Annotated in this window: 64 protein-coding genes and 1 tRNA gene (1 of these 65 cut by a window edge); 49 read left to right on the top strand and 16 right to left on the bottom strand. The window is 64.3% G+C overall.

The features are described 5' to 3' along the window. The 6 genes from QPK27_RS22825 to QPK27_RS22800 all read right to left on the bottom strand — a co-directional run. Positions 1–467, bottom strand: the 5' portion of a protein-coding gene (locus QPK27_RS22825; RefSeq protein ID WP_290420468.1) for an HpcH/HpaI aldolase/citrate lyase family protein. The gene continues 448 nt to the left of window position 1, outside the view; only the first 467 of its 915 coding nucleotides appear in the window; it begins with the start codon at positions 465–467; its stop codon lies off the left edge, out of view. Further along, positions 460–1,560 carry a cysteine protease StiP family protein gene (locus tag QPK27_RS22820; protein WP_290420467.1) on the bottom strand — a complete coding sequence of 367 codons (1,101 nt, stop codon included), beginning with the start codon at positions 1,558–1,560 and terminating at the stop codon, positions 460–462. Before QPK27_RS22820 ends, QPK27_RS22825 begins: the two co-directional genes overlap by 8 nt. Further along, the gene (locus QPK27_RS22815; protein WP_290420466.1) at positions 1,557–2,330 is read right to left on the bottom strand and encodes a hypothetical protein; all 774 of its coding nucleotides are present in this window, start codon (positions 2,328–2,330) and stop codon (positions 1,557–1,559) included. Before QPK27_RS22815 ends, QPK27_RS22820 begins: the two co-directional genes overlap by 4 nt. After that, entirely contained in the window at positions 2,308–3,486 is a 1,179-nt protein-coding gene (locus tag QPK27_RS22810; RefSeq protein WP_290420465.1) for a phosphoribosyltransferase domain-containing protein, read from the bottom strand. Before QPK27_RS22810 ends, QPK27_RS22815 begins: the two co-directional genes overlap by 23 nt. Then, the gene (locus QPK27_RS22805; protein WP_290420464.1) at positions 3,483–4,502 is read right to left on the bottom strand and encodes an ATP-grasp domain-containing protein; all 1,020 of its coding nucleotides are present in this window, start codon (positions 4,500–4,502) and stop codon (positions 3,483–3,485) included. Before QPK27_RS22805 ends, QPK27_RS22810 begins: the two co-directional genes overlap by 4 nt. Positions 4,503–4,581: 79 nt before the next feature. Beyond that, positions 4,582–5,157, bottom strand: coding sequence for a TerD family protein (locus QPK27_RS22800; protein WP_290420463.1), 576 nt, complete (start codon positions 5,155–5,157; stop codon positions 4,582–4,584). Between the two features lie 291 nt (positions 5,158–5,448). Between QPK27_RS22800 and QPK27_RS22795 the strand changes: the two genes are divergently transcribed. Beyond that, positions 5,449–6,201 (top strand): SDR family oxidoreductase, encoded by a 753-nt coding sequence (locus tag QPK27_RS22795; protein WP_290420462.1) that lies wholly within the window; start codon positions 5,449–5,451, stop codon positions 6,199–6,201. A gap of 15 nt (positions 6,202–6,216) precedes the next feature. On the opposite strand, the gene QPK27_RS22790 is transcribed toward QPK27_RS22795, so the two are convergent. From QPK27_RS22790 to ggpS, 3 genes are all read right to left on the bottom strand, one after another. After that, a complete protein-coding gene (locus QPK27_RS22790) occupies positions 6,217–7,122 on the bottom strand; it encodes an AraC family transcriptional regulator (protein ID WP_290420461.1) in 906 nt (301 codons plus the stop codon). 73 nt (positions 7,123–7,195) lie between these two features. Then, a complete protein-coding gene (locus QPK27_RS22785) occupies positions 7,196–8,287 on the bottom strand; it encodes a mechanosensitive ion channel family protein (RefSeq protein ID WP_290420460.1) in 1,092 nt (363 codons plus the stop codon). 42 nt (positions 8,288–8,329) lie between these two features. Beyond that, positions 8,330–10,642 carry a glucosylglycerol-phosphate synthase gene (gene ggpS, locus QPK27_RS22780; protein ID WP_290420459.1) on the bottom strand — a complete coding sequence of 771 codons (2,313 nt, stop codon included), beginning with the start codon at positions 10,640–10,642 and terminating at the stop codon, positions 8,330–8,332. A 465-nt stretch (positions 10,643–11,107) separates the two neighbouring features. Between ggpS and QPK27_RS22775 the strand changes: the two genes are divergently transcribed. The 30 genes from QPK27_RS22775 (at position 11,108) to dsbD (ending at position 27,653) form a co-directional block, all read left to right on the top strand. Next, positions 11,108–11,184: transfer RNA gene (locus tag QPK27_RS22775), tRNA-Val, on the top strand. Positions 11,185–11,462: 278 nt separating this feature from the next. Beyond that, positions 11,463–12,119 (top strand): 50S ribosomal protein L3, encoded by a 657-nt coding sequence (rplC, locus tag QPK27_RS22770; RefSeq protein WP_290420458.1) that lies wholly within the window; start codon positions 11,463–11,465, stop codon positions 12,117–12,119. Between the two features lie 2 nt (positions 12,120–12,121). After that, positions 12,122–12,742 carry a 50S ribosomal protein L4 gene (gene rplD / locus QPK27_RS22765; protein WP_290420457.1) on the top strand — a complete coding sequence of 207 codons (621 nt, stop codon included), beginning with the start codon at positions 12,122–12,124 and terminating at the stop codon, positions 12,740–12,742. Next, positions 12,739–13,056, top strand: a complete 318-nt coding sequence (rplW, locus tag QPK27_RS22760; RefSeq protein ID WP_005663466.1) for a 50S ribosomal protein L23 — start codon at positions 12,739–12,741, stop codon at positions 13,054–13,056. Before rplD ends, rplW begins: the two co-directional genes overlap by 4 nt. Next, complete coding sequence (gene rplB, locus QPK27_RS22755; RefSeq protein WP_290420456.1) at positions 13,056–13,883, top strand: 50S ribosomal protein L2; 828 nt, start codon at positions 13,056–13,058, stop codon at positions 13,881–13,883. Before rplW ends, rplB begins: the two co-directional genes overlap by 1 nt. 9 nt (positions 13,884–13,892) lie before the next feature. Beyond that, the gene (rpsS, locus tag QPK27_RS22750; protein ID WP_290420455.1) at positions 13,893–14,168 is read left to right on the top strand and encodes a 30S ribosomal protein S19; all 276 of its coding nucleotides are present in this window, start codon (positions 13,893–13,895) and stop codon (positions 14,166–14,168) included. Continuing rightward, positions 14,165–14,497, top strand: a complete 333-nt coding sequence (rplV, locus tag QPK27_RS22745) for a 50S ribosomal protein L22 (RefSeq protein WP_210735950.1) — start codon at positions 14,165–14,167, stop codon at positions 14,495–14,497. The genes rpsS and rplV overlap by 4 nt, the downstream gene beginning before the upstream one ends. A gap of 10 nt (positions 14,498–14,507) precedes the next feature. Further along, entirely contained in the window at positions 14,508–15,305 is a 798-nt protein-coding gene (gene rpsC, locus QPK27_RS22740; protein WP_290420454.1) for a 30S ribosomal protein S3, read from the top strand. Between the two features lie 2 nt (positions 15,306–15,307). Continuing rightward, entirely contained in the window at positions 15,308–15,727 is a 420-nt protein-coding gene (gene rplP / locus QPK27_RS22735) for a 50S ribosomal protein L16 (protein ID WP_005663456.1), read from the top strand. Between the two features lie 12 nt (positions 15,728–15,739). Further along, positions 15,740–15,931 carry a 50S ribosomal protein L29 gene (rpmC, locus tag QPK27_RS22730; RefSeq protein ID WP_005663455.1) on the top strand — a complete coding sequence of 64 codons (192 nt, stop codon included), beginning with the start codon at positions 15,740–15,742 and terminating at the stop codon, positions 15,929–15,931. After that, a complete protein-coding gene (gene rpsQ, locus QPK27_RS22725; protein WP_005663453.1) occupies positions 15,928–16,200 on the top strand; it encodes a 30S ribosomal protein S17 in 273 nt (90 codons plus the stop codon). Before rpmC ends, rpsQ begins: the two co-directional genes overlap by 4 nt. Positions 16,201–16,438: 238 nt before the next feature. Beyond that, positions 16,439–16,807 (top strand): 50S ribosomal protein L14, encoded by a 369-nt coding sequence (rplN, locus tag QPK27_RS22720; protein WP_005663451.1) that lies wholly within the window; start codon positions 16,439–16,441, stop codon positions 16,805–16,807. Positions 16,808–16,816: 9 nt separating this feature from the next. After that, a complete protein-coding gene (rplX, locus tag QPK27_RS22715) occupies positions 16,817–17,131 on the top strand; it encodes a 50S ribosomal protein L24 (protein ID WP_027867252.1) in 315 nt (104 codons plus the stop codon). Positions 17,132–17,137: 6 nt separating this feature from the next. Beyond that, complete coding sequence (gene rplE / locus QPK27_RS22710; RefSeq protein WP_290420453.1) at positions 17,138–17,677, top strand: 50S ribosomal protein L5; 540 nt, start codon at positions 17,138–17,140, stop codon at positions 17,675–17,677. Between the two features lie 4 nt (positions 17,678–17,681). Then, positions 17,682–17,987 (top strand): 30S ribosomal protein S14, encoded by a 306-nt coding sequence (gene rpsN / locus QPK27_RS22705; protein ID WP_290420452.1) that lies wholly within the window; start codon positions 17,682–17,684, stop codon positions 17,985–17,987. 14 nt (positions 17,988–18,001) lie between these two features. Beyond that, a complete protein-coding gene (gene rpsH / locus QPK27_RS22700) occupies positions 18,002–18,397 on the top strand; it encodes a 30S ribosomal protein S8 (RefSeq protein ID WP_290420451.1) in 396 nt (131 codons plus the stop codon). 10 nt (positions 18,398–18,407) lie between these two features. Continuing rightward, the gene (gene rplF / locus QPK27_RS22695; RefSeq protein ID WP_290420450.1) at positions 18,408–18,941 is read left to right on the top strand and encodes a 50S ribosomal protein L6; all 534 of its coding nucleotides are present in this window, start codon (positions 18,408–18,410) and stop codon (positions 18,939–18,941) included. Positions 18,942–18,952: 11 nt separating this feature from the next. Beyond that, positions 18,953–19,315 (top strand): 50S ribosomal protein L18, encoded by a 363-nt coding sequence (gene rplR / locus QPK27_RS22690; protein ID WP_290420449.1) that lies wholly within the window; start codon positions 18,953–18,955, stop codon positions 19,313–19,315. Positions 19,316–19,327: 12 nt separating this feature from the next. Continuing rightward, positions 19,328–19,846, top strand: a complete 519-nt coding sequence (rpsE, locus tag QPK27_RS22685; protein ID WP_290420448.1) for a 30S ribosomal protein S5 — start codon at positions 19,328–19,330, stop codon at positions 19,844–19,846. A gap of 10 nt (positions 19,847–19,856) precedes the next feature. Then, a complete protein-coding gene (rpmD, locus tag QPK27_RS22680) occupies positions 19,857–20,036 on the top strand; it encodes a 50S ribosomal protein L30 (protein WP_290420447.1) in 180 nt (59 codons plus the stop codon). Between the two features lie 26 nt (positions 20,037–20,062). Next, positions 20,063–20,494, top strand: coding sequence for a 50S ribosomal protein L15 (rplO, locus tag QPK27_RS22675; protein WP_290420446.1), 432 nt, complete (start codon positions 20,063–20,065; stop codon positions 20,492–20,494). A 28-nt stretch (positions 20,495–20,522) separates the two neighbouring features. After that, on the top strand, positions 20,523–21,857 hold the full coding sequence (gene secY, locus QPK27_RS22670) for a preprotein translocase subunit SecY (RefSeq protein ID WP_290420445.1): 1,335 nt from the start codon (positions 20,523–20,525) through the stop codon (positions 21,855–21,857). Positions 21,858–21,878: 21 nt separating this feature from the next. Further along, positions 21,879–22,097, top strand: a complete 219-nt coding sequence (gene infA, locus QPK27_RS22665; protein WP_005663428.1) for a translation initiation factor IF-1 — start codon at positions 21,879–21,881, stop codon at positions 22,095–22,097. Between the two features lie 38 nt (positions 22,098–22,135). Beyond that, on the top strand, positions 22,136–22,249 hold the full coding sequence (gene rpmJ, locus QPK27_RS22660) for a 50S ribosomal protein L36 (RefSeq protein WP_005663407.1): 114 nt from the start codon (positions 22,136–22,138) through the stop codon (positions 22,247–22,249). A gap of 14 nt (positions 22,250–22,263) precedes the next feature. Then, positions 22,264–22,629 carry a 30S ribosomal protein S13 gene (gene rpsM, locus QPK27_RS22655; RefSeq protein WP_036208931.1) on the top strand — a complete coding sequence of 122 codons (366 nt, stop codon included), beginning with the start codon at positions 22,264–22,266 and terminating at the stop codon, positions 22,627–22,629. Positions 22,630–22,645: 16 nt separating this feature from the next. Then, positions 22,646–23,050 carry a 30S ribosomal protein S11 gene (gene rpsK / locus QPK27_RS22650; RefSeq protein ID WP_005663404.1) on the top strand — a complete coding sequence of 135 codons (405 nt, stop codon included), beginning with the start codon at positions 22,646–22,648 and terminating at the stop codon, positions 23,048–23,050. A gap of 259 nt (positions 23,051–23,309) precedes the next feature. After that, positions 23,310–23,933 carry a 30S ribosomal protein S4 gene (gene rpsD / locus QPK27_RS22645; protein ID WP_290420444.1) on the top strand — a complete coding sequence of 208 codons (624 nt, stop codon included), beginning with the start codon at positions 23,310–23,312 and terminating at the stop codon, positions 23,931–23,933. A 247-nt stretch (positions 23,934–24,180) separates the two neighbouring features. Beyond that, positions 24,181–25,158, top strand: a complete 978-nt coding sequence (locus tag QPK27_RS22640) for a DNA-directed RNA polymerase subunit alpha (RefSeq protein ID WP_290420443.1) — start codon at positions 24,181–24,183, stop codon at positions 25,156–25,158. A 132-nt stretch (positions 25,159–25,290) separates the two neighbouring features. Then, positions 25,291–25,686 (top strand): 50S ribosomal protein L17, encoded by a 396-nt coding sequence (gene rplQ / locus QPK27_RS22635; protein ID WP_005663400.1) that lies wholly within the window; start codon positions 25,291–25,293, stop codon positions 25,684–25,686. A gap of 131 nt (positions 25,687–25,817) precedes the next feature. Further along, positions 25,818–27,653 carry a protein-disulfide reductase DsbD gene (gene dsbD / locus QPK27_RS22630; protein ID WP_290420442.1) on the top strand — a complete coding sequence of 612 codons (1,836 nt, stop codon included), beginning with the start codon at positions 25,818–25,820 and terminating at the stop codon, positions 27,651–27,653. A gap of 105 nt (positions 27,654–27,758) precedes the next feature. Here the strand turns inward: dsbD and QPK27_RS22625 are convergent, their stop codons facing one another. Continuing rightward, positions 27,759–28,265, bottom strand: a complete 507-nt coding sequence (locus QPK27_RS22625; RefSeq protein ID WP_290420441.1) for a Spy/CpxP family protein refolding chaperone — start codon at positions 28,263–28,265, stop codon at positions 27,759–27,761. Positions 28,266–28,459: 194 nt separating this feature from the next. On the opposite strand from QPK27_RS22625, the gene QPK27_RS22620 reads away from it, so the two are divergent. The 9 genes from QPK27_RS22620 (at position 28,460) to QPK27_RS22580 (ending at position 40,162) form a co-directional block, all read left to right on the top strand. Further along, positions 28,460–29,188, top strand: a complete 729-nt coding sequence (locus QPK27_RS22620; protein WP_290420440.1) for a response regulator — start codon at positions 28,460–28,462, stop codon at positions 29,186–29,188. Next, a complete protein-coding gene (locus tag QPK27_RS22615) occupies positions 29,185–30,546 on the top strand; it encodes an ATP-binding protein (RefSeq protein ID WP_290420439.1) in 1,362 nt (453 codons plus the stop codon). Before QPK27_RS22620 ends, QPK27_RS22615 begins: the two co-directional genes overlap by 4 nt. Before the next feature lie 127 nt (positions 30,547–30,673). Further along, a complete protein-coding gene (locus QPK27_RS22610; protein ID WP_290420438.1) occupies positions 30,674–31,879 on the top strand; it encodes an efflux RND transporter periplasmic adaptor subunit in 1,206 nt (401 codons plus the stop codon). Next, positions 31,876–35,007, top strand: a complete 3,132-nt coding sequence (locus tag QPK27_RS22605; RefSeq protein ID WP_290420437.1) for an efflux RND transporter permease subunit — start codon at positions 31,876–31,878, stop codon at positions 35,005–35,007. The genes QPK27_RS22610 and QPK27_RS22605 overlap by 4 nt, the downstream gene beginning before the upstream one ends. A 206-nt stretch (positions 35,008–35,213) precedes the next feature. After that, positions 35,214–36,149 carry a hypothetical protein gene (locus tag QPK27_RS22600; RefSeq protein ID WP_290420436.1) on the top strand — a complete coding sequence of 312 codons (936 nt, stop codon included), beginning with the start codon at positions 35,214–35,216 and terminating at the stop codon, positions 36,147–36,149. 311 nt (positions 36,150–36,460) lie between these two features. After that, the gene (locus QPK27_RS22595; protein WP_290420435.1) at positions 36,461–37,726 is read left to right on the top strand and encodes an HD-GYP domain-containing protein; all 1,266 of its coding nucleotides are present in this window, start codon (positions 36,461–36,463) and stop codon (positions 37,724–37,726) included. A gap of 82 nt (positions 37,727–37,808) precedes the next feature. Beyond that, positions 37,809–38,444 carry a DUF4272 domain-containing protein gene (locus tag QPK27_RS22590; RefSeq protein ID WP_290420434.1) on the top strand — a complete coding sequence of 212 codons (636 nt, stop codon included), beginning with the start codon at positions 37,809–37,811 and terminating at the stop codon, positions 38,442–38,444. A 114-nt stretch (positions 38,445–38,558) separates the two neighbouring features. Beyond that, positions 38,559–39,626 carry a catalase family peroxidase gene (locus QPK27_RS22585; RefSeq protein WP_290420433.1) on the top strand — a complete coding sequence of 356 codons (1,068 nt, stop codon included), beginning with the start codon at positions 38,559–38,561 and terminating at the stop codon, positions 39,624–39,626. Beyond that, positions 39,623–40,162 carry a cytochrome b gene (locus QPK27_RS22580; protein WP_290420432.1) on the top strand — a complete coding sequence of 180 codons (540 nt, stop codon included), beginning with the start codon at positions 39,623–39,625 and terminating at the stop codon, positions 40,160–40,162. Before QPK27_RS22585 ends, QPK27_RS22580 begins: the two co-directional genes overlap by 4 nt. Positions 40,163–40,307: 145 nt before the next feature. On the opposite strand, the gene QPK27_RS22575 is transcribed toward QPK27_RS22580, so the two are convergent. Next, positions 40,308–41,237: a LysR family transcriptional regulator gene (locus QPK27_RS22575; RefSeq protein WP_290420431.1), complete on the bottom strand. Its 930-nt coding sequence runs from the start codon at positions 41,235–41,237 to the stop codon at positions 40,308–40,310. 109 nt (positions 41,238–41,346) lie between these two features. On the opposite strand from QPK27_RS22575, the gene QPK27_RS22570 reads away from it, so the two are divergent. The 3 genes from QPK27_RS22570 (at position 41,347) to QPK27_RS22560 (ending at position 42,823) form a co-directional block, all read left to right on the top strand. Next, positions 41,347–42,321, top strand: a complete 975-nt coding sequence (locus QPK27_RS22570) for an MBL fold metallo-hydrolase (RefSeq protein WP_290420430.1) — start codon at positions 41,347–41,349, stop codon at positions 42,319–42,321. A gap of 77 nt (positions 42,322–42,398) precedes the next feature. Continuing rightward, on the top strand, positions 42,399–42,590 hold the full coding sequence (locus tag QPK27_RS22565; protein WP_290420429.1) for a hypothetical protein: 192 nt from the start codon (positions 42,399–42,401) through the stop codon (positions 42,588–42,590). Next, entirely contained in the window at positions 42,590–42,823 is a 234-nt protein-coding gene (locus tag QPK27_RS22560) for a hypothetical protein (protein WP_290420428.1), read from the top strand. Before QPK27_RS22565 ends, QPK27_RS22560 begins: the two co-directional genes overlap by 1 nt. Positions 42,824–42,918: 95 nt before the next feature. On the opposite strand, the gene hemB is transcribed toward QPK27_RS22560, so the two are convergent. Beyond that, the gene (gene hemB / locus QPK27_RS22555) at positions 42,919–43,932 is read right to left on the bottom strand and encodes a porphobilinogen synthase (protein WP_290420427.1); all 1,014 of its coding nucleotides are present in this window, start codon (positions 43,930–43,932) and stop codon (positions 42,919–42,921) included. A 20-nt stretch (positions 43,933–43,952) separates the two neighbouring features. Beyond that, positions 43,953–44,693: a ribosome biogenesis GTP-binding protein YihA/YsxC gene (yihA, locus tag QPK27_RS22550; RefSeq protein ID WP_290420426.1), complete on the bottom strand. Its 741-nt coding sequence runs from the start codon at positions 44,691–44,693 to the stop codon at positions 43,953–43,955. Between the two features lie 153 nt (positions 44,694–44,846). Here yihA and QPK27_RS22545 point away from each other — a divergent pair, with 153 nt between their 5' ends. The 5 genes from QPK27_RS22545 (at position 44,847) to QPK27_RS22525 (ending at position 50,753) form a co-directional block, all read left to right on the top strand. Next, entirely contained in the window at positions 44,847–45,536 is a 690-nt protein-coding gene (locus tag QPK27_RS22545) for a cytochrome c (RefSeq protein WP_290420425.1), read from the top strand. A 108-nt stretch (positions 45,537–45,644) separates the two neighbouring features. Next, a complete protein-coding gene (locus tag QPK27_RS22540; protein WP_290420424.1) occupies positions 45,645–47,744 on the top strand; it encodes a cytochrome c biogenesis protein ResB in 2,100 nt (699 codons plus the stop codon). A 37-nt stretch (positions 47,745–47,781) separates the two neighbouring features. Then, positions 47,782–48,963 (top strand): c-type cytochrome biogenesis protein CcsB, encoded by a 1,182-nt coding sequence (ccsB, locus tag QPK27_RS22535; RefSeq protein ID WP_374047108.1) that lies wholly within the window; start codon positions 47,782–47,784, stop codon positions 48,961–48,963. Positions 48,964–49,155: 192 nt separating this feature from the next. Then, positions 49,156–50,130: a protein-methionine-sulfoxide reductase catalytic subunit MsrP gene (gene msrP / locus QPK27_RS22530; RefSeq protein ID WP_290420423.1), complete on the top strand. Its 975-nt coding sequence runs from the start codon at positions 49,156–49,158 to the stop codon at positions 50,128–50,130. Next, a complete protein-coding gene (locus tag QPK27_RS22525; protein WP_290420422.1) occupies positions 50,130–50,753 on the top strand; it encodes a sulfite oxidase heme-binding subunit YedZ in 624 nt (207 codons plus the stop codon). The genes msrP and QPK27_RS22525 overlap by 1 nt, the downstream gene beginning before the upstream one ends. Positions 50,754–50,770: 17 nt before the next feature. Here QPK27_RS22525 and QPK27_RS22520 read toward each other — a convergent pair whose 3' ends face one another. The 3 genes from QPK27_RS22520 to QPK27_RS22510 form a co-directional block, all read right to left on the bottom strand. Continuing rightward, positions 50,771–52,099, bottom strand: coding sequence for a hypothetical protein (locus tag QPK27_RS22520; protein WP_290420421.1), 1,329 nt, complete (start codon positions 52,097–52,099; stop codon positions 50,771–50,773). Between the two features lie 117 nt (positions 52,100–52,216). Then, a complete protein-coding gene (lysA, locus tag QPK27_RS22515; protein WP_290420420.1) occupies positions 52,217–53,494 on the bottom strand; it encodes a diaminopimelate decarboxylase in 1,278 nt (425 codons plus the stop codon). 4 nt (positions 53,495–53,498) lie between these two features. Further along, the gene (locus QPK27_RS22510; RefSeq protein ID WP_290420419.1) at positions 53,499–53,687 is read right to left on the bottom strand and encodes a lipoprotein; all 189 of its coding nucleotides are present in this window, start codon (positions 53,685–53,687) and stop codon (positions 53,499–53,501) included. Between the two features lie 41 nt (positions 53,688–53,728). Here QPK27_RS22510 and cyaY point away from each other — a divergent pair, with 41 nt between their 5' ends. Beyond that, positions 53,729–54,058 (top strand): iron donor protein CyaY, encoded by a 330-nt coding sequence (cyaY, locus tag QPK27_RS22505; RefSeq protein ID WP_290420418.1) that lies wholly within the window; start codon positions 53,729–53,731, stop codon positions 54,056–54,058. The last annotated feature ends 60 nt before the right edge of the window (positions 54,059–54,118 follow it).

Below are 54,118 nucleotides of genomic sequence, written 5' to 3'. Positions count from 1 at the left end.
TTGCCGCCGACGCGCAGCGCCAGGATGCGGTGGCGCACGCCGGGCGCATCGAGCGCCAGGCGCAGGGCCTGCATCTCGCCGTCGTCGAACGCTTCCACCGTCTCGATCGTCGGCATCACCAGGTGCTCGGTGTGGCGCAGCAGGCGCCAGTAGCTGTCGAAGTTGTGGCGCGTGATCTTGGGCAGCACGAAGCCGGTCAGCTTGTCGGCGCCGGGCATGGCCAGCACGCGCTCGAGCACCTCGGGATTGCGCACGCGCACGAAGCGGTCGGCGGCGACGTCGATGCGCATGTTGGCCAGCACCACCGACAGGTTGAACAGCGACCAGCTCAATTCGCGGTCGGCGATCGAATCCTCCAGACAGAAGATCAGCGAGCGCGCCTGCGGCAGCTTGTCGCCGTTGGCGATCGCGGCCAGGCTCTTGTGATTGGCGGGGACGTACAGCGACGCGCCCAGGGATTTAGCCATCCGATGCACTCCTGATCAGGGAAACGGCGTGATAGGGGAGGGTGGGGTCGACGTCGACCGGCACCTGTTTTTCTTCGGCCAGCGCGGCCAGGTGCGCCACGTCCGGCGCGTCGCGGTCGCGCAGCACGACCAGGCGCGGCACACGGCGCAGCAGCACGCGCGTGGCTTCACCGATGCCGGGCTTGACCAGGTTGACGTCGGCCACGCCGTAGCGGTCCATGGCGGCGGCGAGATAGGCCTGCGAGCGGGCGCGCGCGGCGGCAGCGTCGATCGGCGCGGCCGGCGGCGCTGCGTGCGCCTGCGCGGCTAGCGCCAGCGCCGTCAGCTCATCGGCGAACGGCTGCGAGCGGTCGATGCCGGCGAACTGGGTGTAGACCACGCAGCCGTGGAAGTCGTCCTCGCCCATCGCCTCGTCCATGACGGTACGGCTGACCAGTCCCGACACCGTCGCGTTCAGGATGCTGGACGGGATCAGGTAGTCGTCGCACGAGGCGGCGCAGGCGGCGGCGCCGGCCAGGTCGCTCAAGACGTGCAGGCCGGCGTCGATCGTGGTGCCGTGGCACCGGTTGAACGCCGCGATCGAGGCGGCCAGCTCGCGCGCGATCACGCCCTTTCCGGTCCAGCCGTCGACGAACACGATCGACTCCGGCGCGTGGCCGCGCGCCAGGATGTGGCGCAGCGCGGCGGCGTCGATGCCGCGGTCGCGCACGATCGACACCGAGTAATGCACGGCGGCGCGCCCGAACGCCTCGCGCAGCAGGCGCGTGACCACCACGCCCACCGGCGTGCCGGCGCGCGCCAGCGAGACGACCGTCAACCCTCCGGGTGGACGCGCCGCGATCAGGCCGGCCAGGCGCAGGCAATCGCGCGCCATGCGCGGGTTGTTGGCGCGGCAGGCTTCGTCGAACAGGCGCATGTAGCGCTCGGACGGCGCCGATTCCGGCGACAGCATCTGGCTGTAGTGGCGCCGGCCGCTCTGGATCAGCGCTTCCTTTTCGGCGACGCCGGTGAAGTCCTGCTGCGCCAGGGGCCGCAGCAGGAAGGTGACGTCGTCCGGACGGTAGCTGCCCGAGAAACTATCGCGCGCGTTCACAGCGCCCCCACGGTCAGGCCGGCGAGCTGGGTGCCGCGCGGGATGATGGCGTAGTCGCAGGCGGCCATGAAACGCGCATCCGAACGGCTGTCGCCCATGCCGAAGGTGACGATCTCGCCGTGCTCGGCGCGCAGGCGCGCCGTGATGTGGGCCACCGCGTTGGCCTTGTTCAGGGCATTCGGCAGGATCGCCAGGTTGTTGCCGTTGCGGTGGATGAAATAGTCGCGATTGCCGTCGGCGATCCATGGCCGCACCACTTCCTCTTCCAGCGTGGCCAGGCGATCGTGCTGCTTGCCCGGATCCTTCACCACCAGGAAGAACGGCGTGGCGAAATCCTCGATCATGCGCGGACGGCCGCCGTAGCCGGTGCGCGTGCAATGCTCGTCGAGGTGGGTCGACAGCGCCTGCAGGCCGGGCAGGGCGGCGTGCATCGCCGTGCGCATGCCGTCCAGCCAGGGCTGGTCAACCGCGCCGCCGGGTTCCAGCACCACGCCGCCGTAGTTGATCACGGCGTAGCTGGTGAACGGCAGCGACACGCGGCGCAGGCCGTCGAGGTCGCGCGCGGTGGTCGGGATCACCGTCATCCCGTCCTGCAGCAGCGCCAGGAAGGAGCGCTGGGCGCGCGTGGTGTACGAGCACACGCTGCCGTCCTTGTAATAGGCGGCCGGCTCCAACGCATCGACATCGTCGGCGAAGGCGCCGAAGCTGCCGCACTTGCCGAAGGTCTGGAACAGGGTATCGTCCAGGTCAGCGAACAGGAACTTCTTCAACGTGGTCCTCGGACTGGAAGTGGAACAGGCGCGCATTCAGGGTTTTGGCCAGCGTCTGCAGTGCGGCGTTGGGCGCGGTCTCGTGGCACAGCAGCACGTGGTCGTATTGGCCGGGCGCCACGTTGTACAGGTAGTTGGCGATGCCTTCGCCGTAGTTGTCCTCGAAGTCGAGCGCATGCGACACCGCGCCCCAGGTCAGGATCGGCGAGCGCGTGGTCGACTGCACCGACACCGCCATGCCGAGCGACTGCAGGCTGGCCGCCAGCAGCAGGGCGGGGTGCATGAATTCGCCGGTGCCCAGTACCAGCACGCGGTCGGTACGCGCGAACTCGTGTTTCAGGCGCGTGGCCAGCACCTTGGGCGCGTTCAGCGCGCGCGTCAGTCCCAGGCGCCCGAAAGCGGGGCTGGCGCCGCGCTCGGCCTCGTGGTCGTAGCGCTGCGCGGCGCCGGCTTCCGGCGGCAGCGCGCCGGGTGTGAAGCTGAACTCCCCTTCGACCAGCGCGCCGCTCGTCACCGGCAGACCGAAGCGTTCATCCAGCCCCTCAGTGGCGGCGGAGCCCATGAAATTGACGATGGTGGCCAGGTGCACGCGCTCGATGCCGGGGTTCAGGCGGCGGCAGGCGTTGGCCAGGTTCACGAAGGTGTTGCCGGTGCTGGCTTCGTCGTCGACCAGCACCAGTGTGCGCGCCGCCAGCAGCAGGGAACGCAGCGAAGGCTCCACGGGCGCGTGCAGGAACTGGCGCGGCGCGTGGCTGTGCGCTTCTTCGAACTCGATCAGTTCGCCGTCGCCGACGCGGTAGCGGGTGGTGTGCAGGAACAGCGCCTCCTGGTGCGGATGGACGCGCAGCCAGGCTTCGAACACGCCCTGGCCCAGGCCGATCGCGGTTTCGGCCATGGCGATGAAGACCACCGGGCCTTCGCTGGCCGGCACGCCGGCGGCCAGGCGTTCGTGCACCGCCAGCATGCTGGAAGGCGTGCAGGGCCAGTGCTTGCCCAGCACCTTGCTCAGGAACAGGAAGCCGCGCCTGGCGTTGTTGCGCGCGGCGAAGCCGAGCAGGGCATCGACTTCGTCGGCGCCGTGCTCGATGGTGACGGTCAAATCGCCGGTGGGCAGCGCGATCCGGCGCTGCAGGGGAATGTGCATGGGTGCGTTCATGGTAGTTCGGTCGGGGTGCTCAGTTCGGCCACGCGCATGCCGTTGCTGACCGGCGCCACGTGGACCTGCTCGAAGCCGTCGGCAAAGCCGCGCAGCGCGATGTAGGGCAGGTTGGGGCCGGCCAGGCAGGCCATGCCGATCCCGCCCGACATGCGCGGATTGATTTCCAGCAGGCGCGGACGGCCGCCGCCTTCGCGGAACTGGGCGTTGAACACGCCGTTCAGGCGATAGTCGGCGCACAGACGCGCGGTGGCGTCCAGGATGTCCTGGCGCATGTCGATGATCTGGCCGCTGCCGCCATGCGGCAGCTTGCGGCGCACCACGGCGGCGGCCAGGCGGCCGTGGTCGCCGACGCAGTCGACGCTGTATTCGGGGCCATCCAGGAATTCCATCAGCAGCATGGTCTTGAAGGCCCCCATCGTGTCCAGGCCGCGCCGCAAGTCGTCGTAGCCGACGTGGTATTCGACCCCGCCCAATAGCAGGGCAGCGCTGCTGCGCTGTTCGTCGACGATGGCGAAGCCCTGGCCGTAGATGCCGTGCGACGGCTTCACGCACAGTTTGGCGTGGCGCGGACGCAGCGCTTCCCACGCGGCGTCGAACTGTTCCAGCGTTTCGAAGCGGCGGAATTCGGCCACCGGCGCTTCGGGCAGCACCGTCTCGGCATAAAAGCGCGCCTTGTCGTGCACCAGTTTGAGCATGTCGGCCGGCGCCGCGCTCAGCACGCGCACGCCAATGTCGGCGAAGCGCGCGTGTTCGGCCGCCAGCGTGGTCGCTTCGCGGCCCGGCACGAAGATATCGATGCGGTGTGTTCGGCAGAAGTTCAGGCACCAGTCGACATACGCGTCGCTGTCGAGGCCCGTGGGCTCGGTGTGGAATTCGTGGGCCAGGCGCGCCGCCGGCGTGTGGCGGTTGGCGTTGCTATGGATGATGGTGAAACGGCCTTCGGTGTCGGCTTCGCGGATCAGTTTGATCGCCGCATAGACGGACGAGAATGTCCTGTTGTACCAGACGCGCATGCGCTCTTTCTCGGTGATGTGGCGAAAGCGGCCCGCGCCTGGAGTGGCGCGGACCAGCGGGCGCTTGCCCGCGCTTGGCTTAGACGTTGACGCCGAACGAGCGCGCCAGTGGGCCCAGGCCGCCCTTGAAGCCCTGGCCGACGGCGCGGAACTTCCATTCGCCGCCGTGGCGATACAGTTCGCCGAAGATCATCGCGGTCTCGGTCGAGCTGTCCTCGGACAGGTCGTAGCGCGCGATCTCGGCTTCGCCGGCCGCGTTCAGGCAGCGGATGTAGGCCTTGCTGACCTGGCCGAAGCTCTGGCGGCGCGCCTCGGCGTCGTGGATGGTGACGCAGAACGAGATCTTGTCGATGTCGGCCGGCACGCGCGTCAGGTCGACCGAGACTTTCTCGTCGTCGCCGTCGCCCTGGCCGGTGGTGTTGTCGCCGGCGTGGACCACCGAGCCGTCGCTCGATTTCAGGTTGTTGTAGAAGATGAAGTCGGTATCGCCGCGGACCTTGGCGTCAGCCTTGAGCATGAATGCGCTGCCGTCCAGGTCGAAGGCCGAACCGTCGGTCGAGCGTGGATCCCAGCCCAGACCGATGATGACCTTGGTCAGGCCCGGCGCTTCCTTGCTCAGGTTGACGTTGCCGCCTTTTTGCAGACTGATTGCCATGCGAACTCCTTTTCCGTTGAGGGGTGAAACAGCCGGCGCGTACTGCGCGGCCATCATGGATGCAACCGCCAATATAGGCGTTTATTCAACGATTGTACATGCCTGCATTTCACAATGTTTAGGAATTGCTGAAGGCGGAATTTGTATGTACTTGCGTGCATGGAGACGTCGGATTCACCGACGTTAGCGCCTGTTGAAGGATCAGGCAAAGATGGGCGAGGTTCCGGCAACGGCATCGCGGGGCGGGCGCCGATACTGGGTGCTCCATCACTCAAGCGCAAGGAGCACCACATGACCAAGATCGCACTCGTCACCGGCGCCAGCCGCGGCCTGGGCCGCAACACCGCCCTGCACATCGCGCGCCGCGGCGGCGACGTGATCGTCACCTACCATAGCCGCGCCCAGGAGGCCGACGCGGTGGTCGAGGAAATCCGCGCCATGGGCCGCCGCGCGCTGGCGCTGCAGCTCGGCGTCGGCGACGTGGCCGGCTTCGCGCTGTTCGCCGAGCACCTGCGCACGGCGCTGCGCGACTGGGGCCGCACCAGCTTCGACCACCTGGTCAACAACGCCGGCCACGGCGACATGGCGTCGATCGAAGACACCACCGTGGCCCAGTTCGACCGCCTGGTCGACGTCCACTTCAAGGGCGTGCTGTTCCTGACCCAGGCCCTGCTGCCGTTGCTGGCCGACGGCGGGCGCATCGTCAACCTGTCCAGTGGCCTGACGCGCGTGTCCTACCCTGGCTTCGGCGCTTATGCGGCGGTGAAGGGCGCGGTCGAGGTCTTGAGCGTGTATCTGGCGCGCGAGCTGGGCGCGCGCGGCATCGCCGTCAACACGGTGGCGCCGGGCGCGATCGAGACCGACTTCCTGGGCGGCGCGGTGCGCGACATGCCGGACCTGAACGGCGTGTTCGCCGGCATGACGGCGCTCGGCCGCGTGGGCGTGCTGGACGATATCGGCCCGATGATCGCCAGCCTGCTGGGCGAAGACAACCGCTGGATCAATGGGCAGCGCATCGAAGTCTCGGGCGGGCAGGTGATCTGAGGCCGCGGCCGGCCTTCAGGCGCGCTGCAGCCGCGCCTGCAGCGCGTTCACGTCGCGCACCGGCGGCATGCCGAACAGGCGTCCGTATTCGCGCGTGAACTGCTGGACGCTTTCGTAGCCGACCGCGTGCGCCGCGCGGCCGGCGCCGGCGCCTTCGGCCAGCATCAGGCGGCGCGCCTCGATCAGGCGCAGCTGCTTCTGGAATTGCAGCGGCGTGAGCGAGGTCACGGCGCGGAAGTGGGCATGGAAGGATGAAGCGCTCATGCCGGCCGCATCGGCCAGCTGCTGTACTGGCAGGCGCTGCGCATAGCTGTCCTTCAGGAGGGCGATGGCGCGTCCGATGCGGCGCAGGTGGCTGTCGGGCAGGCCCAGACGCCGGATCGCGGCGCCATGGCGGCCGGCCAGCAGCCAGTAGTGGAATTCGCGCACCAGGGCGCCCTGCAGCAGCGGGATCGAGGCCGGACGCTCGAGCAGGCGCATCAGGCGCAGGGCGGCGTCGGCCACGTGGGCATCGGTCGGTTCATGGCGTACCGGCGCGCCGGCCGCATCGGCCGCGTCGGCTGGGTCGAGCGCCGCCATCTCGGCCGCCAGGCCGGCAATCACGGACGGATCGAGGTCCAGCACCAGCGAGCAATAGGGCGTGGCGCTGCTGGCCGCCGTGATCCGGCTGGCGGTCGGCACGTCGGCCATGATCAGGAGCGAATCGCCGGCGTGGAAGGTGAGCGATTCTCCGCCCATCATGACGTGCTTGCTTCCCTGCAGGACCAGGCAGGCCAGCGGACGCTGGACCTGATAGGCCAGGGCGGTGCGGACGGTCGAGCGGATCGCCGTCAGGCCGGGAATGGCGGTTGGCGCGATGCCGTCGCCGTCGGCGTGGCTGTCGGCATGGCGCAGCACGGCGCCCAGCAGCGTGGTTTCCATGACCGCCAGTGTAATCCAGGGTCATGGAAGCCGGGCGACTGGGTTGTCAGTCCGCCGCTTTTTTGTCCATCCTTCACGCCGCCCGGGCGTCGGTACCGGTCCAGGCGGCCGCCCGGCCTGGCGCCTGCTGTTCGCGCGCCAGGCGCACCGTCTGCACCGGCAGCGCCAGCGCCACGCCGCGCGCCTCGAGTCCGGCGATGATGCTCAGGTAGATCTCCTGCTGCACGTTCATGTAGACCGTGTAGTCGGTGTTGTCGACGTAGTACACCACCTCGAAGTTGAAGGTTGGCGCCGCGATGCCGTTCAGGTGGGCGCGGTCGAAGCGCACCTGGGGCTGGGCCGCGACGATCTCCTTGACCATCTCCGGCAGTTCGCGCAGGGTCGGCGCCGGGGTCAGGTGGCTGACGCCGAAGCTGAACACGATGCGGCGCGACTCCATGCGGCGCAGGTTCTGGATCCGGCTCTTGAGCAGGTCGTTGTTGGAGAACACGATCTGCTCGCCGCCCAGGCTGCGCACGCGGGTGGTCTTCAGGCCGATCTTTTCCACCGTGCCGAGCATCTTGTCGACGATGATGAAGTCGCCCACCACGAACGGCTTGTCCAGCACGATCGACAGCGACGCGAACAGGTCGCCCAGGATGCTCTGCACCGCCAGCGCGATGGCGATACCGCCGATACCGAGGCTGGCCACCAGGGTGGTGATGTTCACGCCCAGGTTGTCGAGCACCATCAGCGCCACGATGGCCCACAGCGCCACCCGCACCAGGAAGGTGATCGCGGCCGAGGACGTGATGCGGTCCGGGTCGACGCTGCTCTGGGCGCGGGTGGCGGCCAGCCAGGTGCGCAGTGCGTGGTCGCCCCAGATCGCCACCTGCACCAGCATGGCGACGATGGCGGCGCGGCCGACGAACAGCTGCACCCGCTCCGGCAGGTTCAGCAGGCTGGCGCCGGCGTACACGCCGACCAGCACCAGCACCAGGAATTTGGTGGAGCGCAGCGCGGCGACCGCGATGTCGTCCAGCTTGGTCTCGGTGCGGGCGGCGAGGATCGTCAGGCGCCGCACCAGGATCGATTTCAGGGCGTCCAGCCCGACCGCCACGGCCAGCGCCGTGACCAGTGCGACCAGCCATTCGGCGGTCGTGTTGTTCAGGATGGTGTAATCCATGCCTCGTTCAAGTCCTTTCAATAGGTGTGCAAATGGGTACGTCTAGGCTGCGGAGCGTTCATCCAGTGACGCGCCGTCGGCATCGTCCAGCGCCGCCAAAAAGCCGTCGCCCCAGCGCGCCACGTCGTGCTCGCGCACGATCATCGCCATGCGCCCGGCGCGGTAGGCCACTTCGTCGGCGCCCATGGTCAGCGCCTGGTACAGCGTGGCGCTCATGGCGTTGGCGTCGTACGGGTTGACCAGCAGCGCGCCGTGCAGCTCGAGCGCGGCGCCGGCGAATTCGGACAGCACCAGCACGCCGGGACGCCCGGCCGCATGGCGGGTGGCGACGTATTCCTTGGCCACCAGGTTCAGGCCGTCGCGCAGCGGCGTGATCCAGGCGATGCCGCAGGCGGCGTAGTGGGCCACCACTTCCTCGAACGGCAGCGAGCGGTAGAAGTAGCGCACCGGCACCCAGTCCAGCGTCGAGAAGCGGCCGTTGATGCGGCCGACGATGCGGTCCAGTTCCTCGCGCAGGCTGTCGTAGATCTCCATGCCCGATGCCGCCGGGGTGATGATGTTGAGCAGGGTGACCTTGCCCAGCAATTCCGGGTGCTGTTCCAGCATGCGCTCATACGCCTGCAGCTTTTCCAGCGACCCCTTCACGTAATCCAGGCGCTCGATCGAGACGATGCCGGTGCGCCCGGCCAGGTAGCCGTCGAGCTCCGCGATCTGGCGCTGCACCTCGTCGCTTGCAACCAGTGCGTCGATCAGGCCGACGTTGGTGCCGACCGGATGCGCGCCCAGCGCCACCTGGCGCCCGCCGACTTCGAGCAGGGTGCTCATGCGGTCCACGCCCAGCGCGCAGCCGAAGGTGAGGAAGCGCGGCGCGCACGGCACGTCGGCCACCGCTTCCACCGGCGCGCAGGAACGGGCGGCGTCGACGAAGTTCTCGACGTAGCGCGGCACGTGGAAGCCCACGTAGTCGCACTGCAGCAGGCTGCCGATGATGTCGCGCCGCCACGGCAGGATGTTGAACACGTCCGACGACGGGAATGCGGTGTGGTGGAAGAAGGCGATCTTCAGGTCGGGCCGCAGCGGCCGCAGGAAGGCCGGCACCATCCACAGGTTGTAGTCGTGGATCCAGGCGGTGGCGCCGGGCGCCGCCTCGCGCGCGGTCTGCTCGGCGAACAGGCGGTTCACTTCCAGGAAGCGGTCCCAGTGGTCCTGGCGGAATTCGGCTTTATCCGGGAACGAGAAGATGATCGGCCAGAACGCCTCTTTCGAGAACTTCTTGTAGAACTGGTCGATGTCGTCCGGCGTGAGCGCCACGCGCGCCGCCTTCAGGCGCGGATAGCGCTGCGGGTCGACCGGCACGTGCTGCTGGAAGTCTTGCGGCGTGCGGCTGTCCTGCTGCGACCACGCCACCCACGAGCCCTTGCGCCCGCCGGCGAAAAAGCTGAGCAAGGTCGGCATGATGCCGTTCGGGCTTTTCGGCCGCCGTTGCACCGTCACGCCGTTTTCCACCACCTCGTCGTAGGGCAGGCGGTGATACACCATCACCAGTTCGGCGTCGCCGTACGAGGTGGCCAATGCCTCGGCCGCCGCCGCATCGCTGCCGCAGCGCAGGCCGTGGCGCTCGAGCGCTTCCAGGATGCCGCCGCAGCCGGCGGCGTCGGCTACCACCACGCGCGGCATCTTGCGCACCGCTTCCACCAGCGCCGGTTCGGCCGCGCCCACCACCACGCCGCGGAAACCCGCTTCGAACATCGACAGGTCGTTCAGGGTGTCACCGGCGACAATGATGTGCTCCGGGTCGAAGCCGGCCACTTCAGCCAGGCGGCGCACCGCGACGCCCTTGCCGACGCCGCGCGGCAGCACGTCGAGGTAGCGCCCGGCCGAGAACAGCAGGTCGCAGCCGAGCGCGTCGACCGCAGCGCGCAGCGCCGGCGTGATCGCGTCCTCGCTGGCGTAGAACGAGCAGCGCCGTTCCTGCGGCACGCTCTGGCGCACCAGGCCGGGAAAGCCGGCCAGGGCGCGCAGCACCGCCTGGCTGCCGGGCCAGGTGGCGGCGATCTCGTGCGCCAGCGGTTCGACCGGGCGCAGCTCGGCGTCGACGACCGTGGCGCCGACGTCGGCGATGATGTAGTGCGGCCGCGGCACGGTCGGGTCGCTCAGCAGGGGGATGACGGTCTCCAGGCCACGGCCGGTGACGAACACCAGCGTCGCGCCGGGCAGGACGCTCGTGAACAGCTCGCGCACGCGGCGCCGCGCCTCGTGGGTGCCGGCCAGCAGCGTGCCGTCGAGGTCGGTGGCCAGCACCAGGCGGGAAGGGTTCAGCTGGCGTGGCCAGCGGTCGGAGGATATGACTGTCATGCTCATCCTTTACAGCGATGCGTCCGCCATTGCCGGAGGGTAGGCGGCGGACCGGGTCTGGGTCAGCGGGTGTCGCCGGGGAGGCGCGCGGACCGGAGGAAGCGGCGCAGCACATATCAATCGATATGCGCAAAGGCGGCCGCGGCGGAAAGAGGGGGGGACGGCGCCGGCATGCTTGCCGGAGGTGACGCGCGCCAGGTGCGCGCGACGCCGTTCCCCCTCGAATTAGATTTGTACAATAGCATTTCATGGCGGCATCGACAACCCGCGAATCGTCATCGTCGTCTGTGGGGCGGGAGAGGGGGCGCACGACGAATTGTCGCGTTAGCGAAAAAAGCTATTGCAAAGTTATAAGAAGCCCTCGTATAATTCGGCTCCCNGGAGAGGGGGCGCACGACGAATTGTCGCGTTAGCGAAAAAAGCTATTGCAAAGTTATAAGAAGCCCTCGTATAATTCGGCTCCCCGGGCGGTTAGTTCAGCTGGTTAGAATACTTGGTCGACATCCAAGGGGTCGCAGGTTCGAATCCTGCACCGCCCACCAGACTTCCAAAGTTCGCAGGCTCCCAGCAATGGTCGTAGCCTGCAGAGAAAAGGCGCAGCGGTGCGTCTTTTCTGTGCCGTTCAGCTCGAACGGATTTCTTCTTTCTCCAGATACTGCGAAAAGCGCAACAGGCCGGTTTCATCCCCGATTTTTCCTGTTGCGCCGTTGCCGTTTGCGCGCTATACTAGCCGGCTTCGGTATGGGCACGTCTTTTTCCGTCCGTACTTTTTTAGTAGTTCAACTACCCCCGCCCAATCGTAGGTGGGAATGGAGAAAAAATGAGCCTGGGCCTTCTCGGTCGCAAGGTTGGCATGATGCGTATCTTCACGGATGACGGCGATTCGATCCCTGTCACTGTGCTGGACGTGTCGAACAACCGTGTCGCACAAGTCAAAACCCCTGAAACTGATGGCTACACTGCAGTTCAGGTCGTCTACGGTCAGCGTCGCGCTTCCCGCGTGAACAAGGCCGCCGCCGGTCACTACGCCAAAGCTGGCGTCGAAGCCGGTACGATGCTGAAAGAATTCCGCATCGATTCCACCAAAGCCGCCGAACTCAAAGCCGGTGACACCATCGATGCTTCGATGTTCGAAGTGGGCCAGAAAATCGACGTGCAAGGCACCTCGATCGGTAAGGGCTACGCCGGTACCATCAAGCGTCACAACTTCGCCTCGGGTCGCCAGACCCACGGTAACTCGCGTTCGCACAACGTTCCTGGCTCGATCGGTATGGCCCAGGATCCAGGCCGCGTTTTCCCAGGCAAGCGCATGACCGGTCACATGGGCGACGTTACCGTCACCACCCAGAACCTGGAAGTCGCTCGCATCGACACCGAACGTCAGCTGCTGCTGATCAAAGGTGCCGTTCCTGGCGCGAAGAACGGCCAAGTGGTCGTCAAGCCAGCTGTCAAAACCAAAGCCAAGAAAGGAGCGTAAGCATGGAACTGAAGCTCCTGAATGAGCAAGGTCAAGCTGGCGCCAACGTTGCAGCAACCGACGAAGTGTTCGGTCGTGAATACAACGAAGCCCTGATCCACCAGATCGTCGTCGCCTACGCTGCCAACGCACGTAGCGGCAACCGCAAGCAGAAGGACCGTGAAGAAGTCCACCACACGACCAAGAAGCCATGGCGCCAGAAAGGCACCGGCCGCGCTCGTGCTGGTATGTCGTCGTCGCCTCTGTGGCGCGGCGGTGGTCGTATCTTCCCGAACACCCCGGACGAGAACTTCTCGCACAAAGTTAACAAGAAGATGTTCCGTGCAGGTATCTGCTCGATCTTCTCGCAACTGGCCCGCGAAGACCGCCTGAACGTGGTCGAGAACCTGTCGATCGAAGCTCCGAAGACCAAGCTGCTGTCGCAAAAGCTGCAGAGCATGGGCCTGGAATCGGTCCTGGTGATCACCGACACCATCGATGAGAACCTGGAACTGGCATCGCGCAACCTGCCGCACGTGCTGGTCGTCGAGCCGAAGCACGCTGATCCGATGTCGCTGGTGTTCTACAAAAAAGTCCTGGTCACGAAAGCTGCTCTGGCCAAGATCGAGGAGATGTACGCATGAGCGCCGCAATCAAATTCAGCGAAGAGCGCCTGATGAAGGTGCTGCTGGCTCCGATCATTTCCGAGAAGGCTACCTTCGTCGCGGAAAAGAACGAGCAGATCGTGTTCAAGGTCCTGCCTGACGCGACCAAGCCAGAAATCAAGGCTGCCGTCGAACTGCTGTTCAAGGTCGAAGTGGAATCGGTGCAAACCGTGAACCGCGAAGGCAAGCAAAAGCGTTCGGGTCGTTTCACCGGCCGTCGCAACCACACCAAGCGTGCTTTCGTGTGCCTGAAGCCAGGCCAGGAAATCAATTTTGTCGAGGAGGCTAAATAATGGCACTCGTTAAGATGAAGCCAACCTCCCCAGGCCGTCGCGGCATGGTGAAAGTTGTGACCGAAGGCCTGTACAAGGGCCGTCCGTTCGCAGCACTGGTTGAAAAGAAATCGAAGACCGCCGGCCGTAACAACAACGGTCACATCACCACCCGTCACATCGGCGGTGGCCACAAGCAGCACTACCGTCTGGTCGACTTCAAGCGCCAGAAGGACGGCATTCCTGCCAAGGTCGAGCGTATCGAATACGACCCGAACCGTACCGCGCACATCGCACTGCTGTGCTACGCGGACGGCGAGCGTCAGTACATCATCGCCACCAAGGGCATGGCTGTCGGCGACAGCGTCATGAACGGCTCGGAAGCGCCGATCAAGGCCGGTAACTGCCTGCCAATCCGCAACATCCCGGTCGGTACCGTGATGAACTGCGTCGAAATGCTGCCAGGTAAGGGTGCCCAGATGGCCCGTACCGCCGGCGCCGGCGTCGTGCTGATGGCCCGTGAAGGCACCTACGCCCAGGTTCGCCTGCGCTCGGGTGAAGTCCGTCGCGTGCACATCGAGTGCCGCGCGACCGTGGGCGAAGTCGGCAATGCCGAACACAGCCTGCGCAAGATCGGTAAGGCCGGTGCAATGCGCTGGCGCGGTGTTCGTCCTACCGTCCGCGGTGTGGTCATGAACCCGATCGATCACCCACACGGTGGTGGTGAAGGTCGTACGGCAGCTGGTCGTCATCCAGTGTCGCCATGGGGCCAGCAGACCAAGGGCAAGAAGACGCGTTCGAACAAGCGCACTTCGTCGATGATCGTCTCGCGTCGCGGCAAGAAATAAGGATAAATCATGACTCGTTCATTGAAAAAAGGGCCGTTCATTGACGCCCACCTGGTGAAAAAAGTCGAAGCCGCGCAAGCGTCCAAAGACAAGAAGCCAGTCAAAACCTGGTCGCGCCGCTCGACGATCTCGCCAGACTTCATCGGTCTGACGATCGCCGTCCACAACGGCAAGCTGCACGTGCCTGTGTACGTGTCGGAGAACATGGTCGGCCACAAGCTCGGCGAATTCGCGCTGACCCGTACGTTCAAGGGCCACGCCGCTGACAAGAAGGCGAAACGATAATGGAAACTAAAGCAATCCTCAAAGGCGTGCGCCTGTCGGAACAAAAAGGCCGTCTGGTCGCCGACATGATCCGCGGCAAGAAAGTTGACGCAGCACTCAACATTCTGCAATTCAGCCCGAAAAAGGGCGCGACCATCATCAAGAAGGTTCTGGAATCGGCGATCGCCAATGCAGAGCACAACGATGGCGCGGACATCGACGAACTGAAGGTCGTTCAGATCTACGTCGAAAAGGGCCCGATCCTGAAGCGCTTCACCGCACGTGCGAAGGGCCGCGGCGATCGCATTTCGAAACAATCCTGTCACGTCTACGTGACTGTCGGTAACTAAGGGGCATACGATGGGTCAGAAAATCCACCCAACCGGCTTCCGCCTGGCGGTCACCCGTAACTGGGCATCGCGTTGGTACGCTGGCAACGGCAACTTCGCCGAAATGCTGAAGGAAGACCTGGAAGCGCGCGCTTTCCTGAAAAAGAAGCTGAAGAACGCTTCGGTCGGCCGTATCGTCATCGAGCGTCCTGCCAAGAACGCACGCTTCACCATTTACTCGTCGCGTCCAGGTGTCGTGATCGGTAAAAAAGGCGAAGACATCGAAGTGCTGAAGTCGTCGCTGACGAAGATCATGGGCGTGCCGGTGCACGTCAATATCGAAGAGATCCGCAAGCCGGAAATCGATTCGCAGCTGATCGCCGATTCGATCTCGCAGCAGCTCGAAAAGCGCATCATGTTCCGTCGCGCCATGAAGCGCGCGATGCAGAACGCCATGCGCCTGGGCGCCGTCGGCATCAAGATCATGTCGTCGGGCCGTCTGAACGGCATCGAAATCGCACGTACCGAATGGTACCGCGAAGGCCGTGTGCCTCTGCACACCCTGCGCGCCGATATCGACTACGGCACCAGCGAAGCATCGACCACCTACGGCATCATCGGCGTCAAGGTCTGGGTCTACAAGGGCGACCGTTCGGCAACGGGCGAAGCTCCTGTGATCGACACCCCGCCGGACGAGAAGAAGCCACGCGGCCCACGTCGTGACGACGGCAAGCCAGGCAGCCGTCCACGTCCAGGCGCGAAGCCAGGTGCCGCTCCAGCGGGCCGCCGCGCCGCTGCCAAGCCGGCAGCTGAGAAAGCAGGAGAATAAGCATGCTGCAGCCATCGCGCAGGAAGTATCGTAAAGAGCAGAAAGGCCGCAACACCGGCATTTCGCACACCCGCGGCACCGCGGTCTCGTTCGGCGAATTCGGTCTGAAGGCAGTTGCCCGCGGCCGTATCACCGCACGCCAGATCGAAGCGGCACGTCGCGCCATGACCCGTCACATCAAGCGTGGCGGCCGTATCTGGATCCGTATCTTCCCGGACAAGCCGATTTCGAACAAGCCGGCCGAAGTCCGTATGGGTAACGGTAAAGGTAATCCGGAGTACTACGTCGCTGAAATCCAGCCAGGCAAAGTCCTGTACGAGATGGACGGCGTTGCTGAAGAACTGGCGCGCGAAGCGTTCCGCCTGGCCGCTGCCAAACTGCCACTGGCTACCACTTTCGTGGTCCGTCAAGTCGGCCAATAACAGGAGTTGAATATGAAAGCATCGGAACTCCGCGGCAAGGACCAGGAAGCGCTGCAAAAGGAGCTGAACGAGCTGCTGAAGGCCCAGTTCGGCCTGCGCATGCAAGTCGCTACCCAGCAGCTCGGTAACACCGCGCAGCTGAAGAAAGTACGTCGCGATATCGCGCGTGTGAAGACTGTGATGAACCAGAAGGAAGCCAAATGAACGACACCACTAAAACGGCGCTGAAGCGTACGCTGGTCGGCAAAGTCGTGTCCGACAAAATGGACAAGACGGTGACCGTGCTGATCGAACGTCACGTCAAGCACCCGCTGTACGGCAAGATCATCGTGCGCTCGAACAAGTATCACGCGCACGACGAAGCGAACGAAGCGAAAATCGGTGACACCGTCGAGATCGCAGAAGGTCGCCCGATCTCGAAGACGAAGGCGTGGACTGTGACCAAAGTGTTGCAAGTCGCACAGGTACTGTAAGTATCTAGAAAATTTGTCTTGCGTGGCCCGCTGGTATCTGGGATACTAGCGGGCTTCGTTCATGTGTTGCCGCAGTTTGTCCCCTCGGCAAGTGCGGCCTGTAACGAATGCGTTATTGGAAAGTCCAATCACCCAATCGTATTGCTCCAGCAGGGGCGGTACGGCGGGACCAAGACTGACCGCAGGCCCATGGGTTTCCGTGGGGTTTTCTACGGCTTAAGTTGGGAAAGAAACTACTATGATTCAAACCGAAAGCCGGCTCGAAGTAGCCGACAACACCGGTGCCAAGGAAGTTCTGTGCATCAAGGTGTTGGGTGGCTCGAAGCGCCGTTATGCGAGCATTGGCGACATCATCAAGGTCACCGTGAAAGTCGCTGCCCCACGTGGCCGCGTCAAGAAAGGTGAAATTTACAACGCCGTGGTCGTGCGTACCGCCAAGGGTGTGCGCCGCCAGGACGGTTCCCTGGTCAAGTTCGACGGCAATGCCGCCGTGCTGCTGAACGCCAAGCTGGAGCCGATCGGCACCCGTATCTTCGGACCGGTCACGCGCGAGCTGCGTACCGAGAAGTTCATGAAGATCGTGTCGCTGGCACCTGAAGTTCTGTAAGGATTCGACATGGATAAGATTCGTAAAAACGACGAAGTCATCGTTCTGGCCGGTAAGGACAAGGGCAAGCGTGGCGTCGTTCAGAAGCGTGTAGACGCTGAACACGTCATCGTCGAAGGCGTCAACGTCGCTAAGAAAGCGACCAAGCCGAACCCGATGACCGGTGTTACTGGTGGTATCGTCGACAAGACCATGCCGATTCACGTGTCGAACGTCGCGCTGTTCAACGCAGCGACCGGCAAGGCAGATCGCGTTGGCTTCAAAGACCAGGACGGCAAAAAAGTCCGCGTCTTCAAGTCGAACGGCGAAGTAGTGAAGGGGTAAGAATAAATGGCCCGTCTCCAAGCAATTTACAAAGAAAAAGTCGTCGCTGAACTGACCGAGAAATTCGGCTACAAGTCGGTGATGGAAGTGCCGCGCCTGACCAAGATCACCCTGAACATGGGTCTGTCGGAAGCAGTCGCCGACAAGAAGATCATCGAGCACGCAACCGGTGACCTGACCAAGATCGCAGGCCAGAAGCCAGTGGTCACCAAGGCACGCAAGGCAATCGCAGGTTTCAAGATCCGCGAAGGCTACCCGATCGGCACGATGGTGACCCTGCGCGGCGCCCGCATGTACGAATTCCTGGACCGTTTCATCACCGTGGCCCTGCCGCGCGTGCGTGATTTCCGTGGCGTGAACGGCAAATCGTTCGATGGTCGTGGCAACTACAACATCGGTGTCAAAGAGCAGATCATCTTCCCAGAGATCGACTACGACAAGATCGATGCGCTGCGTGGCATGAACATCTCGATCACCACCACCGCTAAGACCGACGAAGAAGCCAAAGCGCTGCTCGCCGCCTTCAAATTCCCGTTCAGGAACTAAGAGCATGGCAAAACTTGCATTGATTAACCGCGAAAAGAAGCGTGCAGACCTGGTGGCGAAATTCGCTCCGAAGCGTGCCGCTCTGAAAGCAATCATCGACGACCAGTCGAAGTCGGAAGAAGAGCGTTACGACGCCCGCCTGAAGCTGCAGGCCCTGCCGCGCAACTCGGCGCCGACCCGCCAGCGTAACCGCTGCGCCATGACCGGCCGTCCACGTGGCACTTTCCGTAAATTCGGTCTGGCCCGTACCAAAGTCCGCGAATTCGCCATGGCTGGCGAAATCCCGGGTATGACCAAAGCTAGCTGGTAATAGGAGAATAAGCAATGAGTATGAGCGATCCTATCGCCGATATGCTGACCCGCATTCGCAACGCACAAGTTGTTCAGAAAACCTCGGTCGCAATGCCGTCGTCGAAAGTCAAGGTTGCCATTGCCAACGTCCTGAAGGACGAGGGTTACATTGAAGATTTCGCAGTGTCGTCGGAAGGCGGCAAGTCGGAACTGAAAATCGGTTTGAAGTATTACACTGGCCGTCCGGTCATCGAGCGCCTCGAGCGCGTTTCCCGTCCAGGCCTGCGCATCTACAAGGGCAAGGACGAGATCCCAACCGTCATGAACGGCCTGGGCGTGGCAATCGTGTCGACTCCGCAAGGCGTCATGACTGATCGCAAAGCACGTGCTACCGGTGTCGGTGGCGAAGTGATTTGCTACGTGGCTTAAGGAGTAGACGATGTCTCGAGTAGCTAAGATGCCAATCGCCGTCCCTGCCGGTGCCGAAGTCGCGATCAACGCGTCGTCGATCACTGTCAAGGGCCCGCTGGGCACCCTGACCCAGAGCCTGAACGGCCTGGTCAAAGTAGAAAACAACAATGGCACGCTGACCTTCGACGTGATCGACGATTCGCGTGAATCGAACGCCATGTCGGGCACCCTGCGCGCCCTGGTCAACAACATGGTGACCGGCGTGACCAAGGGCTTCGAGAAGAAGCTGAACCTGGTCGGCGTGGGCTACAAAGCAGCAGTGCAGGGCAACGCCCTGAACCTGTCGCTGGGCTTCTCGCACCCGGTGCTGCACGCGATGCCGGAAGGCGTCACTGCAACCACCCCGACCCCGACCGAAATCCTGATCAAGGGTATCGATCGTCAAAAGGTCGGCCAGGTTGCCGCCGAAGTGCGCGCTTACCGCTCCCCAGAGCCTTACAAGGGCAAGGGCGTCCGTTATTCGGACGAAGTGGTCAAGCTTAAAGAAACCAAGAAGAAATAATCGGAGCAGACATGGACAAGAAACAATCCCGTCTGCGTCGTGGCCGTCAGACCCGTATCAAGATTGCCCAGCTGGGCGTGAACCGTCTGTCGGTTCACCGCACCAACCTGCACATCTACGCAAGCCTGATCAGCCCGGACGCAAAAGTACTGGTGTCGGCTTCGACCCTGGAAGCAGAAGTGCGCGCCGAACTGGCTGGCCAGACCGGCGCCGGCGGCAACGCTGCTGCAGCTGCCCTGGTCGGCAAGCGCGTCGCAGAAAAAGCACTGAAAGCTGGAATCACCGAAGTTGCGTTCGATCGCTCGGGTTTCCGTTACCACGGTCGTGTGAAGGCGCTGGCGGAAGCCGCGCGTGAAGCCGGTCTGAAGTTCTAAGGAAGAATCGTCATGGCAAAAATGCAAGCGAAAATGGCAAGCGACAAGCCGGATGATGGCATGCGCGAAAAAATGATCGCGATCAACCGCGTGACCAAAGTGGTCAAGGGTGGTCGTATCATGGGTTTTGCAGCGCTGACCGTTGTCGGTGACGGCGATGGCCGCATCGGCATGGGCAAGGGCAAGTCGAAGGAAGTTCCAGTCGGCGTGCAAAAAGCGATGGAAGAAGCCCGCCGCAACCTGATCAAGGTTCCGCTCAAGAACGGCACCCTGCACCACACCGTGACCGGTCGTCACGGCGCCTCGCGCGTCCTGATGGCACCGGCCAAGCCTGGTACCGGCGTGATCGCTGGTGGCGCAATGCGCGCTATCTTCGAAGTGATGGGCGTGACCGACGTGGTCGCCAAGTCGACCGGTTCGTCGAATCCGTACAACCTGGTGCGCGCAACTCTCGACGGCCTGTCGAAGATGAGCACTGCCGCCGACATCGCCGCCAAGCGTGGCAAGTCGGTCGAAGACATCCTGGGTTAAGGGGAAAAACATGGCAAACACCATTAAAGTTCAGCTCGTCAAGGGCCTGATCGGTACCCGTCAGGATCACCGTGCCACCGTGCGCGGCCTGGGTCTGCGTCGTGTCAACTCGGTTTCCGAGCTGCAGGACACCCCGTCCGTGCGTGGCATGATCAACAAAGTCGCGTACCTCGTTAAAGTTGTCTCGTAAGCCTCGGCTTGCGAACGGAGAAATCAATGGAACTCAATACCATTCAGCCAGCCGAAGGCGCCAAGCACGCTAAGCGTCGCGTCGGCCGCGGCATCGGCTCCGGCCTGGGCAAGACCGCCGGTCGTGGTCACAAAGGTCAGAAATCGCGTTCGGGCGGCTTCCACAAAGTCGGCTTCGAAGGTGGTCAGATGCCTCTGCAGCGCCGTCTGCCGAAGCGTGGCTTCAAGTCGCTGAACGCATCGTTCAAGGCTGAAGTGCGCCTGTCCGACCTGAACAACCTGGCTGTCGGCGAAATCGACATCCTGGTGCTCAAGCAGGCAGGTATCCTGCCGGTCGTGGCACGCGACGTGCGCGTCATCCTGTCCGGCGAGATCACCAAAGCGGTGACCCTCAAGGGCCTGAAAGCGACCGCCGGCGCGAAAGCGGCGATCGAAGCAGCTGGCGGCTCGGTCGCGTAAAGCGACCGCTGCCTGATCGGAGCAAAAATTGGCGACTAATTCACAACTTGGTAAAAGCGCCGCTTCCGGATTCCCCTGGGGCCGGCTGTGGTTTTTGCTTGGCGCATTGGTCGTGTACCGCATCGGTGCTCACATCCCGGTTCCCGGGATTGACCCGGTGCAGCTCGCTGCGCTGTTCAAGCAGAACGAGGGCGGCATCCTGGGCATGTTCAACATGTTCTCGGGCGGCGCCCTGTCCCGCTTTACCGTGTTCGCGCTCGGCATCATGCCTTACATTTCGGCTTCGATCATCATGCAGCTTGGATCGATCGTCTCGCCGCAACTCGAGGCACTGAAGAAAGAGGGCGAGGCCGGCCGCCGCAAGATCACCCAGTACACCCGTTATCTGACGGTTGCGCTGGCGTTGTTCCAGGCGTTCGGCATCGCTGTCGCGCTCGAGGCGCAACCCAACCTGGTCATCGACCCGGGCCTGGGCTTCCGCTTCGTGACCATCGTGACCCTCCTGACCGGCACCATGTTCCTGATGTGGCTGGGCGAGCAGATCACCGAGCGTGGTCTTGGTAACGGTATTTCGATCATCATCTTTGCCGGTATCGCAGCAGGTCTGCCGTCGGCCCTGGGCGGCTTGTTCACCCTGGTCTCGAACGGTTCGATCGGCAGCTTCTCGGCCATCCTGATCGTGGTCCTGGTGGCTGCGGTGACGTATGCGGTGGTGTTCGTGGAACGCGGGCAGCGCAAGATCCTGGTCAATTACGCGAAACGTCAGGTCGGCAACAAGATCTACGGTGGCCAAACCAGCCACCTGCCCTTGAAGCTGAACATGGCAGGCGTGATCCCGCCGATCTTCGCTTCGTCGATCATCCTGTTCCCGGCGACGATCGTCGACTGGTTCACGCGCGGCAAGGACTCCAGTGGCCCGGTCATCGGCTTCCTGAAGGACCTGGCAGCGTCGATGGCACCAGGCGAGCCGATTCACGCGTTGCTGTATGCGGTGGCGATCGTGTTCTTCTGCTTCTTCTACACCGCGCTGGTATTCAACAGCAAGGAAACGGCGGATAACTTGAAGAAGAGCGGCGCGTTTGTTCCGGGCATCCGTCCGGGCGAGCAGACCGCGCGCTACATCGACAAGATCCTGATGCGCCTGACCCTGGCCGGTGCAGTCTATATCACCCTGGTGTGCCTGGTGCCGGAGTTCATGACCGCCCAGTGGAAAGTTCCTTTCTACTTCGGTGGCACGTCGCTCCTGATCATCGTGGTGGTGACGATGGACTTCATGGCACAAGTGCAGAACTACGTCATGTCGCAGCAATATGATTCGCTGCTGCGCAAGGCTAACTTCAAGGGTGGAATTCCTTCGCGATAAGCGGGGGAGTGCATAGAGCGAATGGCAAAAGACGACGTCATCCAAATGCAGGGGGAGATCCTCGAGAATCTCCCAAACGCGACGTTCCGCGTGAAGCTGGAAAACGGGCATGTTGTTCTGGGGCATATCTCGGGTAAAATGCGGATGAATTACATCCGCATTCTCCCGGGCGACAAGGTGACGGTGGAGTTGACCCCGTACGACCTGTCCCGGGCCCGCATCGTGTTCCGCACCAAGTAAAAAACATCATCAAGTAAACGAACCGAAGAGAGTGCAAAATGAAAGTTAACGCTTCAGTCAAGCGGATCTGCCGCAACTGCAAGATCATCAAGCGCAAGGGCGTGGTCCGTGTGATCTGCGTCGAGCCGCGTCACAAGCAGCGTCAAGGTTAATCGAGGAATATCGAATGGCACGTATTGCAGGGGTTAACATCCCAAATCATCAGCACACCGTTATCGGCCTGACGGCTATCTACGGTATTGGCCGTCCGCGTTCGCAGAAGATCTGCGACGCAACCGGTATCGCGACCAACAAGAAGGTCAAGGACCTGGACGATAACGAACTCGAGAAGCTGCGTGACGAAGTCGCGAAGTTTGTCGTGGAAGGCGACCTGCGCCGCGAACTGTCCATGAACATCAAGCGTCTGATGGACCTGGGTTGCTACCGCGGCATGCGTCACCGTAAGGGCCTGCCGGTCCGCGGTCAGCGTACCCGCACCAATGCTCGTACCCGTAAAGGTCCGCGCAAGGCAGCACAATCGCTCAAGAAATAATCTAGGAACCTGACCTATGGCCAAGCAACAAAGCAGCGCAGCAGCAGCACGTGTGCGCAAGAAAGTGAAGAAGAACGTTGCCGAGGGCATCGCCCACGTGCACGCATCGTTCAACAACACGATCATCACCATCACCGACCGCCAGGGCAACGCCCTGTCGTGGGCAACTTCCGGCGGCGCCGGCTTCAAGGGTTCGCGTAAATCGACCCCGTTCGCAGCGCAGGTTGCTGCTGAAGCTGCAGGCAAGGTCGCTCAGGAATCGGGCGTCAAGAACCTGGAAGTGCGCATCAAGGGCCCAGGCCCAGGCCGTGAATCGGCTGTGCGCGCACTGAACAACCTGGGCATCAAGATCACCGAGATCCAGGACGTTACCCCAGTGCCGCACAACGGCTGCCGTCCTCCGAAGCGTCGCCGCATCTAAGACAGCAGGGCAGGGCTTAATGCCCCGCCTGTGTCTGGATCACGACGCATCGGGCGCAAGCCCTTTGTGTTTCAAGAGAATGCCGGTGCAGTTGCCCAGAAATGGGTTATACTGCCCGGCTCTTGTCGCCTGCCGTGCAAACGGCGGGCGCTGTTGCAAGCCACGTCCGGCCTCGCTTGCAGAGCTGGACTAGCGCCTGGGTGCAGGGGATTGACCCGTGCACTTCTGGGGCGTGATCAAATATTAAAGGAAATCTAACGTGGCACGTTATATCGGACCAAAAGCAAAACTGTCGCGCCGTGAAGGCACCGACCTGTTCCTGAAGAGCGCACGCCGCTCGCTCGATTCGAAGTGCAAACTGGACGTCAAGCCAGGCCAGCACGGCGTGAAATCGGGTGCCCGCACCTCGGACTACGGCAACCAGCTGCGCGAAAAGCAGAAGGTCAAGCGTATCTACGGCGTGCTGGAGCGCCAGTTCCGCCGCTACTTCGCCGAAGCATCGCGCCGCAAGGGCAACACCGGCGAAACCCTGCTGAAGCTGCTGGAATCGCGTCTGGACAACGTCGCGTACCGCATGGGCTTCGGCTCGACCCGCGCCGAAGCGCGTCAGCTGGTGAGCCACAAGGCCTTCACCGTGAACGGCAACGTCGTGAACATCGCGTCGTACCAGGTCAAGACCGGCGACGTGATCGCCGTGCGCGAAAAGGCCAAGAAGCAAGTGCGTATCGCTGAAGCGCTGTCGCTGGCTGAACAAGTCGGCTTCCCGAGCTGGGTGTCGGTCGACGCCAAGAAGCTGGAAGGCACCTTCCGTTCGTTCCCAGAGCGTAACGAGATCGCAGCTGACGTCAACGAAGCGCTGATCGTCGAACTGTACTCGCGTTAATGGATGCGAAGGGAACGGCTTGCCGTTCCCTTTTCGTCTTCTCCGCCGGATCTTTACGGTCTTTGCGGAAACGGCGGGAGTGGTGGTGCGGATGCAGCAACCCCAGGTTGGCTCCGCAGCGAGTCTCGACTCCCAGGCACTCCCGCCGCGCAGAATTCGTTTTACCGCCTGCTGATGCAGGCGTTCTCTTTAAAGCCATCAGCCTTATCGGTGTAACGAGCCGAGGGTATTGAAAAGGACTACGTTCATGCAAAATAGTTTGTTGAAGCCACGTATCATCGACGTCGAAGCACTGGGCGCCGGCCACGCGAAAGTCGTGATGGAGCCGTTCGAGCGTGGCTATGGCCACACCCTGGGCAACGCGCTGCGCCGCGTGCTGCTGTCGTCGATGGTGGGCTACGCCCCGACCGAAGTGACCATCGCCGGTGTCGTGCATGAATACTCGTCGCTGGATGGCGTGCAGGAAGACGTCGTTGACCTGCTGCTGAACCTGAAAGGCGTGGTCTTCAAGGTCCACAACCGCGATTCCGTCACCCTGACCCTGAAGAAGGAAGGCGAAGGCGCCGTCATGGCATCGGACATCGACCTGCCGCACGACGTCGAGCTGATCAATCCGGATCACGTGATCGCCCACCTGACCGCCGGCGGCAAGCTGGACATGCAGATCAAGGTCGAGAAGGGCCGCGGCTACGTTCCTGGCAACGTGCGCCGCCTGTCGGAAGACACCAACAAGACCATCGGCCGCATCATCCTGGACGCCTCGTTCTCGCCAGTGCGCCGCGTGTCGTACGCCGTGGAATCGGCACGTGTCGAACAGCGTACCGACCTGGACAAGCTGATCATCAACATCGAGACCAACGGCGTCATCACCCCGGAAGAAGCGATCCGCCAGTCGGCACGCGTGCTGGTTGACCAGCTGAACGTGTTCGCCGCCCTGGAAGGCACCGAAGCCGCTGCCGAAGCACCGTCGCGTGCTCCGCTGGTCGATCCGATCCTGCTGCGTCCGGTCGACGACCTGGAACTGACCGTACGTTCGGCAAACTGCCTGAAAGCAGAAAATATCTACTACATCGGCGACCTGATCCAGCGTTCGGAAAACGAACTGCTGAAGACCCCGAACCTGGGTCGCAAGTCGTTGAACGAGATCAAGGAAGTCCTGGCTTCCCGTGGTCTGACCCTGGGCATGAAGCTGGAAAACTGGCCGCCTGCTGGCCTCGAGAAGTAATCCCTGTAACGATTGCTGTACCTCCGCCCGGGCGTCGTGCCTGGGCGGCTTTAACCTGAACCGGTCCGCGGACGTGCCTCAAAACACGGACGATCGAAGAACTGGATTTGAAAACACCCGAAAGGAAATACCATGCGTCACCGTCACGGCCTTCGCAAGCTGAACCGTACTTCGTCCCACCGCCTGGCAATGCTGCGCAACATGACCGTCTCCCTGCTGCGTCATGAAGCCATCAAAACCACCGTGCCTAAAGCCAAGGAACTGCGCCGCGTCATCGAGCCGATCCTGACCCTGGGCAAGACCGACACCCTGGCGAACAAGCGCCTGGCCTTCGCTCGCCTGCGCGACCGCGAAATGGTCCAGAAGCTGTTTGCTGAACTGGGCCCGCGCTACGCCAACCGTAACGGTGGCTACCTGCGTATCCTGAAAATGGGTTTCCGCGTTGGCGACAATGCACCGATGGCTTACGTCGAACTGCTGGACCGTCCGGAAGTCACTTCGGCTGAAGAAGCACCGACCGCCGAGTAATCGACCGGTCAACGCTTGAAAAAACCAGGCTTCGGCCTGGTTTTTTTTCGCCTGTAGCAACCGTCATCGCTTCAACACGACGGGCCGGGCCGGTGTACCATGCCGGTGCGCAGTTAAACCACCAGATACCCATGCACCGATTCTCCGCCCGCCGCCTGTTCCAGGCCTGCCTGCTGCTGTTCGCCGTCTTCGCCACTATCCTGGCCGCCCCGAGCCGCGCTGAAGAAGACTTCCTCGATCCCACCGTTGCCTTCCGCTTCGAAGCGCGCATGGTCGATCCACAGACGGCCGAGGTCAGCTATACCATCGCCGACGGCTACTACATGTACCGCGAGCGTTTCGCGTTCAAGGCGAACGGCGCCGGCGTCACCCTCGGCGAGCCGAAGATCCCGCCAGGCAAGGTCAAGTATGACCAAACGTTCGAGAAGGACGTCGAAACCTACAAGGGCCGCCTGAAGATCCGGATCCCGGTCGAGGGCAGCGGCCCGTTCACCCTCACGGCGACCAGCCAGGGCTGCGCCGATGCCGGGCTGTGCTATCCGCCGCAGGAGCACAGCGTGAGCCTCGGCGCCGGTGGCGCGAATGCCGCGCCGGCGCTGCCGATCGGGCAGGGCGCCGGCCAATCGTCGGCTTTGTCGTCCCCACTGTCCTCGACCCCGCAGGCCGACAGTGCTCCCGCCGCGCCTGCAGCGGCGCCAAGCGCGCCCGCATCCGACCTGGCCGGCATCGCCGGCCTGCTCGGCGGCGGCAGCCTGCTGGCCATCGTGCCCGCCTTCATCCTGCTCGGCCTGGGCCTGGCCTTCACGCCGTGCGTGCTGCCGATGGTGCCGATCTTGTCGTCGATCATCGTCGGCGAAGGCAAGAACGTCAGCCGCGCGCGCGGCTTCACCCTGTCGCTGGCGTATTCGCTGGGCATGGCGATCGTCTACACGCTGCTCGGCGTGGCCGCCGGCCTGGCCGGCGAAGGCCTGGCCGCCGCGCTGCAAAATCCCTGGGTGCTGGGTACGGTCGCGCTGCTGATCGTGGCCATGGCGCTGTCGATGTTCGGTTTCTATCAGTTACAACTGCCTAACACCTTGCAGACCCGTTTGAGCGCCGCCTCCAATCGCCAGCAGGGCGGCAAGCTTGCCGGCGTGTTCGCGATGGGCGCGATTTCGGCCCTGATCGTTGGTCCGTGCGTGGCCGCGCCGCTGGCCGGCGCGCTGGTCTACATCAGCCAGACGCGCGACGTGTTCATCGGCGGCGCCGCGCTGTTCTCGATGGCGATCGGGATGAGCATTCCGCTGCTGCTGGTGGGCCTGTCGGCCGGCTCGCTGTTGCCGCGCGCCGGCGCCTGGATGGAGTCGGTCAAGCGCCTGTTCGGCGTCCTGATGCTGGCGATGGCGATCTGGCTGGTGTCGCCGGTGATCCCGGCCGCGGCTGCCATGCTGCTGTGGGCGGCGCTGTTGCTCGGCTACGGCTTCTACCTTCTGCGCCAGACCCGCTGGTGGGCTGCGATGGCGGCCGGCGCCGCTTTCGCACTGCTGGGGGCGATGCAGCTGGTGGGCGTGGCCAGCGGCGGGCGCGACGCGCTGGCGCCGCTGGCGCACCTGAGCGGCACTCAGCAGCACGGCTTGACGTTCGCCCGCATCAAGACCGTGGACGATCTCGATGCGGCACTGGCCGCGAATGCGGGCAAGACCGTGATGCTCGACTTCTACGCCGACTGGTGCGTGTCGTGCAAGGAGATGGAGAAGTTCACCTTCGTCGATCCGGCGGTACAGGCGCGGCTGGCCGAGACGGTGCTGTTGCAGGTGGATGTGACGGCGAACGATGCCGAGGACAAGGCGATGCTCAAGCGCTTCGGCCTGTTCGGGCCGCCGGGGATCATCCTGTTCGATAAGCAAGGCAAGGAGATTGCGGATAGCCGGGTGATCGGCTACCAGAATGCGCAGAAGTTCCTGAATTCGTTGCAGCGTCTGGAGTAGGGTTGGCAGCTTCGCTGCCGACGCGTTCAAGCGGCTTTCGATGACACGCACGATATGCGAGCGTGCGTTGAACGCGTCGGCGGGGGACCCGCCAACCCTACGGGATCAGGCAGCGCGCTGCTGCTGATGATGACGCCCACCACGACGATGCTTGCTCTGCTCGTCAAACGTCTTGCGCTGCTCCGGCGTCAGCACCGAATAGAAGTTGTTCAGTGCCGCCAGCCGTGCTTCCATGCGCGCGGTGCGTGCTTTTTGCATGGCGATGTGGCGTTCCATGCGCTGCGGCGCGCTCAGGTTGGCGAATGCCGCGCGGTCCGGACGGCCGGCACGCTGGCCCTCGCCGCGTTTCTGCGGCGTCATGCTGGCAACGAAGGCATCCCAGGCCGGCTGCTGCTGCGCGTTGAGCTTGAGGGCATCGCGCAGCTTGGCCTGGCGCTCGGCGCGCTTGGCCTGCCATTCTGCTTTCTTGGCGGCGCGCTGTTCCTGGGTCATGGCGTGGGCATGGCGGCCCTCGGTCGGGGCCGCAGCGGTCTGGGCTTGCGCACCGACGGCGGCGCCGAACAAACCGGCTGCGGTGAAGGCGATCACGAGGTGCTTGCGAAGGGTGTTCATGGCGGTTCCTTTGTGTGAGGTGGGTGTCGTGCAGTCGAAACTCGCTGTGCACAGGACCCATCTTCACCAAAAGTTGTAACCGCTGGATTTCCCCTGTCTCGTACTTTGTATCAATATGTTTCGCGCCTATCGGCTTATACACAGCGATACAAAATGCTATTACGGGCTTGTCATAAACTCGGATAATTGAGGTTATGGACAATCCCTCTACGATTCTGATCGTCGACGACGACCGCGACATCCGCACGCTGCTGGCGGACTACCTCGAGTCGAACGGCTACCGCACGCTGGCGGCCGCCGACGGCACCGGCATGTGGAAGGCGCTCGAAGAAGCGCGTCCCGACCTGATCGTGCTGGACCTGAACATGCCCGGCGACGACGGGCTGACGCTGTGCCGCAAGCTGCGCGCGACCTCGACCCTGCCGGTGATCATGCTGACCGCCCGCAACGAGCCGCTCGATCGCATCCTGGGCCTGGAGATGGGCGCCGACGACTACCTGCCGAAACCGTTCGAGCCGCGCGAGTTGCTGGCGCGCATCCGCAGCGTGCTGCGCCGCTCGCACGCGATGCCGTCCAACGCGCCGCTCGACAACGTGCAGCAGATGCGCTTCTCGAACTGGACCCTGGACCTGACCGCGCGCCACCTGGTCAATCCGGACGGCATCGTCATCATGCTGTCGGGCGCCGAGTTCCGCCTGCTGCGCGTGTTCCTGGAGCACCCGAACCGCGTGCTGAACCGCGACCAGCTGCTGAACCTGACGCAGGGCCGCGACGCCGACCCGTTCGACCGCTCGATCGACATCCAGATCAGCCGCCTGCGCCAGAAGCTGGGCGAAGACGCGCGCATGCCCCAGATCATCAAAACGGTGCGCAACGGCGGCTACGTGCTGGCCGGCCAGGTGACGGTGGAGCCGGCGGCGTGAAAGCCTTCCTCGGTTCCATGACCGGGCGAGTGTTCATCACGCTATTGCTGGGGGTATTGATTTCGGCCACGCTGACCCAGCTGGCGGCCGACTACCAGCGCCTGCGCGACTGGGAACGCCAGCGCGACCAGCACCTGCTCGAACGCGCCGAGCAACTCATCATGGCCACCGAGATCGTGCCGGCCTCGGCGCGCTCGATCTACCTCGACGTCGCCAACCGCCCCGGTCTGGAATTGCAGGTCAGCGACGGCTTGCCGCCGACCGGCGCCATCACGCCGTTCGCCAGATTGTTGTCGACCCGCCTGGGCAAGGGCTACCAGGTGGCCTCGGCCGCGACCCGGCCGGCGGCCTGCGACAGCGCCGTCAGCCAGCCGCTGATGTACGGCCTGCTCAACCTCGACTACGGCGGCGCCTGCGAATCGCTCAACGTCCACCTGCGCGACGGCGCCGAGCTGCGCCTGTCGGTGCTGCCGCCGCGCACTTCTCTGATCAGCGGCGACACCGATCTGCGCGCCCTGGTGCTGCTGTTCATGATCAGCATCGCGGTGCTGGCCTACCTGGTGGCGCGCATGACCACCCGCCCGTTCAAGCGGCTGGCGCAGGCCGCGCAGGACCTGGGCCAGGACATCAACCGCGCGCCGCTCGACCTGACCGGGGCCAGCGAGATCCGCCAGGCCAGCGCCGCCTTCAACGCGATGCAGGCGCGCATACGCCAGTACATCTTCCAGCGCACGCAGATGCTGGCCGCGATCACCCACGACCTGCAGACCCCGCTCACGCGGATGCGCCTGCGCCTGGAAAAAGTGTCCGACAAAGAATTGCAGGAACGCCTGATCGGCGACCTGTCGGCGATGCAGCAGATGGTGCGCGAAGGCCTGGTGCTGGCGCGCAGCATGGACACCACCGAAGCGATGCAGGCGCTCGACCTGGATTCGCTGCTGGAGGCGGTGTGCGCCGACGCCAGCGACGCCGGCCAGGAAGTCACGCTGACGGGACGCGCCTCGATGGCGCTGCTGGGCCGTCCGCTGGACTTGCGCCGCTGCCTGGGCAACGTGATCGACAACGCCGTCAAGTATGGACGCGAGGCGCGCGTCACGGTTGACCGCATCAACGGCGCGGCGCGGGTGCGCATCCGCGACAGCGGGCCGGGCATCCCGAAAAGCGAGCTGGGCCGGGTATTCGATCCGTTCTACCGGGTCGAGACCTCGCGCTCGCGCGAGTCGGGCGGCACCGGCCTGGGGCTCACCATCGCACGCAACATCGCCGAGCACCACGGCGGCAGCATCACGCTGGCGAATCATCCGGAAGGCGGCCTCGAAGTCACGCTGATGCTGCCCGAGTATTACCCGAATAAGTAACCAGAAATAAAGTGGGTCGGAATAACAAGCCAGTAATATTACTGTGAGACAATGCCGCGCGCATAGCGCTGCACGCATCACTTGAACATTGACAGGAAGCCGTCGGCACGGGCGGCGAGGGACGAGAATGAAAAAGAAGAATGTCGGCGTCATCGCCGTGGTGGCGGCGCTGGTCGTGGCCGGCGGCTGGTATTTTAACCAGGGCAACGACGCCCATGCCGAAGGCGGCACGGGCGGCCCGGGAGCAGCCGGTCCCGGCGGCGCGCGGCCTCCGGTAACGGTCAACGTGGTGGCGCCGCAGCGGCGCGACGTCGGCGTCGAACTGTTCGCCAACGGCACCGTGACCCCGCTGCGCACCGTCGACCTCCATCCCCAGACCACTTCCACCATCCGCAAGGTGCACATCCGCGAAGGCGACTTCGTCAAGGAAGGCCAGCTGATGTTCACGCTGGACGACCGCGCCGACCAGGCCAATGTCGCCCGTGCCGACGCCCAGGTGGCGCGCGACCGCGCCACCCTGGCCGACCTCGAGCGCCAATATAAACGCAGCCAGGAACTGGTGTCGCAGAACTTCCTGGCGCAAAGCGCGCTCGACTCGCTGCTGAGCCAGGTGGAAGCCCAGCGCGCCCTGGTGCAATCGAACCAGGCCGCGGCCAGAAGTGCGCAAGTGAGCGCCAGCTACACCGCGATCCGCGCCCCGATGTCGGGCCGGGTCGGCGCCATCGACGTCCATCCGGGCAGCCTGGTGCAGATGGCGACCTCGCTCACCAGCATCACCCAGCTCGATCCGATCAACGTCTCGTTCACGCTGCCGGAGTCGGCGCTCGGTTCGCTGCTGGCGGCGCAGAAGAGCGGCCAGGTCGAAGTACGCGTGAACGTTGGCAACGGCAATGGCGGCGGCGAAGAGGGCGCGGCCGCGCTCGGCAAGCTGAGCTTCATCGACAACGCCGTCGACGCCCAGGCCGGCACCATCCGCGTGAAGGGCGAGTTCGCCAACGGCGACACCCGCCTGTGGCCGGGGCAGTACGTGACCGCCCACGTCACCGTGCAGACGCTGAAGGACGCGGTCGTCATCCCGCAGGGCGCGATCGTGACCCAGAACAACGGCATCTTCGTGTACGTGGTCGGCGAAGGCAACGCGGCGCGCCAGGTGCCGGTCAAGCGCGTGCACGCCTACGGCGACCAGGCCGTGGTCACTGGCCTGAACGGCAATGAACAGGTGATCACCGAAGGCAAGCAGAACCTGCGTCCGGGCGGCAAGGTGCGCCTCGCCGGCGCCGCCGCCGGCAGCAAGCCTGCCGCTCCCGTCGCCAAGAAGGGCGAGCAGGCATGAATCTGTCCGAACTGTGTATCCGCCGTCCGGTGATGGTGGTGCTGCTGTCGATCAGCCTGGTGCTGGTCGGCATCCTGGCCTACATGAACATCCCGGTCGCGGCGCTGCCCAGCTATAACACGCCGGTGATCCAGGTGAACGCCAACCTGGCCGGCGCCAGCCCGGAAACGATGGCTTCGTCGGTGGCGCTGCCGTTAGAGAAGCAGTTCTCGACCATCGCCGGCATCAAGCTGATCACCTCCACCAGCACCCAGGGCAACACCTCGGTCACGCTCGAATTCGACACGACGATCGACGTCGACAAGGTGGCGGTCGACGTCCAGGCGGCATTGCTCGGCGCCCAGCGCCAGCTGCCACTGGAAATGACGGATCTGCCGTCCTACCGCAAGGTCAATCCGGCCGACGCCCCGATCCTGTTCATGCACATGACCTCGCCGTCGATGGACCTGTCGGAGCTGAACGACTATGCCGAGAACCTGGTCTCGCCGGCCATTTCCACCGTGCCGGGCGTGTCGCAAGTCTCGATCAACGGCGGCAAGCGCTTTGCCGTGCGCGTACGCGCCAAGTCCGACCTGATGAACGCGCGTAACATCTCGATGGACGAGCTGGCCGCCGCGCTGCGCTCGGCCAACTCGAACACGCCGCTCGGCCTGCTCGACGGCCCGACCCAGGCGCTGACGATCCAGGGCGGCGGCCAGCTGATGAAGGCAGCCGACTTCGCCAACCTGATCGTCGCCAGCCGCGACGGCCTGCCGGTGCGCCTGAAGGACATCGCCGACGTGCAGGACAGCTACCAGTCGGTGAAGGCGATGGGCAGCCTGAATGGCGAGCGCTCGATCTCGCTGATGGTGCAACGCCAGCCCAACGCCAACACGGTGCAGGTGGTCGACGCCGTGCGCGCCCTGATCCCGCGCTTCCAGGAGCAATTGCCCGCATCGATCAGGATCGACCTGGTCAACGACCGCTCGCTGTCGATCCGCGAAGCGATCCACGACGTCAACCTGACCCTGCTCGGCACCGTGATCCTGGTGATCCTGGTGATCTTCCTGTTCCTGCACCGCGCGGCTGCTACCTTCATTCCGGCGGTGACGGTGCCGATCTCGCTGCTGGGTGCGCTGTCGCTGCTGTACTGGCTGGGCTATAGCCTCGATAACATTTCGCTGCTCGGCATTACGCTGGCGGTCGGCCTGGTGGTCGACGACGCCATCGTGGTGCTGGAAAACATCGTGCGCCACATGGAGATGGGCAAGAAGCCGCTGGCGGCGTCCTTGATCGGCGCGCGCGAGATGGGCTTCACCATCATCTCGATCTCGATCTCGCTGGTGGCGGTGTTCATCCCGATCTTCTTCATGCCGGGCGTGATCGGTTTGCTGTTCCGCGAATTCGCCGTGATCGTCGGCCTGGCGGTGCTGGTGTCGGCGGCGGTGTCGCTGACCCTGGTGCCGATGCTGTGCTCGCGTCTGCTCAAGGACGGCGGCCACGTCGACCCGAAAGACATGTCGTGGATCGGCCGCCGCTTCGAAGCCATGTTCGTCAATGTGCGCGACGGCTATGCGCGCTCGCTGGACCGGGCGCTGCGCGTCAAGCCGCTGGTGCTGCTGCTGGCTTTCGGCACCTTCGCCCTGACCGCCGTGCTGTACATGAGCATGCCAAAGGGCTTCTTCCCCGAGGAAGACATCGGCCAGATCCGGGTGACGGTGGAAGCGTCGGAAGACACCTCGTCAGTGGCGCTGGCCGAGCTGCAGGGCAAGGTGGTCGACATCGTGCGCGCCAACCCGTACGTGCAGGACACGACCTCGTTCAGCGGCGGCGGCAATACCGGCCGCATGTTCCTGGTGCTCAAACCCCGCGGCGAGCGTCCGCCGATGGACCTGGTGGTCGACGACCTGCGCAAGGCCACGCGCTCCGTTGCCGGTGTCCAGGTCTTCCTGGCGCCGGTGCAGAACCTGCAATTGGGCGGCCGCCAGAGCAAGTCGCGCTACCAGTACACGCTGCAGAGCGTGTCGGGCGGCGAGATCGGCGGCTGGGCCGAACAATTCCTGGAGCGCATGCGCGCCGACGACCGCTTCCGCGACGTCAACAGCGACTCGCAGAACAAGGCGCTGCAAGCCACCGTCGACATCGACCGCGACAAGGCGGCGCTGCTGGGCGTGCAGATGGCGGACATCCGCACCGTAATGTACGCCTCGTTCGGCGAGCGCCAGGTCTCGACGATCTATTCGACCGCGGCCAGCTACTACGTGATCCTGGAAGCGGCCGCGAGCGACCGTTACTACGACGAAGCGCTGTCGCGCGTTTCGGTGCGTAGTAAAACCGGCGAGCTGGTGAAGCTGTCGAGCATCGCCACGGTGCGCCGCACGGTCGGTCCGCTGCAGGTGAACCACCAGGGGCAATTGCAGGCGATCACGCTGTCGTTCAACCTGGCGCCGGGCGTGCCGCTGGGCGACGCCACCGACGCCATCGAACAGATGGGCCGCGAGATGAAGCTGCCGGCCTCGGTCATCACGAATTACGGCGGCGACGCCGCGGTGTTCCAGGACACCCAGTCGAGCCAGCTGATCCTGATCATCACCGCGATCGGCGTCATCTACGTGCTGCTGGGCGTGCTGTACGAGAGCTATATCCACCCGCTGACGATCCTGGCCGGCCTGCCGTCGGCGGCGGTGGGGGCCCTGATCACGCTATGGCTGTTCGACATGGACCTGACCCTGATCGCCATGATCGGCATCCTGATGCTGATCGGTATCGTCAAGAAGAACGCGATCATGATGATCGACTTCGCGCTCGACGCCCAGCGCAACCTGGGCATGAGCCCGGAGGCGGCGATCCGCGAGGCGGCGATCCTGCGCTTCCGCCCGATCCTGATGACCACGCTGGCCGCGCTGATGGGCGCGCTGCCGATCGCGCTCGGCATCGGCGCCGGCGCCGAGCTGCGCCAGCCGCTGGGCCTGGCGGTGTGCGGCGGCCTGATCTTCTCGCAGGTGATCACGCTGTACATCACCCCGGTGATCTACCTGTACCTGGACAAGTACAGCGGCACCGGCCCGATGACCGACGCGCAGATGGTCAAGCTCGATGATGCGGCCCCGGCCGCGCATCATCCGGCGCACCCGGTGCATCCGGCGTAAAGGTCAGGGTCGCCATCGAGCCGGCCGCCATGGGACGCACGCGCATCCTATGGCGGCCGGAAACATTTGGTAACATCGATTAACGTGGAATTACCCCCGCCGAGCACCTGCCGGTACCGCTGGCGTGATGCGTCCGCGCCGCAAACCGGTTAGACTTCGGCTCTCTACCGTTTTTTACGATGCCGCTTCCAGGAACCCGATCTACCTTGCGCGACCATTCCCATACCTTCGACGAGGACAGCGAGGTTTGCTCCCATTGCGGGCAGCCGTTGGCGCGCCCGGCCCCGTCGTATGGGCGCAAGGGTCCGAACCGGTTCGGCCTGGCCGGCACCATCGGCGTGCACTTGCTGCTGGTGGCGCTGTACTTCTTCCAGCCCGAGCAGGACCAGGAAAAACGCGCCAAGCCGGCCGCCGACCGCGAGAGCCAGGTAGTGTTCGTCGCGCCGCTGCAGGAAGCCGCGCCGGCCCCGCGCGAGCAGGCGCCCAAGCCGCGCCCGACCCCGGCCCCGACCACCACGCCGACGCCGAAGACCACGCCACGCCCGCAGCCGGAGCGCGTGATCGTCCAGCGCCTGCCGGACACGATCACGATTCCCGACGAACAGCCGGCCGAACAGCCGCCGCCTTCACCCGCGCCGCAACCGAAGACCGAGGTCCCGCCCGAGACCGACATGGCCGCCTACATCGAGGCGCGCCGCAAGCAGCGCGGCGCTCCGACCGGCAGCGAGACCCCGAGCCAGGAAAGCGAAGCCGCGCGCGGCACCCGCAACGCGCTGGCCAACATCGCCGCCATCAACGGCCGCGGTCGCGACGACAGCAACGAGAGCGGCGGCATCTTCTCGGTATCGAACAAGACCTTCCACAGCATGGATCTCAAGTTCCGCGGTTGGAACCCGAGCTTCAAGCGGCGCTGGCTGACCGCGGTGACGGTCGAGCAGGGCAGCGAGCCGGACGTCGAGACGGCCGTGATCAAGAAGATGATCGAACTGATCCGCCGCGAAAAGACCGGCGACTTCGAGTGGGATTCACACCGCCTCGGCCGCGTGGTCAAGCTCAGTGCCCGCCCGCAGGATACGGACCAGCTGATGGCCTTCCTCTACAAAGAGATGTTCCCGGACTACAAGGCGCCCCCGGGCCGCTGACCATTCCCCTACCACTGGTGTCAGTGCCGAAAAGTGGACACGAGCTGAGCCATTAGTCGTCGCTTTCCTCTAGCTGCACTGACTAATGTTCAGTCCGTGTCCACTTTTCGGCACTGACCCTGCCCGCTGAACCTGCCCGGCGCGGCCGTTCGGCCCGCCTATGTCCCGCTTTTCTGTCGATGTAAATATGTTATTTACTATTGCTGTACGGCATCTTTTTGGTAAATGTTATATGATTGCTTGGGGGCTAATTGTCGAAAGGCAAATAGCAAGTTTTCATTGATCGTTCGCGGTCTTTTCACAGGCACTTCATGACCGATCATCGACCCGGCGCCGTCGTCAACGAGCACTACCTCGACAAGGTGCTGGCGCTTTCTGAAGAAGTCGGCGTCACCGCGACCGAAGACATCTACGATACCCACGGCAACAAGCTGCTGGCCAAGGGCGCCCAGGTCTCGCGCAGGCTGCAGGAACGGCTGATCGTGCACCGCCTGCGCAAGCCGATCGAATCCTGCATCGCCGTCGACGGCGCCGTCGACGCCAGCTCGCTGGCCGCGTGCGCCACGCGCGCCGTCGAAGAGTCGGCTGCGCTCGGTGCAATCCTGGCGCTGTCGGGCCTGACCGGCGGCGCGCTGCGGCGCGAACTCGACGCGCTCGCATTCTCGCCGCCGCTGGCGATGATGCTGACCATGATCGACCGCGGCGATCCCAATGGACTGCGCCACGTGGCCGAGGTGGCGACGCTGGCGCTGGCCTTCGCCGCCCACGCCGGCCTGGCGCCGGACGTGCGCCGTACCAGCGCCATGGCCGGCGTGCTGCACGATATCGGCGAGCTGTACATCAATCCGGAATTGCTGCGCGCCACCCACGTGCTGGCGCCGGAGGAATGGGCGCACGTCATCGTGCACCCGCAGATCGGCCGCCTGCTGATCCAGGACCTGGGCGATTGCTCACCGGCGGTCGCGATCGCCGTGGCCGAGCACCACGAACGCCTGAACGGCACCGGTTATCCGCGCGCGATGGTGGTCGGACAAAGCAGCACCGCCGGCCAGCTGGTCGCCGGCGCCGAATTGATCGCTGGGCTATTGCACGAGCCGAACCCCTTGCAGCGCGCCGACATGGCCTTGAAAGTGATCAGCGGCGAACACCCGCGCACCATCTCGGCACTGATGTCGCAGGCCAGCCGCAAGCTCGGCGGCAACGATGTCGGGCTGGACGTGGCGGGCATCGGCGACGACGAGATCATCCAGCTGTCCGAGCGGATGAACCGGGCAACCGAACTGGCGGCGCAGATCGTACGCAGCGGCGCGGTCGCGCCCAAGCATCTCGACCTGCTGCTGCGCACGCGCGAGCGCCTGGCGCTGGTGCAGCGCGCCTTCATGGCCACCGGCCTGGACATGCGCATCGCGGTGACCGAAGGCGCACCACCCAGCGCCGCCGAAATTTTCGAGAGCGAACTGGCGCTGCGCGAAATCAGCTGGCGCGTGCGCGACATCGGACGCGACCTGGCGCTGCAGTTGGGGCCGGCGCGGACGTCGATCAAGGATGTCGAGGGGTTGCTGGGCTTGATGTGTTGATCGCCTCTTGATCCGGCCTTGACGCCGGGCATCCTGGGCTCCGGCATTCGCTGCATCCTCATGGAAAACGCATGAGGTATCCATGACCAGCGACCAGGAGTATTTCAGTCTTGTCCGGAAAAACTCGCAACGGCGCGTGACGGCGCTGGGCTACCGCATCAATCCTGCACTCCCTCTGCTCGAGACCGGGAGAGTCACGAGATCAGCACGCGACATCGCCTGCCGCATGCTCGTACTCCACGCCTGTTGCGCCGTCAGCTATGGTTTTTCGCATGAACGTGCGACCGCATGGATCCGGCACCATGGACTGATGCCGAATGTCAGTGCGGAAGAAATGGCACTGCTCGGAGGAGACGACGCCTGTCACGCTCAGTTCCGCCTGCGGCCGGAATCAGTGTGGTTGCTGGGATGGGTGCTGGGAAAGGCGGAGAATTTCAAACTGTATTCGCCCATGCCACAGGACGCCGTGCGCCTGTTTCCAGACCTGCGGGTGGATCAGTCGCCCGAGCCCTGGCTGGATTCCGTCTTGGTTCGTGACACCCGTGCTCTCATGGCCGCGCTCGATTTTTATTATTGTCTGCATTGGGCATGGCGCGATGGGGCAATCAGCGCAAAATTGGCAAGAAAATTTCCAGGATATGTCATCAGCGAGCGTCGCCGTGCGCTGGAATGGTGTCTCGGATCGGAGCCGTGGGATACGATTTCACTCGACACGTAACGAGGGCGAGCTGGCGCTGAACCCGGGGCCGGGACGACGTTAATCTGTTAGTCATGCGACAATCCGGCCCGCACTGGTTCATGCACCAGTCCAATCCTGACGAAAGCTTTCACGATGTCGACTCCCACGCCGCGCCGCGGCCCCATGCTGTTATTGCTGCCGATCGCACTCATCGTGCTGGCGCTGGCCCTGCTGTTCGCCTGGACCGGCGGCTGGATCGGCGACAAGGGCGTGACGCCGCAGACGATGGTCAATACCGCCGAGGCGTCCGGTTCGCCCCAGCCGGGCTTTCGCCGCGCGCACGCCAAAGGCATCTGCATCGCCGGCACGTTCACGCCCACGCCCGTTGCCGCGCAACTGTCCACGGCGCGCGTGTTCGCGCAGCCGTCGACGCCGGTGCTGGGCCGTTTCTCCAACCCCGGCAACGACCCGCACGCGCCCGACAGCAAGGCTGCCGTGCGCGGCATGGCGCTGCAACTGAAAACCGACGACGGCCAGGAGTGGCGCATGGCAATGAACAGTTTCCCGTTCTTCGCGTCCTCCACGCCGGAGGGCTTCCAGGCCATGAATGCGGCGCGCTTGCCGGATCCGGCGACGGGCAAGCCCGACCCCGAGAAAATGAAGGCGGTGCTGGCGCGCTATCCCGAAATCGCCAACTTCATGGCGTGGTCGAAGAGCGCACCGACACCGAACAGCCTGGCCAACACCCGTTTCAATGGCGTCAATGCCTTCCTCCTGACCGATGCCAGGGGCGAGACGCGCGCCGTGCGCTGGTCGATGCGGCCGCACACGCCATTCGTGGCCACCGATCCGGCCCGGCTGCAGGCCGCCGAGCGCGACTTCCTGGCCGCCGATCTCGGGCGCCGTCTGGCCGCTGGACCGCTGCGCTGGGACATGGTGATGCAGTTCGCGGCGCCCGGCGACCCGATCGAAGACCCCTCCAAAGCCTGGCCCGATACGCGTCCTGAAACCGTGGTCGGCACCCTGACGCTGGTAAGCGCCGAAGCACAGGCGGACGGCGCCTGCCGCGACTTGAATTTCGATCCCCTGATCCTGCCACAAGGGATCGCGGGAACCGACGACCCGGTACTGCACGCGCGCTCGTCGGTGTATTCGGTATCGTTCAACCGGCGCGAACGCGAGGTCAGCCAGGGTGCGCAACAACAGGGGAGCGCACGATGAACCGTCCACGCCATTTCAATCTGCTGGCGCGCGTGCTGCACTGGTCGATGGCCGCCGCGATCCTGGCCATGCTGTTCGTCGGCGCCGCCATGGTGGTCTCGCTGCGTTATCGCGAGGCGCTGCTCGACCTGCACCGTCCGCTCGGCGTGGCGATCCTGCTGCTGGCCATCGTGCGCCTGGTGAACCGCCTGCGCCATGCGCCGCCGCCGTTGCCCGAGGACTTGCCGCGCCTGCAGGTGTGGGCCGCCAAGGCGTCGCACTGGGCGCTGTACGGGCTGATGCTGGCGCTGCCGCTGATCGGCTGGGCGATGCTGTCGGCCGGTGCTTATCCGGTGGTGCTGTTCGGCGGCGTCAACCTGCCGCCGCTACTGCCGCACAGTCCGGTAATGTACGGCATCCTGCGTCCGCTGCACGGCGTCCTGGCGTATGTGCTGTTCCTGACCATCCTGCTGCATCTGGCGGCGGCGCTGTACCACGCATGGGTGCGCCGCGACGGCGTGTTCGGGCAGATGGCCCGGGGCGAGCGCGGCGGATAAGCGGCTCGTCCGGTGCGTGAAGCAAAGCGGTATCGTTGACCAAAGAGAGAGTGCATGTTCAGCCAATGCACATGGCATCATCCGCCACTTCAGCGAATTCCTGGTGCGGCCGGCGCTGGACAAGGATTTGCACGATCTGTCCTGATCACGGCCGCGGCGCCACGGCGTCTGGACCGGCCCCCAGCATCGACGGCATGTGCGCGACCAGTTCGTCGATGACCAGGCGCACCCGCATCGGCAGATGGCGCCCGAGCGGCCACACCGCGTACACATCGAAACCCGGCCCGCGCAGTGCCGGCAACACCTCGACCAGCAGACCGGATGCCAACCGGCTCGCGATCAGCCATGAAGGCAGCCAGGCCAGGCCCGCGCCGTCAACGGCGGCAGCGGCGATCGATTCCAGGTCGTCGAAGCGCAGCCGCCCCTTGGGGTTGATGTTCCGTGTTTGGCCTGCTTCATTGAACAGCCAGGGGACCACGCGGTCGCCCTTGCCATAGGCAAGCATGTCATGCGCCGCCAGATCGTCGAGCGTGGACGGCGCTGCGCGTGTCCGAAGATAGGCGGGCGATGCGCACAGGGCCATCGTTTGCGACCCCAGCCGCCGCGCCCTGAGGTCGGTTTCATTGGCCAGTGCCCCGGTACGAACGACCAGATCGAATCCGTCGTCCAGCAAATCGACCGGACGGTCCGTGAACACGGCATCGATTTCGAGGCGCGCATGGGTCTTGGCGAGCCGTACCAGCAGCGGCGTGACGCAGTGCCGCCCCAACAGGACAGGAACGCTGATGCGCAGGCGTCCCACCGGTTCGCGCCGGCCGCTATCGAAGAGCTGTTCGGCCGCCTTGATATCGGCCAGCGCCCCGGCGCAGCGTTCGTAGAACAGGACACCTTCATCCGTCAATTTCAGGCTGCGCGTGGTGCGATGAAACAGCTGCACGCCAAGACGTTGTTCGAGCCGCGCCACGGCCTTGCCGACCGCGGAGCGCGACAGCCCCATCTGTTCCGCAGCCAGCGCAAAGCTCGCCGCCTGCGCCGCCTGCACGAATGCCGCAATTCCATTCAGTTGATCGCTCATATCACCTGTCGATGTCGACTATAACTATCCAGTAAGGAGAGAATCATTCTTCAATGGATACTTATTTTCTCTTATAGCATGACGATCCGATCCATGCAGAGAGAACATCATGAAAAAGACAGTAGCGCGCCATGCGCTCGCCTGTACGCTGGCCGGCATCCTGATCACGGGCGCGGCTGGCGCGTTTGAACGCACCGACGCGTCTGCGGTGCCGACGGCGCAAGCGCCGGGATATTTCCGCATGCCGCTCGGCCGCTTGACCGTCACGGCACTCTACGATGGCGCCGTCGATATCGATCCTGGCCTGCTTGCCGGCGCCAGCCGGCAGACGATCCGGTCCTCATTGGCGCAGGCATTCCTGCCAACCGCCGCGCCGGTACAGACCGCGGTCAATGCCTTCCTGGTCGATACCGGGGATAACAGGATCCTGGTCGATACGGGGACCGCCAAACTGTTCGGGCCGCGGCTTGGTTTCATTCTCGACAACCTGCGCGCAGCGGGATACCGGGCCACGGACATCGACACCATCCTGTTGACGCACCTGCACCCGGATCATGCCGGCGGTTTGCTGGCCCCGGACGGCAGCATGGCTTTTCCGAATGCGCGCGTATTCGTGCCGAAGACCGATGCCGACTACTGGCTGAGCGAGGCGGCCGAACGGCATGCCCGGCCCGACCAGCGCGCCCTGTTCAAGATGTCGCGCGATGCCGTTGCGCCGTATCGTGCGGCCGGCAGGCTCACGCTGTTCGAGGCGGGCCAGCCGCTGCCCGGTGGCGTCAGCGCCATCACCGCACCCGGGCATACCCCGGGGCATACGGCCTACCTGTTCCCGTCGGGCGAGGGCGACCTGCTGGTGTGGGGCGACATCATCCACAATGCCGCGGTTCAGTTTCCTCACCCTAAAGTATCGATCGAGTTCGATTCCGACCGGCAGCAGGCCGTGGCGACCCGGCACCAGTTGCTGTCTTATGCGGGCAAGCGCGGCGTCTGGGTCGCCAGTGCGCACATCCCGTTTCCGGGCATCGGGCGCGTCGGCGTCGACAAGCCGTCCGTTTATCGTTGGGTGCCGGCCGAGTACCGCTGATCGCGCAGCCGTGGCAGGCGGACGGGCTCCGGTGGCGCTGATGTCGTATGATGGCCGTGTTACTTTCAATGAGGCCCATGATGCAGGATCTGTCGAAATATTCACTTTCTCAATTGCGCAAACTGGAAGCCCAGGTTGGCGAAGAGTTAAAGAAGCGGCACTTTCTGGGGATTAGCCAGGCGCGTGAGCAGATCCTGCACATCGCCAGAAACGCGGGGCTTTCCATCGACGACGTTCTTTCCACCAAAGCAGCGAAAGGGAAGAAGTGATGACAGAGCGCGAAAACACAACCGCCGAACTGATCTTCGAACTGGGCAAGGTGACGCGCCGCGCCTTCGATCGCACCAACGGCAAGGTCGACCCGGCCGGCCTGTCGAAAATCGCCAACACCTTGCTGGAAGCAGGGGACCGGAAAGTGGCGAACGAGATGCTGATGGTGTTCGTCGCCGGCTTCGAGGAGGGCGATCCTCCCGAACGGCGTCTCCATCCGGAAGACCGCTGATCGACGATGATGGGCGACCCATTCATTGGGGAATCGCCCGGACATAAAAAAACCGTGCAACAGCACGGTTTTTTTATTGCAAACAGCGGCAGCGGTCAGTAGCCGGCCTTCAGCTTGCGCGCGATATCCATCGCGAAATAGGTCAGCACGCCATCGGCGCCGGCGCGCTTGAAGGCCATCATCGATTCCATCATGACCTTGTCGTGATCGAGCCAGCCGTTGATCGCGGCGGCCTTCAGCATCGCGTATTCGCCGCTGACCTGGTAGGCGAAGGTCGGCACCTTGAACTCGTCCTTTACGCGGCGCACCACGTCCAGGTAGGGCATGCCCGGCTTGACCATCACCATGTCGGCGCCTTCGGCCAGATCCAGCGCCACTTCGCGCAGCGCTTCGTCGCTGTTGGCCGGGTCCATCTGGTAGGTGTTCTTGTCGGCCTTGCCCAGGTTGGCGCTCGATCCCACCGCGTCGCGGAATGGGCCGTAGAACGCCGATGCATACTTGGCCGAGTAGGCCATGATGCGGGTATGGATCAGGCCTTTCGATTCGAAGGCCGAACGGATCGCACCGATGCGCCCGTCCATCATGTCCGACGGCGCAACGACATCCACGCCGGCTTCGGCATGGGTCAGCGCCTGCTTGACCAGCATCTCGATCGTTTTTTCGTTGACGATGTAGCCGTTCTCGTCCGGCAGGCCGTCCTGGCCGTGGGTGGTGTAGGGGTCGAGCGCGATGTCGCTGATCACGCCCAGTTCCGGGAAGTTCTTTTTCAGGGCGCGGATCACGCGCGGCACCAGGCCGTCCGGGTTGGTCGCTTCGATGCCGTCGTAGGTTTTCACCGACTGGTCGACCAGCGGGAACAGGGCCAGCGCGGGAATGCCCAGCTTGACGCATTCTTCGGCCGTGTGCAGCAGCAGGTCGAGCGACTGGCGCTCGACGCCCGGCATCGAGGCCACTTGCTGGCGCTGGTTGTCGCCTTCCAGCACGAATACCGGATAGATCAGGTCGGCTGCGGTGATGGTGTTTTCGCGCATCATGGCGCGCGAGAACGGGTCGCGGCGCATGCGGCGCAGGCGGGCCGCCGGGTAGGCGGCTGGGGTAATGATGGTCATCTTGTGGAGGTCCTTATGAATCAGGCGGAACTTGCGTCGTCCGCCGGCGGCGTGTCTCCTGGTGTGTCTTCGTGTGCGGGGGCCACATCTTCGTCACTTTGCGTGAGGCCCGCCAATTCGAGAATCTTTGCATCCGCTTCGTCGATGCCGATGCGCTTCAATGCCGAGAACAGCTGCACCGTGAACGGGAAGCCATTGCCTTCCTCGTCGATGTAGCTGTCGAGCACGGCGCGTGCTTCGCGCAGGGCGTTGGTCGATTCGTTGCGGTTGAGCTTGTCGGCCTTGGTCAGGATGCAGTGGATCGGCTTGCCGGTCGGGGCGAACCATTCCAGCATCTGCACGTCGAGGTCGGTGAACGGGCGGCGCGAATCCATGATCAGGATGAGCGCGGCCAATTGATCGCGGCGCTGGACGTAGTCGCCCAGCAGTTTCTGCCAGTGCAGCTTGGCCGAGCCCGACACTTCGGCATAGCCGTAGCCGGGCAGGTCGACCAGCAGCGCTTCGATCTCGTCGACGCGCACCGCGTCCTTGCGGTGCTGGCCCACGTGGGCGCCGCCGATCGAGAAGTAATTGATGTGCTGGGTACGGCCAGGGGTCTTGGACGCGAACGCCAAACCCTTCTGGTTGGTAAGGATATTGATCGCCGTGGATTTGCCCGCGTTCGAGCGCCCGGCGAAGGCGATTTCCGGCACCGTGGTGCTGGGCAAATCGCGCAACTGATTAACGGTCGTGAAGAACCGGGCCTGCCAAAGTCTGGACATGGGGAAAAGGTTTAAATGACAAGGGAATGGCGATGGAGAAACAAAGCTATTGTACAATAAGGGGTTGATTGCTGCTCCGGCCCGGCCGGGGCCCAGTCAAAGGACCGCTGCACTGGACATTCCAATCGTGTTTGACTTTTTCAGGGTGCTAGTATGAATCGCTTGGCGTTGAGATCCTTGTTGGTTGTGACGGCAGTAGTCTTCGGCAGCGGTTTGACGGCCCCCAGTCCGGCACTGGCGGCGGCAGCGGTTCCGCCGGCGCCAGTAGCCGGCGCCGTGAAAGTCGATCCCGCCCGCGGCGGCACCCTGTACGACAGCGGCGACGCCGCGCGCGGCCTGCCATCCTGCCTGTCGTGCCACGGCGCCGCCGGCAACTCGTCGATCGTCGCCAATCCCAAGCTGGCCGGCCAGTTCGCCAGCTACACCCACAAGCAGCTGGTCGACTTCACCACGCCCAACCGCCAGCAGCCGATCATGACCACCTATGCCAAGCTGCTGACCGATGCCGAGAAAAAGGACATCGCGGCCTGGCTCGCCACGCAAAAGCACAAGCCGGGTGCGGCCAAGAATAAAGAGACAGTGGAACTGGGCCGCAAGATTTATCGCGGCGGTATCGCCGACAAGGGCGTGGCGGCGTGCGCCAGCTGCCACGGCGCCACCGCCAACGGCATTCCAGCACAATATCCGCGCTTGGCCGGCCAGCACCAGGATTACACGGTGGCCCAGCTGGACGCCTTCAAGCTCGGCACGCGCAAGAACAGCCCGCAGATGACGACCCTGGCGCAACGCATGTCGCCGGAGGAAATGAAGGCGGTCGCCGACTACATTGCCGGCCTGCGTTGACGGTTTGCCAACCACACACACGTAAAAATCAGGGCGCCAGCGTCGAGCTGACGCCCTTTTTTTCGCGGGCGCAGGTACACTTCCGCCCTGGACCAGATTGTATACAAAATGAGTACCACCGGAATTGAACTGAATACCCGCCGCCGCTGGCTCGATGAAACCGTCGAGCTGGTCTCGTCGATGCGCTTCGCGATCAGCCTCCTGACCCTGATCGCGATCGCCTCGGTCATCGGCACCGTGCTGCAGCAGAACCAGCCGATGACCAACTACGTCAACCAGTTCGGGCCGTTCTGGTTCGAAGTGTTCGGCAAGCTCGGCCTGTACAACGTGTACGCCAGCCCCTGGTTCCTGGTGACGCTGGTGGTGCTGATCGTCTCGACCGGCCTGTGCGTGGTGCGCAACGCGCCGCGCATGTTGCGCGACATGCGCAGCTGGCGCGACAACGTGCGCGAAGATTCGCTGCGCAATTTCCACCACAAGCTGGCATGGCAGGCGCCATTGGACCGCGCGGCGCTGGCCGAGCAGAGCGCGCTGCGCCTGCGCCACGCCGGCTACGCCACCCGCATCATCGACAAGGACAGCGGCATCCTGGTCACCGCGAAAAAGGGCGCCGGCAACAAGTTCGGCTACATCTTCGCGCACTCGGCCATCATCGTGATCCTGCTGGGCGGCATGCTCGATTCGGAATTGCCGATCCGCGTGCAGCAGTGGATCTTTGGCAAGACCCCATTTTCCGGTGACGGCATGATCGCCGAGATTCCGGCCCAGCACCGCCTGGGAGTCGGCAACCCCACCTTCCGCGGCAATACCGCGATCGCCGAAGGGCAGAGCAGCCGCACCGCGATCCTGAACCAGCCGTCCGGCGTGCTGATCCAGGAATTGCCGTTCGCGATCGAGCTCAAGAAATTCCATATCGATTTCTATTCGACCGGCATGCCCAAGCTGTTCGCCAGCGACGTGGTGGTGCGCGACCTGGAAAACGGCCACACCTTCCCGGCCACGATCAAGGTCAACCAGCCGCTGATCTACAAGGGCATCGCCGTCTACCAGTCGAGCTTTGACGACGGCGGCAGCAAATTGAAACTCACCGGCTTCCCGATGAGCGGCGCCGCCAGCGATGCGTTCCCGATGGCCGGCCAGGTCAATGGCGCCACCGAACTCAAGATTGCCGGCCAGACCTATTCGGTCGAGTGGTCGGGCTTCCGCCCGTTCAACGTCGAGAACACGGCCCAGGGCAACGACACCCGCGCCGTGACCAAGGGCACGTCGTTCAACCAGCAGTTCGCCGCCACGCTGGGCAAGGCCTCGGGCGCGGCCGCCAGGCTGGACGCCAACAAGGATCTGAAAAACGTCGGCCCCAGCGTGCAGTACAAGCTGCGCGACCACACCGGCCAGGCGCGCGAATTCATGAACTACATGCAGCCGGTGACGCTCGAGGGCAGCCAGGTGTATTTGGCCGGCGTGCGCGCCAACCCGTCCGAGAACTTCAGCTTCCTGCGCATTCCGGTCGACGACAAGTATGGCGTGGGCGACTGGATGCGCCTGCGCGCCGCACTGGCCGATCCCGATGCGCGCGCGCAGGCGGCGGCGCGTTATGCGCGGCGCGCCCTGTCGCCCGAGCAGCAATCGGGCCCGCTCGCGATGCAGCTGCAGGAGTCGGCGGCGCGCACGCTGGCGATCTTCAGTGGCGAAGGCGCAGACAATGGCAGAGGCGGATTCGTCGGCGTGGCGCAGTTCCTGGAAAAGATTCCGGCCGGAGAACAGGAAAAGGCGGCCGGCATCTTCATGAAGATGCTCAACGGCGCGCTGTGGGAACTGTGGCAGGTGGCGCGCGCGAAGCACGGCGACGCCGCGGCCGAGGCCAACGAAGCCAACGGCCGCTTCCTGCAACTGGCGACCAATGCGCTGTCGGACAGCTTCCTGTACGGTGCGCCGGTCTATCTGCAGCTGGACGAATTCGACGAAGTGAAGGCCTCGGTGCTGCAACTGACCCGCTCGCCAGGCAAGAACGTGGTCTATTTCGGCTGCCTGCTGCTGGTGGCCGGCGTGTTCGCGATGTTCTACATCCGCGAACGGCGCGTGTGGATCTGGGTGAAGGACGGCGCAGCAGGAGCCGACGCGCTGATGGCGATGAGCACCCAGCGCAAGACGCTCGACTTCGAGCGCGAATACGACGATCTGAAGACAAAGCTGCCACAGGCGGCGTAAGCTATTGATGGCCGGTATCACGGCCAGGAGGAAAACCATGGAACTGTCGCACACCAAAGCCGGCGGCGAATCACGTCCCGACATGCGCACTTATACCGAAGCACCAGGCTACTTCCGGCGCCTGGGCCCGCTCGACTGGGCCTATGCCCTGGTCCTGTGCGCGGCGGCGCTGTTCGCGCTGAACCGCTACGGCCACTTCATGGACGTGTATGAAGAAGTGATCCTGGTGTGCACCGCGCCGGTGTTCGCGGCGCTGGGCTGGCACTGGAAACCGATGCGTCCGCTGCTGGTCGCGGTCGGCGTGCTGGCGCTGGGCGCGATAGCGATGTACGACGGCAACCTGGCTGCGGCCGAGCAGAAATTCTTCCTCAAGTACATGCTGTCGAGCCAGTCCGCGATCCTGTGGATGAGCGCGCTGTTCGTGTTCTCGACCGTGTTTTACTGGATCGGCCTGGCCAGCCGCGGCAAGTTCGGCGGCGGCGTCGGCGCGCGCCTGTGCTGGGCCGCCGTGCTGCTGGGCGCGGTCGGCATGATGGTGCGCTGGTACGAGAGCTACCTGATCGGGCCGGACGTCGGCCACATCCCGGTGTCGAACCTGTATGAAGTGTTCATCCTGTTCTCGATCATCACCGCGCTGTTCCACCTGTACTACGAAGAGCGCTACGCCACCCGCCAGCTGGGCCCGTTCGTGATGCTGATCATCTCGGCCGCGGTCGCCTTTTTGCTGTGGTACACGGTGTCGCGCGACGCCGCCCAGATCCAGCCGCTGGTGCCTGCGCTGCAGAGCTGGTGGATGAAGATCCACGTGCCGGCCAACTTCATCGGCTACGGCACCTTTGCCCTGGCGGCGATGGTGGCCAGTGCCTATCTGCTCAAGTCGCATGGCATCCTGGCCGACCGCCTGCCGTCGTTCGAGGTGCTGGACGACATCATGTACAAGTCGATCTCGGTCGGCTTTGCCTTCTTCACGGTGGCCACCATCCTCGGCGCGCTGTGGGCGGCCGAGGCCTGGGGCGGCTACTGGTCGTGGGATCCGAAAGAGGTGTGGGCGCTGATCGTCTGGCTCAACTACGCGGCCTGGCTGCACATGCGCCTGATGAGCGGCCTGCGCGGGCGCGCGGCGGCGTGGTGGGCGCTGGTGGGCTTGCTGGTGACCACCTTCGCCTTCCTCGGCGTGAACATGTTCCTGTCGGGGCTGCACTCGTACGGCGAACTGTAGGGTCGGCGGCTATGCCGCCGACGCGGTGATCGTTAGCGGCTCCGTTATCGCGCCGAATGATCTGGAGGCCAACTATCACCGCGTCGGCGGCGCAGCCGCCAACCCTACGTTAGCGGGTCAATGTTGGCCGCCTAACGCTCGCTTAAGGAGAACTGTTGTAAGGTAAAGGTTCTCTTAGTTCGCGGGGCCGCCATGCTCATCAAACGCAATCCGAACGGGATCGACCTCCCGTTTTCGTCCGAGATCACGCCGCAAAGCGTGTACCAGGGACGGCGCCAATTCATCGCCCGCATGGCGGCCACGGCCGCCGTCGGCAGCGGCATCTGGGAAATGGCCAACCGTGAAGCCCTGGCCCAGGACGGCCCGAAACTGGCGGCCCGCCGCAACGCGGCCCTGTCCACCGACGAGAAACTGACCTCGTTCAAGGACGCCAGCAACTACAACAATTACTACGAGTTCGGGCTCGACAAGGGCGACCCGGCCGAGAACGCGCACACGCTGCGCACCCGGCCCTGGACCCTGCGCATCGAAGGCGAGGTCAAGAAGCCGATGACGATCGACATCGACACGCTCTTGAAACTCGCGCCGCTTGAGGAACGCATCTACCGCCTGCGCTGCGTCGAAGGCTGGTCGATGGTGATCCCATGGCTCGGCTATTCGCTGTCGCATTTGATCCGGCAGGTCGAGCCGACCGGCAATGCCAAGTTCGTCGAATTCACCAGCCTGGCCGACAGCAAGCAGATGCCGGGCTTGCGTAGCGGCGTGCTCGACTGGCCGTACGTGGAAGGCTTGCGGCTGGACGAAGCCATGCATCCGCTGACCCTGCTCACGCTGGGCATGTATGGCCAGGTGCTGCCGAACCAGAACGGCGCGCCGGTGCGCCTGATCGTGCCCTGGAAATACGGTTTCAAGTCGGCCAAGTCGATCGTGCGCATTCGTTTGGTGTCGCGCCAGCCGCGCACCGCCTGGAACGATTCGGCGCCGCGCGAATACGGTTTTTATTCGAACGTGAACCCGAACGTCGACCACCCGCGCTGGTCGCAGGCGAGCGAGCGCCGCATCGGCGAGACCGGCCTGTTCCAGCCCAAGCGCAAGACCCTGATGTTCAACGGCTATGACCAGGTGGCCTCGCTGTACACCGGCATGGACTTGAAGCGCTTCTACTGATGGCGGGCCAGCTTTCCAACCGAAAGGTCGGGTGGGTCAAGGCCGCCATCTTCGTGCTCGGCTTGCTGCCGTTTGCGCGCCTGGTATGGGGCACGGCCAGCGGGTCGTTCACCGATCCGCTGGCCGCGATCACCCAGGGCAGCGGCGAATGGGCGCTGTACTTCCTGTGCATCACGCTGGCGGTGACGCCGCTGCGGCGCTTGACGGGCTGGAACTGGGTGGTGCGCCTGCGCCGCATGCTGGGGCTATTTACCTTCTTCTATGCGCTGGTGCACTTCATCGCCTTCCTGTGGTTCGACCATTTCTTCGATGTGGCGGCGATGCTGGCCGATGTCGTCAAGCGGCCGTTCATCCTGGTCGGCTTCATTGCCTTCGTGTTGTTGATCCCGCTGGCGGCAACGTCGACCAACGCCATGATCAAGCGCCTCGGCGGCAAGCGCTGGCAGTGGCTGCACCGCCTGATCTACCTGATCGCGCCGCTGGCGATCCTGCATTTCTGGTGGATGAAGGCGGGCAAGAACGACTTCGCGCAGCCGATCCTGTTCGGCGTGATCGTCGCCGTGCTGCTCGGCCTGCGCGTGGTGTGGAGCCGGACCAAGGCGCGCGCCGCCGTACGTGCCTGATGCTGCGCCTGATCCACTCACACTTGCGCGTCCGCCGCGATCGCCTGCCGCACCAGGCTCGCCAGCGCCCATTCCGTGAAGCGGTTGCGCACGTCGCCATGGCCGCCGATGCCGCTGGCGCCGTCGAGCGCGCGCACCCGCACGCCAGGTAGCGCCGGCGGGTAGACGCCCGGCTGGTCGAGCATGGCCGTGACTTCCAGCTCGCCCGGCGCCATGTCTTGCGGGCCAACGCCGCCCAGCGCCGCGAACGGCGCCGAGGAACTGCTCGGCTCGAACTCGCCGATGTCCGGCCCGCGCCGCAGCGCCAGCGGATAAAAGCTGTTCAGGGCCGCGTCGTTGCGGCTGAAGGTGGTGCACACCGGCAGCGCCACGCGCTCGAGCGCGGCGCGATAGCCGCCCGGCTTGCCGTTGTGCTCGGCGATGCGTTCGGCGAAGCAGCGCGCGCTGACCGCCGGCTGCAGCAGCAGCACCGACGCCACCTGGCGCCCGGGCGGCAGCTTGGCCAGCGCCGACAGCATGACCTTGGCGCCGTAGGAGTGGCCGGCAAGATGGATCCGGATCGAACTGTCGTGCAGCGCTTCGCGCAGCAGCGGCGCGATGCCGGCGGCGCCGACCGTGCCGGCGCGGTCCTTCATCAGAAAGACGGTGGCCTTGCGCAGGATCTCGCGCGGGTCGAGGAAGCCGAGCGCGCCGGATGGCGCCAGCGCGTCCGCTCCCGGCTCCGCCCCCGGTCGGACACTGCTCCAGTGCAGCAGCAGCGATCCGGCGTCGGCGGGTGGTGCGGTGTTTTCGAGGTCGCCGCTGGCGTGCGCGTCGAGCAGGGGCGTCAACAGGCGCGCCAGGGCGACGCTGTCGGCGCCGTCCAGCGGCCCCGTTTGCGCGGCCAGCGCGCTCAGGCGGGCGGCGTCGTCCGGCGTCATTTCCGAGGCCAGCGCGGCGGCCTCGAGGGCCGTGGTGGGTGTGGCGGCGGCGAAGCCGGGGCCGATCGACGCCAGCCGGGGCGGCTCTTCGCCCGGCGCCAGCAGCGCGGTGCTGGGCCAGATCAGGCCGACCAGAAGCGGCCGGTACTCATTGCTGTCAAGCCCGGCAGCGCGGCGCAGGCCAGCGTATTCGGTGAAGAATTCGGTGTAGTGGCGCACGGCTTCATCGAACACATTGTTCCAGCCGTGGGAGTAGATGTGGAGGTCGGTGTAGCGCCCGCTGTTGGCATCGGCCAGCACCGCCGCCCGGGTGCGCGGCGAGGTGCAGCGGCCCTGCTTGTCGAACGCCAGCAGATACAAGGGAATAGCCGGTTGACCGTCGCCGCCGATCATCAGGGACGGGCCCGCTGCATCGTCTTCAGCCATAGCGCCTCCGGAAGCTGGTTGCTCAAATCCTGAGCAGCCAGTCTACGCCGGAGGAGGGTGGCGCCGTTCTGGTGTGGTTAGCGGTTTGAGGTCGCTCAAACCGCTAACATTAAACGCTTACTTCAGCACCGTTTCCAGTGCGAACAGCTCGGCCGGCGTCTCGCGCCGGCGCACCAGATGCGCCTCTTCGCCGTCGACGATGATCTCGGCGGCGCGGCCACGCGTGTTGTAGTTCGACGCCATCGTCATGCCATACGCGCCGGCGGTCATGATCGCCAGCAGGTCGCCCGGCTGCGCCGTCAGCGCGCGCTCGCGCGCCAGCCAGTCGCCCGATTCGCACACCGGGCCGACCACGTCGTAGGTCACGGCCTCGCCCGCGCGCGCGGTGACTTGCTGCACGTCCATCCAGGCTTCATACAGCGCGGGACGCATCAGGTCGTTCATGGCGGCGTCGACGATGCAGAAGTTCTTTTCCACACCCGGCTTCAGGTACTCGATTTTGGTCAGCAGCACGCCGGTATCGGCGACGATCGAGCGGCCCGGTTCGAAGATGACCTTGATCGGACGGCCTTCGTGTTTCTCCGCGCGCCAGGCGTCGACGCGGGCAAACACGCGCGTCAGGTAGTCGCCCACCGGCACCGCCGGCTTGTCGCCGGCCACGCCGTAGTCGACGCCGATGCCGCCGCCCATGTCGAGATGGTGGATGTGGATGCCTTCGCCGTGCAGGGTGTCGATCAGCTCGATCAGTTTATCGAGCGCTTCCAGCAGCGGCGCGTCGTCCAGCAGCTGCGAGCCGATGTGGCAGTCGATGCCGACCACGTCCAGGTTGGGCAGGGCGGCGGCGCTGCGGTAGGTGTCCAGCGCATCGTCGAAGGCCACGCCGAACTTGTTGGCTTTCAGGCCGGTGGCGATGTAGGGGTGGGTCTTGGCGTCCACGTTCGGATTCACGCGCAGCGACACCGGCGCGCGCATGCCGAGCTTGCCGGCCACCTCGTTCAGGCGATGCAGTTCGGGGATCGACTCCACGTTGAAGCAGAGGATGCCTTTTTCCAGCGCCAGCTGCATCTCTTCGACGGTCTTGCCGACGCCCGAGAAGATGGTCTTGCCCGGATCGCCGCCGGCGGCGATCACGCGCAGCAGTTCGCCGCCCGAGACGATGTCGAAGCCCGCGCCCTGGCGCGCCAGCAAGTCGAGCACGGCCAGGTTGGAGTTGGCCTTCATCGCATAGCAGACCAGCGCATCGCGCCCTTGGCAGGCGTCATGGTAGGCATTGAAATTTTCCAGCAATGCCGCTTTCGAATACACATAGGTCGGGGTGCCGAATCGCTCGGCGATGGCGGACAGGGAGACGCCTTCGGCGTGCAGGACGCCGTCCTGGATAGTAAATTGCGACATTGAATTAACGGTGCGGGGCTGGAGTGGAAGCGTTGTTCGAAGGCACCGGTTGCGGCGGCTGTTCGGTCTGGGCCGGCGTCGGCGCGGGCCGCGACGGCGGGTTCGGCATGTACAGCGGACCGGTCTGGCCGCAGCCGGCGAGAATGCCGGCCAACAAAGCCGAGCCGGAAAGAAGCGCGAGGGTGGACTTCACGATTAGAATCACGGTTTGATTAGCAGATTTTGGAGTGTAGCATGACCGAAACCGAATTTTTGGACCTTGCCGACAGTACCCTGAACCGGATCGAGGAAGCCTTCGACCGCCTGAACGACGAAGACGTGGTCGACGTCGAATGCAAGCGCAGCGGCAACGTGCTGGAGATCGAATTCATCGACAACGGTTCCAAGATCATCGTCAACAGCCAGGCTCCGCTGCAAGAGATGTGGGTGGCGGCGCGCTCGGGCGGCTACCACTACAAGCGGGTCGATGGCGAGTGGCGCAATACGCGCGACGACAGCGAGTTCTTTGCGTCGTTGTCGAAGTATGCGAGCGAGCAGGGCGGGGCGAACGTATCGCTGGTGTGATCGGTAGGGTTGGCGGGTTTGTATGGCACAGGGACATAGGTAACAGTTGTCTAGGGACAT

The sequence above is a fragment of the Massilia sp. YIM B02443 genome (genome assembly GCF_030411955.1).
Classification (GTDB): Bacteria; Pseudomonadota; Gammaproteobacteria; order Burkholderiales; family Burkholderiaceae_D; genus Telluria.
Note: the sequence above shows the minus strand (reverse complement) of the source record. Positions and strands in the feature narration are given on the sequence as shown.

Coding starts and splice junctions, on each gene's coding strand:
- QPK27_RS22810 (WP_290420465.1), bottom strand. CDS start 3,486: ATGAACGCACCCATGCACATTCCCCTGCAGCGCCGGATCGCGCTGCCC.
- QPK27_RS22805 (WP_290420464.1), bottom strand. CDS start 4,502: ATGCGCGTCTGGTACAACAGGACATTCTCGTCCGTCTATGCGGCGATC.
- QPK27_RS22800 (WP_290420463.1), bottom strand. CDS start 5,157: ATGGCAATCAGTCTGCAAAAAGGCGGCAACGTCAACCTGAGCAAGGAA.
- QPK27_RS22795 (WP_290420462.1), top strand. CDS start 5,449: ATGACCAAGATCGCACTCGTCACCGGCGCCAGCCGCGGCCTGGGCCGC.
- QPK27_RS22790 (WP_290420461.1), bottom strand. CDS start 7,122: ATGGAAACCACGCTGCTGGGCGCCGTGCTGCGCCATGCCGACAGCCAC.
- QPK27_RS22785 (WP_290420460.1), bottom strand. CDS start 8,287: ATGGATTACACCATCCTGAACAACACGACCGCCGAATGGCTGGTCGCA.
- ggpS (WP_290420459.1), bottom strand. CDS start 10,642: ATGACAGTCATATCCTCCGACCGCTGGCCACGCCAGCTGAACCCTTCC.
- rplC (WP_290420458.1), top strand. CDS start 11,463: ATGAGCCTGGGCCTTCTCGGTCGCAAGGTTGGCATGATGCGTATCTTC.
- rplD (WP_290420457.1), top strand. CDS start 12,122: ATGGAACTGAAGCTCCTGAATGAGCAAGGTCAAGCTGGCGCCAACGTT.
- rplW (WP_005663466.1), top strand. CDS start 12,739: ATGAGCGCCGCAATCAAATTCAGCGAAGAGCGCCTGATGAAGGTGCTG.
- rplB (WP_290420456.1), top strand. CDS start 13,056: ATGGCACTCGTTAAGATGAAGCCAACCTCCCCAGGCCGTCGCGGCATG.
- rpsS (WP_290420455.1), top strand. CDS start 13,893: ATGACTCGTTCATTGAAAAAAGGGCCGTTCATTGACGCCCACCTGGTG.
- rpsC (WP_290420454.1), top strand. CDS start 14,508: ATGGGTCAGAAAATCCACCCAACCGGCTTCCGCCTGGCGGTCACCCGT.
- rplP (WP_005663456.1), top strand. CDS start 15,308: ATGCTGCAGCCATCGCGCAGGAAGTATCGTAAAGAGCAGAAAGGCCGC.
- rpmC (WP_005663455.1), top strand. CDS start 15,740: ATGAAAGCATCGGAACTCCGCGGCAAGGACCAGGAAGCGCTGCAAAAG.
- rpsQ (WP_005663453.1), top strand. CDS start 15,928: ATGAACGACACCACTAAAACGGCGCTGAAGCGTACGCTGGTCGGCAAA.
- rplN (WP_005663451.1), top strand. CDS start 16,439: ATGATTCAAACCGAAAGCCGGCTCGAAGTAGCCGACAACACCGGTGCC.
- rplX (WP_027867252.1), top strand. CDS start 16,817: ATGGATAAGATTCGTAAAAACGACGAAGTCATCGTTCTGGCCGGTAAG.
- rplE (WP_290420453.1), top strand. CDS start 17,138: ATGGCCCGTCTCCAAGCAATTTACAAAGAAAAAGTCGTCGCTGAACTG.
- rpsN (WP_290420452.1), top strand. CDS start 17,682: ATGGCAAAACTTGCATTGATTAACCGCGAAAAGAAGCGTGCAGACCTG.
- rpsH (WP_290420451.1), top strand. CDS start 18,002: ATGAGTATGAGCGATCCTATCGCCGATATGCTGACCCGCATTCGCAAC.
- rplF (WP_290420450.1), top strand. CDS start 18,408: ATGTCTCGAGTAGCTAAGATGCCAATCGCCGTCCCTGCCGGTGCCGAA.
- rplR (WP_290420449.1), top strand. CDS start 18,953: ATGGACAAGAAACAATCCCGTCTGCGTCGTGGCCGTCAGACCCGTATC.
- rpsE (WP_290420448.1), top strand. CDS start 19,328: ATGGCAAAAATGCAAGCGAAAATGGCAAGCGACAAGCCGGATGATGGC.
- rpmD (WP_290420447.1), top strand. CDS start 19,857: ATGGCAAACACCATTAAAGTTCAGCTCGTCAAGGGCCTGATCGGTACC.
- rplO (WP_290420446.1), top strand. CDS start 20,063: ATGGAACTCAATACCATTCAGCCAGCCGAAGGCGCCAAGCACGCTAAG.
- infA (WP_005663428.1), top strand. CDS start 21,879: ATGGCAAAAGACGACGTCATCCAAATGCAGGGGGAGATCCTCGAGAAT.
- rpmJ (WP_005663407.1), top strand. CDS start 22,136: ATGAAAGTTAACGCTTCAGTCAAGCGGATCTGCCGCAACTGCAAGATC.
- rpsM (WP_036208931.1), top strand. CDS start 22,264: ATGGCACGTATTGCAGGGGTTAACATCCCAAATCATCAGCACACCGTT.
- rpsK (WP_005663404.1), top strand. CDS start 22,646: ATGGCCAAGCAACAAAGCAGCGCAGCAGCAGCACGTGTGCGCAAGAAA.
- QPK27_RS22640 (WP_290420443.1), top strand. CDS start 24,181: ATGCAAAATAGTTTGTTGAAGCCACGTATCATCGACGTCGAAGCACTG.
- rplQ (WP_005663400.1), top strand. CDS start 25,291: ATGCGTCACCGTCACGGCCTTCGCAAGCTGAACCGTACTTCGTCCCAC.
- dsbD (WP_290420442.1), top strand. CDS start 25,818: ATGCACCGATTCTCCGCCCGCCGCCTGTTCCAGGCCTGCCTGCTGCTG.
- QPK27_RS22625 (WP_290420441.1), bottom strand. CDS start 28,265: ATGAACACCCTTCGCAAGCACCTCGTGATCGCCTTCACCGCAGCCGGT.
- QPK27_RS22620 (WP_290420440.1), top strand. CDS start 28,460: ATGGACAATCCCTCTACGATTCTGATCGTCGACGACGACCGCGACATC.
- QPK27_RS22610 (WP_290420438.1), top strand. CDS start 30,674: ATGAAAAAGAAGAATGTCGGCGTCATCGCCGTGGTGGCGGCGCTGGTC.
- QPK27_RS22605 (WP_290420437.1), top strand. CDS start 31,876: ATGAATCTGTCCGAACTGTGTATCCGCCGTCCGGTGATGGTGGTGCTG.
- QPK27_RS22595 (WP_290420435.1), top strand. CDS start 36,461: ATGACCGATCATCGACCCGGCGCCGTCGTCAACGAGCACTACCTCGAC.
- QPK27_RS22590 (WP_290420434.1), top strand. CDS start 37,809: ATGACCAGCGACCAGGAGTATTTCAGTCTTGTCCGGAAAAACTCGCAA.
- QPK27_RS22585 (WP_290420433.1), top strand. CDS start 38,559: ATGTCGACTCCCACGCCGCGCCGCGGCCCCATGCTGTTATTGCTGCCG.
- QPK27_RS22580 (WP_290420432.1), top strand. CDS start 39,623: ATGAACCGTCCACGCCATTTCAATCTGCTGGCGCGCGTGCTGCACTGG.
- QPK27_RS22575 (WP_290420431.1), bottom strand. CDS start 41,237: ATGAGCGATCAACTGAATGGAATTGCGGCATTCGTGCAGGCGGCGCAG.
- QPK27_RS22570 (WP_290420430.1), top strand. CDS start 41,347: ATGAAAAAGACAGTAGCGCGCCATGCGCTCGCCTGTACGCTGGCCGGC.
- QPK27_RS22565 (WP_290420429.1), top strand. CDS start 42,399: ATGATGCAGGATCTGTCGAAATATTCACTTTCTCAATTGCGCAAACTG.
- QPK27_RS22560 (WP_290420428.1), top strand. CDS start 42,590: ATGACAGAGCGCGAAAACACAACCGCCGAACTGATCTTCGAACTGGGC.
- hemB (WP_290420427.1), bottom strand. CDS start 43,932: ATGACCATCATTACCCCAGCCGCCTACCCGGCGGCCCGCCTGCGCCGC.
- yihA (WP_290420426.1), bottom strand. CDS start 44,693: ATGTCCAGACTTTGGCAGGCCCGGTTCTTCACGACCGTTAATCAGTTG.
- QPK27_RS22545 (WP_290420425.1), top strand. CDS start 44,847: ATGAATCGCTTGGCGTTGAGATCCTTGTTGGTTGTGACGGCAGTAGTC.
- QPK27_RS22540 (WP_290420424.1), top strand. CDS start 45,645: ATGAGTACCACCGGAATTGAACTGAATACCCGCCGCCGCTGGCTCGAT.
- ccsB (WP_374047108.1), top strand. CDS start 47,782: ATGGAACTGTCGCACACCAAAGCCGGCGGCGAATCACGTCCCGACATG.
- msrP (WP_290420423.1), top strand. CDS start 49,156: ATGCTCATCAAACGCAATCCGAACGGGATCGACCTCCCGTTTTCGTCC.
- QPK27_RS22525 (WP_290420422.1), top strand. CDS start 50,130: ATGGCGGGCCAGCTTTCCAACCGAAAGGTCGGGTGGGTCAAGGCCGCC.
- QPK27_RS22520 (WP_290420421.1), bottom strand. CDS start 52,099: ATGGCTGAAGACGATGCAGCGGGCCCGTCCCTGATGATCGGCGGCGAC.
- lysA (WP_290420420.1), bottom strand. CDS start 53,494: ATGTCGCAATTTACTATCCAGGACGGCGTCCTGCACGCCGAAGGCGTC.
- cyaY (WP_290420418.1), top strand. CDS start 53,729: ATGACCGAAACCGAATTTTTGGACCTTGCCGACAGTACCCTGAACCGG.